General features: G+C 46.0%; 54 protein-coding genes and 1 pseudogene (1 of these 55 running past the window's edge). 28 read left to right on the top strand and 27 right to left on the bottom strand.

Annotated elements, in window-relative coordinates; all coding sequences use genetic code 11:
• Both AACR09_RS18015 and uraH read right to left on the bottom strand, forming a co-directional pair.
• Window positions 1–926 (bottom strand): NCS2 family permease (locus AACR09_RS18015; protein ID WP_228010741.1); only part of this gene is annotated, 926 nt, incomplete at its 3' end.
• Window positions 927–1,229: 303 nt separating this feature from the next.
• Window positions 1,230–1,583, bottom strand: coding sequence for a hydroxyisourate hydrolase (gene uraH, locus AACR09_RS18020; protein ID WP_017067789.1), 354 nt, complete (start codon window positions 1,581–1,583; stop codon window positions 1,230–1,232).
• 411 nt (window positions 1,584–1,994) lie between these two features.
• Between uraH and puuE the strand changes: the two genes are divergently transcribed.
• The 13 genes from puuE to AACR09_RS18085 all read left to right on the top strand — a co-directional run bounded on the left by puuE (window position 1,995) and on the right by AACR09_RS18085 (window position 11,438).
• The gene (gene puuE / locus AACR09_RS18025; RefSeq protein WP_017083064.1) at window positions 1,995–2,933 is read left to right on the top strand and encodes an allantoinase PuuE; all 939 of its coding nucleotides are present in this window, start codon (window positions 1,995–1,997) and stop codon (window positions 2,931–2,933) included.
• A 22-nt stretch (window positions 2,934–2,955) separates the two neighbouring features.
• Complete coding sequence (uraD, locus tag AACR09_RS18030; RefSeq protein ID WP_017067791.1) at window positions 2,956–3,471, top strand: 2-oxo-4-hydroxy-4-carboxy-5-ureidoimidazoline decarboxylase; 516 nt, start codon at window positions 2,956–2,958, stop codon at window positions 3,469–3,471.
• Between the two features lie 123 nt (window positions 3,472–3,594).
• Entirely contained in the window at window positions 3,595–4,581 is a 987-nt protein-coding gene (alc, locus tag AACR09_RS18035; protein WP_193835491.1) for an allantoicase, read from the top strand.
• A 14-nt stretch (window positions 4,582–4,595) separates the two neighbouring features.
• Window positions 4,596–5,156, top strand: coding sequence for an ureidoglycolate lyase (locus AACR09_RS18040; protein ID WP_004732859.1), 561 nt, complete (start codon window positions 4,596–4,598; stop codon window positions 5,154–5,156).
• Between the two features lie 14 nt (window positions 5,157–5,170).
• On the top strand, window positions 5,171–6,490 hold the full coding sequence (locus AACR09_RS18045; protein ID WP_193835492.1) for a urate hydroxylase PuuD: 1,320 nt from the start codon (window positions 5,171–5,173) through the stop codon (window positions 6,488–6,490).
• Window positions 6,491–6,888: 398 nt separating this feature from the next.
• On the top strand, window positions 6,889–7,848 hold the full coding sequence (locus tag AACR09_RS18050) for a hypothetical protein (RefSeq protein WP_228010743.1): 960 nt from the start codon (window positions 6,889–6,891) through the stop codon (window positions 7,846–7,848).
• A gap of 21 nt (window positions 7,849–7,869) precedes the next feature.
• Window positions 7,870–8,466, top strand: a complete 597-nt coding sequence (locus tag AACR09_RS18055; RefSeq protein WP_065605951.1) for a DJ-1/PfpI family protein — start codon at window positions 7,870–7,872, stop codon at window positions 8,464–8,466.
• A gap of 96 nt (window positions 8,467–8,562) precedes the next feature.
• Entirely contained in the window at window positions 8,563–8,802 is a 240-nt protein-coding gene (locus tag AACR09_RS18060; RefSeq protein WP_017092275.1) for a hypothetical protein, read from the top strand.
• A 16-nt stretch (window positions 8,803–8,818) separates the two neighbouring features.
• Window positions 8,819–9,292, top strand: a complete 474-nt coding sequence (locus AACR09_RS18065; protein WP_193835493.1) for a GrpB family protein — start codon at window positions 8,819–8,821, stop codon at window positions 9,290–9,292.
• Between the two features lie 76 nt (window positions 9,293–9,368).
• On the top strand, window positions 9,369–9,839 hold the full coding sequence (locus AACR09_RS18070; RefSeq protein ID WP_193835494.1) for a GNAT family N-acetyltransferase: 471 nt from the start codon (window positions 9,369–9,371) through the stop codon (window positions 9,837–9,839).
• A 248-nt stretch (window positions 9,840–10,087) separates the two neighbouring features.
• On the top strand, window positions 10,088–10,606 hold the full coding sequence (locus AACR09_RS18075; protein ID WP_029222168.1) for a hypothetical protein: 519 nt from the start codon (window positions 10,088–10,090) through the stop codon (window positions 10,604–10,606).
• Window positions 10,607–10,642: 36 nt separating this feature from the next.
• Window positions 10,643–10,999, top strand: coding sequence for a MerR family transcriptional regulator (locus AACR09_RS18080; RefSeq protein WP_017076955.1), 357 nt, complete (start codon window positions 10,643–10,645; stop codon window positions 10,997–10,999).
• A 58-nt stretch (window positions 11,000–11,057) separates the two neighbouring features.
• Window positions 11,058–11,438 (top strand): carboxymuconolactone decarboxylase family protein, encoded by a 381-nt coding sequence (locus AACR09_RS18085; protein ID WP_017083073.1) that lies wholly within the window; start codon window positions 11,058–11,060, stop codon window positions 11,436–11,438.
• Window positions 11,439–11,549: 111 nt separating this feature from the next.
• On the opposite strand, the gene AACR09_RS18090 is transcribed toward AACR09_RS18085, so the two are convergent.
• The 10 genes from AACR09_RS18090 to AACR09_RS18135 form a co-directional block, all read right to left on the bottom strand.
• Window positions 11,550–12,431, bottom strand: coding sequence for an AEC family transporter (locus AACR09_RS18090; protein WP_193835495.1), 882 nt, complete (start codon window positions 12,429–12,431; stop codon window positions 11,550–11,552).
• Between the two features lie 288 nt (window positions 12,432–12,719).
• Window positions 12,720–14,054: a guanine deaminase gene (gene guaD / locus AACR09_RS18095; protein ID WP_004732870.1), complete on the bottom strand. Its 1,335-nt coding sequence runs from the start codon at window positions 14,052–14,054 to the stop codon at window positions 12,720–12,722.
• Window positions 14,055–14,113: 59 nt separating this feature from the next.
• On the bottom strand, window positions 14,114–14,995 hold the full coding sequence (gene xdhC, locus AACR09_RS18100; protein WP_004732871.1) for a xanthine dehydrogenase accessory protein XdhC: 882 nt from the start codon (window positions 14,993–14,995) through the stop codon (window positions 14,114–14,116).
• Window positions 14,996–15,050: 55 nt separating this feature from the next.
• Window positions 15,051–17,456 (bottom strand): xanthine dehydrogenase molybdopterin binding subunit, encoded by a 2,406-nt coding sequence (gene xdhB, locus AACR09_RS18105; RefSeq protein WP_102503812.1) that lies wholly within the window; start codon window positions 17,454–17,456, stop codon window positions 15,051–15,053.
• The gene (gene xdhA / locus AACR09_RS18110) at window positions 17,449–18,894 is read right to left on the bottom strand and encodes a xanthine dehydrogenase small subunit (protein ID WP_193835496.1); all 1,446 of its coding nucleotides are present in this window, start codon (window positions 18,892–18,894) and stop codon (window positions 17,449–17,451) included. Before xdhA ends, xdhB begins: the two co-directional genes overlap by 8 nt.
• A gap of 481 nt (window positions 18,895–19,375) precedes the next feature.
• The gene (locus tag AACR09_RS18115; protein ID WP_017086635.1) at window positions 19,376–20,110 is read right to left on the bottom strand and encodes a GntR family transcriptional regulator; all 735 of its coding nucleotides are present in this window, start codon (window positions 20,108–20,110) and stop codon (window positions 19,376–19,378) included.
• A 194-nt stretch (window positions 20,111–20,304) separates the two neighbouring features.
• Window positions 20,305–20,991 carry a DNA-3-methyladenine glycosylase I gene (locus AACR09_RS18120; RefSeq protein WP_065605933.1) on the bottom strand — a complete coding sequence of 229 codons (687 nt, stop codon included), beginning with the start codon at window positions 20,989–20,991 and terminating at the stop codon, window positions 20,305–20,307.
• Window positions 20,992–21,111: 120 nt separating this feature from the next.
• A complete protein-coding gene (locus AACR09_RS18125) occupies window positions 21,112–21,609 on the bottom strand; it encodes a GNAT family N-acetyltransferase (RefSeq protein ID WP_193835497.1) in 498 nt (165 codons plus the stop codon).
• A gap of 41 nt (window positions 21,610–21,650) precedes the next feature.
• The gene (locus AACR09_RS18130; protein WP_193835498.1) at window positions 21,651–22,277 is read right to left on the bottom strand and encodes an HD domain-containing protein; all 627 of its coding nucleotides are present in this window, start codon (window positions 22,275–22,277) and stop codon (window positions 21,651–21,653) included.
• A gap of 185 nt (window positions 22,278–22,462) precedes the next feature.
• Window positions 22,463–23,122, bottom strand: coding sequence for an HAD family hydrolase (locus AACR09_RS18135; protein WP_076644829.1), 660 nt, complete (start codon window positions 23,120–23,122; stop codon window positions 22,463–22,465).
• A 411-nt stretch (window positions 23,123–23,533) separates the two neighbouring features.
• Between AACR09_RS18135 and AACR09_RS18140 the strand changes: the two genes are divergently transcribed.
• Complete coding sequence (locus AACR09_RS18140; RefSeq protein WP_193835499.1) at window positions 23,534–24,862, top strand: anaerobic C4-dicarboxylate transporter; 1,329 nt, start codon at window positions 23,534–23,536, stop codon at window positions 24,860–24,862.
• Between the two features lie 114 nt (window positions 24,863–24,976).
• Here the strand turns inward: AACR09_RS18140 and AACR09_RS18145 are convergent, their stop codons facing one another.
• The 5 genes from AACR09_RS18145 to AACR09_RS18165 form a co-directional block, all read right to left on the bottom strand.
• Window positions 24,977–25,300 carry a DUF4144 domain-containing protein gene (locus AACR09_RS18145; protein WP_193835500.1) on the bottom strand — a complete coding sequence of 108 codons (324 nt, stop codon included), beginning with the start codon at window positions 25,298–25,300 and terminating at the stop codon, window positions 24,977–24,979.
• Window positions 25,301–25,331: 31 nt separating this feature from the next.
• Window positions 25,332–25,598, bottom strand: a complete 267-nt coding sequence (locus AACR09_RS18150; protein WP_017069754.1) for a Txe/YoeB family addiction module toxin — start codon at window positions 25,596–25,598, stop codon at window positions 25,332–25,334.
• Window positions 25,588–25,845: a type II toxin-antitoxin system Phd/YefM family antitoxin gene (locus AACR09_RS18155; protein WP_017061616.1), complete on the bottom strand. Its 258-nt coding sequence runs from the start codon at window positions 25,843–25,845 to the stop codon at window positions 25,588–25,590. Before AACR09_RS18155 ends, AACR09_RS18150 begins: the two co-directional genes overlap by 11 nt.
• Before the next feature lie 186 nt (window positions 25,846–26,031).
• Complete coding sequence (locus AACR09_RS18160; RefSeq protein ID WP_193835501.1) at window positions 26,032–26,823, bottom strand: CLCA_X family protein; 792 nt, start codon at window positions 26,821–26,823, stop codon at window positions 26,032–26,034.
• 85 nt (window positions 26,824–26,908) lie between these two features.
• A complete protein-coding gene (locus tag AACR09_RS18165) occupies window positions 26,909–27,610 on the bottom strand; it encodes a flavin reductase family protein (protein ID WP_193835502.1) in 702 nt (233 codons plus the stop codon).
• Window positions 27,611–27,842: 232 nt separating this feature from the next.
• Between AACR09_RS18165 and AACR09_RS18170 the strand changes: the two genes are divergently transcribed.
• Window positions 27,843–29,174: a ferredoxin reductase family protein gene (locus AACR09_RS18170; protein ID WP_193835503.1), complete on the top strand. Its 1,332-nt coding sequence runs from the start codon at window positions 27,843–27,845 to the stop codon at window positions 29,172–29,174.
• Window positions 29,175–29,367: 193 nt separating this feature from the next.
• Window positions 29,368–29,775: a hypothetical protein gene (locus AACR09_RS18175; RefSeq protein ID WP_026012354.1), complete on the top strand. Its 408-nt coding sequence runs from the start codon at window positions 29,368–29,370 to the stop codon at window positions 29,773–29,775.
• A 226-nt stretch (window positions 29,776–30,001) separates the two neighbouring features.
• On the opposite strand, the gene AACR09_RS18180 is transcribed toward AACR09_RS18175, so the two are convergent.
• A complete protein-coding gene (locus tag AACR09_RS18180; RefSeq protein WP_193835504.1) occupies window positions 30,002–31,444 on the bottom strand; it encodes an N-acylglucosamine 2-epimerase in 1,443 nt (480 codons plus the stop codon).
• Window positions 31,445–31,587: 143 nt separating this feature from the next.
• The gene (locus tag AACR09_RS18185) at window positions 31,588–32,235 is read right to left on the bottom strand and encodes a glutathione S-transferase family protein (RefSeq protein WP_193835505.1); all 648 of its coding nucleotides are present in this window, start codon (window positions 32,233–32,235) and stop codon (window positions 31,588–31,590) included.
• A 116-nt stretch (window positions 32,236–32,351) separates the two neighbouring features.
• Here AACR09_RS18185 and AACR09_RS18190 point away from each other — a divergent pair, with 116 nt between their 5' ends.
• Entirely contained in the window at window positions 32,352–33,203 is an 852-nt protein-coding gene (locus AACR09_RS18190) for a LysR substrate-binding domain-containing protein (RefSeq protein ID WP_193835506.1), read from the top strand.
• A gap of 100 nt (window positions 33,204–33,303) precedes the next feature.
• On the opposite strand, the gene AACR09_RS18195 is transcribed toward AACR09_RS18190, so the two are convergent.
• Both AACR09_RS18195 and AACR09_RS18200 read right to left on the bottom strand, forming a co-directional pair.
• On the bottom strand, window positions 33,304–35,418 hold the full coding sequence (locus tag AACR09_RS18195) for a methyl-accepting chemotaxis protein (protein ID WP_193835507.1): 2,115 nt from the start codon (window positions 35,416–35,418) through the stop codon (window positions 33,304–33,306).
• A 402-nt stretch (window positions 35,419–35,820) separates the two neighbouring features.
• The gene (locus AACR09_RS18200; RefSeq protein ID WP_193835508.1) at window positions 35,821–37,611 is read right to left on the bottom strand and encodes a sigma-54-dependent Fis family transcriptional regulator; all 1,791 of its coding nucleotides are present in this window, start codon (window positions 37,609–37,611) and stop codon (window positions 35,821–35,823) included.
• Between the two features lie 327 nt (window positions 37,612–37,938).
• On the opposite strand from AACR09_RS18200, the gene exaC reads away from it, so the two are divergent.
• Window positions 37,939–39,459: an acetaldehyde dehydrogenase ExaC gene (gene exaC, locus AACR09_RS18205; RefSeq protein ID WP_016785531.1), complete on the top strand. Its 1,521-nt coding sequence runs from the start codon at window positions 37,939–37,941 to the stop codon at window positions 39,457–39,459.
• Window positions 39,460–39,601: 142 nt separating this feature from the next.
• Here exaC and AACR09_RS18210 read toward each other — a convergent pair whose 3' ends face one another.
• The 5 genes from AACR09_RS18210 to AACR09_RS18230 all read right to left on the bottom strand — a co-directional run bounded on the left by AACR09_RS18210 (window position 39,602) and on the right by AACR09_RS18230 (window position 43,924).
• Window positions 39,602–40,339, bottom strand: coding sequence for an NUDIX domain-containing protein (locus AACR09_RS18210; protein ID WP_193835509.1), 738 nt, complete (start codon window positions 40,337–40,339; stop codon window positions 39,602–39,604).
• 236 nt (window positions 40,340–40,575) lie between these two features.
• Window positions 40,576–40,977, bottom strand: a complete 402-nt coding sequence (locus AACR09_RS18215; protein WP_102489290.1) for a hypothetical protein — start codon at window positions 40,975–40,977, stop codon at window positions 40,576–40,578.
• A gap of 145 nt (window positions 40,978–41,122) precedes the next feature.
• Window positions 41,123–41,455, bottom strand: coding sequence for a DMT family transporter (locus tag AACR09_RS18220; RefSeq protein WP_009846216.1), 333 nt, complete (start codon window positions 41,453–41,455; stop codon window positions 41,123–41,125).
• A gap of 160 nt (window positions 41,456–41,615) precedes the next feature.
• The gene (gene fghA / locus AACR09_RS18225) at window positions 41,616–42,455 is read right to left on the bottom strand and encodes an S-formylglutathione hydrolase (protein ID WP_193835510.1); all 840 of its coding nucleotides are present in this window, start codon (window positions 42,453–42,455) and stop codon (window positions 41,616–41,618) included.
• 320 nt (window positions 42,456–42,775) lie between these two features.
• Window positions 42,776–43,924, bottom strand: a complete 1,149-nt coding sequence (locus tag AACR09_RS18230) for an S-(hydroxymethyl)glutathione dehydrogenase/class III alcohol dehydrogenase (RefSeq protein ID WP_017064961.1) — start codon at window positions 43,922–43,924, stop codon at window positions 42,776–42,778.
• A gap of 322 nt (window positions 43,925–44,246) precedes the next feature.
• Between AACR09_RS18230 and AACR09_RS18235 the strand changes: the two genes are divergently transcribed.
• A complete protein-coding gene (locus AACR09_RS18235; RefSeq protein ID WP_193835511.1) occupies window positions 44,247–44,591 on the top strand; it encodes a DMT family transporter in 345 nt (114 codons plus the stop codon).
• Between the two features lie 458 nt (window positions 44,592–45,049).
• Window positions 45,050–47,446 (top strand): SEL1-like repeat protein, encoded by a 2,397-nt coding sequence (locus AACR09_RS18240; RefSeq protein WP_193835512.1) that lies wholly within the window; start codon window positions 45,050–45,052, stop codon window positions 47,444–47,446.
• Between the two features lie 339 nt (window positions 47,447–47,785).
• Here the strand turns inward: AACR09_RS18240 and mpaA are convergent, their stop codons facing one another.
• Window positions 47,786–48,493 carry a murein tripeptide amidase MpaA gene (gene mpaA, locus AACR09_RS18245; RefSeq protein ID WP_193835513.1) on the bottom strand — a complete coding sequence of 236 codons (708 nt, stop codon included), beginning with the start codon at window positions 48,491–48,493 and terminating at the stop codon, window positions 47,786–47,788.
• A 174-nt stretch (window positions 48,494–48,667) separates the two neighbouring features.
• On the opposite strand from mpaA, the gene AACR09_RS18250 reads away from it, so the two are divergent.
• From AACR09_RS18250 to AACR09_RS18285, 8 genes and pseudogenes are all read left to right on the top strand, one after another.
• Complete coding sequence (locus tag AACR09_RS18250; RefSeq protein ID WP_193835514.1) at window positions 48,668–50,293, top strand: ABC transporter substrate-binding protein; 1,626 nt, start codon at window positions 48,668–48,670, stop codon at window positions 50,291–50,293.
• Window positions 50,294–50,465: 172 nt separating this feature from the next.
• Window positions 50,466–51,350 (top strand): LysR substrate-binding domain-containing protein, encoded by an 885-nt coding sequence (locus AACR09_RS18255; RefSeq protein ID WP_193835515.1) that lies wholly within the window; start codon window positions 50,466–50,468, stop codon window positions 51,348–51,350.
• 102 nt (window positions 51,351–51,452) lie between these two features.
• Window positions 51,453–52,337 (top strand): carbohydrate ABC transporter permease, encoded by an 885-nt coding sequence (locus tag AACR09_RS18260; protein WP_193835516.1) that lies wholly within the window; start codon window positions 51,453–51,455, stop codon window positions 52,335–52,337.
• Between the two features lie 23 nt (window positions 52,338–52,360).
• A complete protein-coding gene (locus AACR09_RS18265; RefSeq protein ID WP_193835517.1) occupies window positions 52,361–53,308 on the top strand; it encodes a carbohydrate ABC transporter permease in 948 nt (315 codons plus the stop codon).
• Window positions 53,309–53,314: 6 nt separating this feature from the next.
• A pseudogene (locus AACR09_RS18270) lies at window positions 53,315–54,595 on the top strand (extracellular solute-binding protein).
• 169 nt (window positions 54,596–54,764) lie between these two features.
• Window positions 54,765–56,264, top strand: a complete 1,500-nt coding sequence (locus tag AACR09_RS18275) for a CehA/McbA family metallohydrolase (protein ID WP_193835518.1) — start codon at window positions 54,765–54,767, stop codon at window positions 56,262–56,264.
• Window positions 56,254–56,988, top strand: a complete 735-nt coding sequence (locus AACR09_RS18280; protein ID WP_193835553.1) for an HAD family hydrolase — start codon at window positions 56,254–56,256, stop codon at window positions 56,986–56,988. The genes AACR09_RS18275 and AACR09_RS18280 overlap by 11 nt, the downstream gene beginning before the upstream one ends.
• A gap of 57 nt (window positions 56,989–57,045) precedes the next feature.
• On the top strand, window positions 57,046–57,671 hold the 5' portion of the coding sequence (locus tag AACR09_RS18285) for an ABC transporter ATP-binding protein (protein ID WP_193835519.1). The gene runs 505 nt beyond the window's last position; 626 of the gene's 1,131 nt are visible here — the first part of the coding sequence; the start codon lies at window positions 57,046–57,048; the stop codon falls past the right edge of the window.

Raw genomic sequence — 57,671 nt, forward strand, 5'->3', positions numbered from 1 at the left:
CCTGCCACACTTGAGATACTGTCGGCTTTCAGCGCTTTGCTTAGGCCTTCGATCTTGCCTGTTTCAGGATTAGTTAGGTTTGCACGCTCAGCCACGCCCATCAAAGTACCCGCGGTATCGAACATGTTTACAAAAAGGAAAGCCAAGATAACGCTGATCATTGAAACATCGAGAGCGCCCATAATGTCCATTTTTAGGAACGTAGGCGCTAAGCTTGGTGGCGCCGCGAAGAAGCCGTTGTAATGCACTAAGCCAAGCATCATGCCGACGAGCGTTACACTCAAAATACCGATTAACACCGCACCAAATACTTTACGCTCACTAAGAACAGCGATGATAAGGAAAGCGATAGCGGCCAGTAGCGCTTCAGGTTTAGTGAAGTCACCTAGTGATACCAGTGTTGCTGGGTTTTCGACGACGATACCTGCTGTTTTAAGACCAATTAGACCTAAGAACAAACCAACGCCCGCAGTCATGGAGTAACGTAAACTCACAGGGATACTTTCAATGATCCATTGGCGGACTTTGTAGAAACTCATCCCGACAAACAAGATACCTGAGATAAACACCGCACCCAGTGCCACTTCCCAGTTGTAGCCCATTTCGCTTACTACCGTGAACGAGAAGAAGGCATTCAAGCCCATGCCCGGCGCAAGTCCGACAGGCCAGTTCGCAAATAACCCCATTAACAAACAACCGATAGCTGCACCAATACAGGTAGCGACGAATACCGCGCCTGCATCCATACCCGATGCGGCCATGATTTGAGGGTTAACGAAGATGATGTAAGCCATGGTTGCGAAGGTGGTGACACCGCCGACCAACTCATTTTTCACACTGCTTCCGTGGGCCTTAATTTTAAAGAGTTTCTCTAAAATTCCGTTATTCGCATCTTGGTTGAGTATTTCTGTTTTACTCTCACTCATGTCAGCAAGTCCTTTTATGTTGTGATCCATTTATTGAATACAGCGAGATTTCAATATTAAGTTTTAAGGTTTTTTCCTAGCCGCTAGCTCTCTATTTATTAGTTTCCTAACGGTTAACTCCCTAGCTATTCATTTTCTAGCCATTGGTTCTAACCATCTGTTTTATAATTATTTATTCTAACTATTAACGTTGTTAGTATTTTTATATGAGCGTGCTTAATGAGCGCGCATCGTTTTAGATGCACGCACGAATCTGTTTATTATTCGATGGTTGGGCCTAGTTCGAAGTTCTAGGACACGGGACTAACTGCCCCGATAGGTTGAGAAACTGTAAGGCGAGACGAGAAGAGGAACGTGATAATGCGCGTCTGGGTCATCTAAGCCGAAACGAATAACAACATCGTCTAGGAAAGGCACGCCATCCAATTCCACGCCTTTACTTCTGTAGTAATCGGCTACGTAAAACACCAATTGATATTTCCCCGGTCGGAAATCATTCCCTGCCAGTATCGGTGCATCGGTTCGGCCATCGGAGTTAGTGATTACCGTCGCCAGCTTTTCTGTTGAGTCTTCATTGACCTTATAAAGCTCTACCTTGATCTCTGCACCCGGTAAGCCGTGAGTCGTGTCTAATACGTGTGTTGTTAATCTTCCCATAGTCCTTTAATAGCGCTTTTGGCGCTCCTCTGTTCCGTGGTTTATCTGTCTGTTTCGACCTTGCAAAGAATGCAACTGGTCACTTTGTTATCACTAACTATGTACGAACTGTACACAATTAGTAAAGCGAATTGTTGGAAAAATGTTAACTATTGTGTCGTTTTTTCTGACTTTATAGATCTTGATTATCGTTTTTTGGTGAGTTTTGATTTTATTAAGTTGTTGTTTTTAATTAGTAATAGTGCGTAAATTTAACTTGAATAACAAAATCTTTACATTGAGATAAATAATTGTATACAATAAATGTACAGGGGTAAGGTTGCTCTGTTTATCGAGAATCCATTTGGTTGAATCATTTGGTGACTCACTTAAAGAGCGGCTAAGCCAACCACTTATGTTAGGAGTACTTGGATGAATAAGGATTATTCAAGAAATTTGATCGGTTACGGAGCTAACCCTCCAAACCCTCAATGGCCAGGTAATGCGCGCGTCGCGGTTTCTTTTGTATTGAACTATGAAGAGGGCGGTGAGCGTTGTTTGTTACATGGAGATGACGAGTCTGAAGCCTTTCTTTCAGAGATCCCGTCAGCACAGCCGATCAAAGGCGAACGTCACATGAGCATGGAGTCCATCTATGAATATGGTAGCCGTGCGGGTGTATGGCGTGTTCTTCGCTTGTTCGATGAATATGAAATCCCACTGACCGTCTTTGCGGTTGCAATGGCGATTGAGCGTCACCCAGACGTTGCCAAAGCCATGGTCGAAGCGGGTCACGAAATCTGTAGCCACGGTTACCGCTGGATAGACTATCAATACATTGATGAATCTGAAGAGCGCGACCACATGACCAAAGCGATCGAGATCATCCAACAAGTGACGGGTCAACGCCCACAAGGTTGGTACACAGGTCGAACAGGTCCAAATACGCGTCGCTTAGTCGCAGAAGAAGGCGGCTTTCTTTACGACTCAGATGCCTATGATGATGACCTGCCTTATTGGCACACCGAGACTGGTCATCCGCAATTGGTGATCCCTTACACACTTGATGTGAACGACATGCGTTTTTCAACGGCGCAAGGCTTTAACTCGGGTGAGCAGTTCTTCCAATATCTGAAAGACACGTTTGACACCCTTTATATGGAAGGCGAAACCGCACCGAAAATGATGTCGGTTGGGTTGCATTGTCGTCTGATTGGTCGCCCCGGTCGTATTGCTGCATTAAGACGTTTCTTAGATTACGTAAAGCAGCATGACAGCGTGTGGTTATGTCGTCGAATCGATATCGCCAACCACTGGCACCAACATCATCCATATCAACCAAATAACGCTAATCATCAACAGCAAAAGTAGCAGTGAAGCAAGGAGGCTTAACGTGACTGAATTTCGATCATGCCAACCAACAACCATGGACCGCGATACCTTTGTCGCTCACTTCGCTGATGTCTACGAACACAGCCCGTGGGTTGCAGAAGTGGTGTATGACCAAGGTTTGAATGCCGAAGATGACCATATCGAGAATCTTCATCTGAAAATGGCATCGACCTTGTTAAGTGCAGACCAAGGCAAACAGTTGGCTTTGATCAATGCTCACCCGGATTTAGCCGGTCGAGCAGCAGTAAACGGCGAACTCACCGAGTCGTCGACCAAAGAACAAGCGGGGGCGGGCATCGACCAGTGCAACGCCGAAGAATTTGAAAAATTCACTTCTTACAACAACAGCTACAAAAGTCGCTTCAATTTCCCTTTTATCATGGCGGTGAAGGGAGCCAATCGTTACCAAATTCTTGAGTCGTTCGAGATGCGATTAGGAAATGATAGTGAAACTGAGTTTGCTACGGCGATTCAAGAGATCAACAAGATCGCGATGTTTCGTCTCTGGGATATGTAAGTTAACGGAGTTAACAGCTATCTCAGCCCAGTCTTAGTGCGCTAAGAGCACGCTTTATAAGCGAATAAGCCACTAAGTTCTCATTTTATTATTACTTGATTAATTGGATAGGATTACACGGACATGACCCAAACATTTGAACAATACATAAACCTTGCAGACGAAAAACTAGGTGCAGAAGCTACCTTCGCAACAGACGATTTTTTCGCTGATAAAAGCCGCTTGCTCAGCCACGCAGCGCCAGAGTGGAAAGACGACTTATACGACGATAACGGCAAGTGGATGGACGGTTGGGAAAGCAGACGCAAACGCGGTGAAGGTTACGACTACTGTGTCGTTCGCCTTGGTCTAGCTGGCACTATTGCTGGCGTTGATATTGATACCTCATTCTTCACAGGTAACTTCCCACCTTCGGCATCAATTGACGCGTGTTATTCACCACAAGGTGAGCCAACTGACTCAACAGAGTGGCAAGAAATTCTGCCTTCACTGGCACTACAAGGTGATCATCATCATCTTGAAGCGATCGAAAGTGACCAAGTATTTACGCACCTACGTTTGAACATCTATCCAGACGGCGGTGTAGCGCGCCTACGTGTTTATGGCCGACCAAGTGTGGATTGGGAAGCAATAGATTCTCAGCAACAAGTCGACCTAGCATCGGTTGAACACGGTGGCCGAGCACTGGCATGTAGCGATGAGCACTACGGCAACAAAGCCAACATCTTAGGCCCTGGCCGCGGTGAAAACATGGGTGATGGCTGGGAAACAGCACGTCGTCGTACACCGGGTAATGACTGGGTTATCGTGGCACTAGGTCATCCAGGTAACATCGAACGCATCGTAGTGGATACTGCTCATTTCAAAGGTAACTACCCAGACAGCTGCTCAATTCAAGCCGCTTACGTGAAAGGTGGTACCGACGACCAAGTAGAAACACAAAGCCTATTCTGGCGTGAACTGTTGCCAGCACAAAAGCTGCAAGCGCACGAAATTCACGAATTCATTTCTGAGGTAAACGATCTTGGTGCGATTACCCACGTACGTGCAAACATATTCCCAGATGGTGGTATCAGCCGTTTGCGTCTGTTTGGTACGAAAGCGAAATAGGTAAGGAAATGAGTATGAGTAATGGAATACGTCGTTTATCAATCGAACCGTTAACCAAGCAGGCTTTTGCTGAGTTTGGCGATGTTATCGAGTCCGATAATAGTGATTTCTTCATGATCAACAGTGGATCAACACGTCGCTACCACAAGCTAGCGACAACGGATGTGCAAGACCAAGACGGAGAAGCCATCATCAGCATCTTCCAAGCCACACCGTTGAGCTACCCACTGACCATCAAAATGTTAGAGCGTCATCCACTTGGCTCTCAGGCATTCATTCCATTACTTGGTCAACCCTATTTAATTGTTGTTGCGCCAAAAGGCGACGATCCAACATTAGCCAATAGCCGAGCTTTCTTGAGCAACGGCCGTCAAGGAGTGAACTATCACAAAGGGGTGTGGCATCACCCAGTTCTCGCCCTCACCGATCAAGACCAGTTTTTGATCGTCGATAGAGGTGGCGAAGGACACAACTGTGACGAAGTTTATTTCGACAGCGACCGAGTGGCGTTGCATTTGGACGATCTGCCAACGGACGACAATAAGGAAGAGCAACGCTTAGCTAAAGCGTTGTGATACAGGAGTTTATTATGGATCCGCATATTACAGAGTGGTTGAACTTAGCAATACGCTGGGCTCACATGATTGTTGGTGTTGCGTGGATAGGCGCATCATTTTACTTTGTTTGGTTAGAGAATAACCTTAACCGAGTAAACCCAAAAACGGGCCTTTCAGGCGACTTATGGGCAATTCACGGCGGTGGTATTTATCACCTAGAGAAGTACAAACTTGCGCCACCAGAGATGCCAGAGCACCTGCACTGGTTTAAATGGGAAGCCTACTTCACGTGGATCACCGGTGTGTGTCTACTGGGTGTGGTTTACTACCTCAACGCTGAGATTTACCTGATTGCACCGGGCTCTGGCCTTGATTCAACCACCGCAATCGCGATTGGTATTGGTTCATTCGTTGCCGGTTGGTTTATCTACGACTTACTGTGCGACTCACCATTAGGCAAAACCCCCGTGTTGCTTGGCGTTGTGCTGTTTGTGCTGCTCGTTGCTGCAACTTACGGCCTAACTCAAGTGTTCAGTGGTCGTGGTGCCTACATCCACGTGGGTGCGATAATTGGTACCATCATGGTGGGTAACGTATTCCGCGTTATCATGCCAGCACAGCGCAACTTGGTGAAAGCGATTGAAGAGAAGCGCGAACCGGATCCGGCATTGCCAGCGAAAGGTCTACTGCGCTCTCGTCACAACAACTACATGACACTGCCAGTGCTCTTCATCATGATCAGTAACCACTTCCCAAGCACTTATGGCTCGGAATACAACTGGCTGATTCTTGCTGGGCTAGCGATCTTCAGCATCTTGGTGCGTCACTACTTCAACACCCGTCATGGTAGCCAGAAGTTTGCCTGGACAGTACCTGTAGCGGCATTGGGTATGATCACGCTCGCGTTTGTTACCTCACCTTACGCGAAAAAACAGATGACTCCGGTTGTACAAGCACCAGTGGTTCAAGAAGTGCAAGTAAGCGCGACTGAATCGGCGACAGAAGAGGTTGTTTCGAACGGCACAGCTTCAACTACGGTTAGTTCTCAAGCTGTACCAGCAGACCACGCAATGCAAACTGCTAGCGCAGGCGTAAGCTTTGAAACCATCAACAAAGTCATTCAAGAGCGCTGTTCTGTGTGTCACTCATCAACCCCTAGTCACGCCGCTTTTGCTGCTGCGCCAGCCGGTGTAATGTTTGATACGCCAGAAGAGATCAAAGCCAACGTCCCAAGGATTGTTGCTCAAACCGTAACAACCAAGGTGATGCCGCTCGGCAACATGACTCAAATGACCGACGCAGAGCGCGCACTCATCGGCACTTGGGTAGAGCAAGGCGCTACGCTTCAATAATGATGTGAATCCTTTACCTAAGAGCATGAGTCTTAGGTGAGGCTTGGGGAGAGTTTGGTTTCGGGCACGCACCAAACTCATCCCACCCTGTTTCCCCGGTTCCTATAACCGGGGCTTTTTGTTTTTGGACAAAGGAAAGTGTGCTGGATTCAGTTGACTCAAGGATATAATTTTGTTGTGTGAAAATTGTTATTAGTTCTAAGTAACCATCCTATCGAATCGCAAGCTGCATCACGCTTATATAATTGCTCTCAATATCATACCCAAGTAGTATCATAAAGGCGTTTTTTACGCTAAGGCACTGATGTATAGCACTACTTAGAGTTTTTTGCTTTCTCAGTCTCAAATCTAACAGTGTTGATAATTAGCTATCAATACAACCATCGACTTTGAGGTTTATGATGGAACAAGAAAAGTATCTAGGCTATATAAAATACGATGGTGAGCTGGTCGAAGAAGGGCTAATGGATGCAAGGAGGCAGGCAAAAGCCTTATTAGCTTTTGATGGAGCGATTAGAGAACTTATAGTTAAACAAGTGCCAGACTTAAAACACATCGATTTCGAAATTCCTATGAGGGTACAGAAAGGCTCATGGGAAGCGTTAGTTCCTGAGACTGTTGCTGGTTGGGCGCAAGCAGGGCTAGGGGTTGTTGCCACAGCATACTTTAGTAAGGCTGCATCAAAAATGGCTGAGAAAGATTTTGATGACTTTGGCTTTTCTACAATCTTCTCAAAAGCGCTCGATGGAATTATGTGGTTTGCACGAATTGGGAAACACATTGGAGGTACTGGGAAAACTGAGTTATCCAACCTTAAGTTTAAAGATAATAACGAACTAATAGGTATCCCTAACGATGAGGGAGAGTATATATATGTTCCTAAATCAGCATTAGATCTTTATTTAGATTCCAGCTCTAAACTTTTAGAAGAATTAGCCCTCAATATTGCTGATGGGCGTTCGCTTAAAATTGGTACGTTTAAAGATGGTGTTAGACATGAGGTCACTATCGGCAAAGTGGACAAAGCAATATTTTGTAATGATGGGAGTGAAGATGACGATGAAATTATGGTTTTGCCAGAGCTTGTTCACGGCACAACTGTTGTCATTGAAGGTGAGGTTACAAGGGAAAATAAAACATCAAACTCTCTAGGGTTTAAATACTTAGGTCATATTCTGACAGCTTATCCTGATGTCGGTAGTGTCGTAAAATATAAACCACTATTGTTTCTGCGTTGTAAGTTAGTCGGTACTGTTAGTCGTTTAGATGAAAAAGGGCGAATAACAGCCAAGAGGCCAAAGCTTATAGTTTCTCATCTAGAAGCTCTTGAGCAAATAAATGGCGATTTGTTTAGTTAAAAAGCATGTGAAAGGACAAATATGGATATTGCCGTACTAACGTTTGATGGATTTAACGAGCTGGATTCTTTCATCGCCTCGGGTATTTTGAACCGAATGAAAGAGTTTGGCTGGAATGTGCAGATTACTAGTCCCACAGAATCAGTGACTTCAATGAATGGAGTCACAATTAAATCTCAACAGCCTTTAGAGTTCGCGAATACTGCTGATGCGGTGTTGTTTGGTAGTGGCATGTTGACCCGCGATATCGCCCAAGACGCTAAATTACTTTCAAGGTTAAGCCTTAACCCACAAGTACAATTAATTGGCGGTCAATGCTCTGGGACTTTGTTAATGTCGGTATTGGGGTTACTGAATCAAGTCCCAGCCTGTACTGATTTAACAACGAAGCCATGGGTAATTGAATCAGGTGTGAAAGTGTTGGACCAGCCGTTTTATGCGGAAGGTAACATTGCTACAGCGGGTGGCTGTTTGTCGTCTAAATACTTAGCTGCATGGGTTATCAGTAAACTCGCAGACCAAGCACATGCCGAAGCTGCAATTCACTATGTTGCGCCTGTTGGTGAGAAAGAAGACTCTGTGAATCATTGCATGTCGATAGTAAGTACTTACGTTTAAACTGATTCATTGCGTGCGCAGTCCTGTATAAGGTTCTTGATATGAATATCTACACATGGCACTTTTATTCCAAATTGACTTTAGTTAGGACAAAAAATGGAAGACTTGATAGTCGCGTATTTTAGAGCATTGAGCTCATTCTTTAGGTATCTGTTTCAGTCGATATTGATTGAGTTCATTGGTTACGGAGCTGGCTGGATAGTCTGTAAAGTATTCACATTAGGGCGCTTCCCCCCATTGATTCCAACTGAAAAAGAGCGAACCAGAATCTCTTATATCGGAGCTATTAGCATCGTGTTATTTCTGTTAGCAATTGGTGTGTTCAATAGTTTGTGATTCGGAGTGAGGATATATGAAATTTTACCCCGCGGAGCAATACCAAGCGGCTTGCAACGAGCTGTTTATCCGATACGAACGTGACATCAAAAAGCTAATCCCTAACGCGAGAGTTGAGCACGTAGGTGCAGCTTCTATTCCTTTTGCCGTGTCAAAGGGCGATCTAGATATTTTCGTAGGTGTTGAACTTGGCGAATTTGAGGATGTTATAGAGAGACTCGCAACACTCGGCTTTACAGAGAAACTCGATACGTTAAGAGCGCCGGAACTGTGTATGTTGGAGTCTACATCAGGGGATGATGTGGCGTTGCAAGTGGTCGCCAATGGTTCTGAGTTCGAATGCTTTCTAAGGTTTCGTGACAAGCTACGTGCGACCCCGGCATTAGTTCAGCAATACAACACCCTCAAAATGGGTTGTGCAGGTTGGTCTCAAGAAAAGTACCGTGAAAAGAAGTCGGCTTATATAGAGCATGTGCTGGCGGTGAAATAGCAAGTCGTCTTGTGATAGATTGGGTTAGTGACACAGACTGGCTTTACATTTTCCATTGATTCCTTGAGGTAGGCTTATGATTACAATTAGAAAAGCGGTTGAGTCTGATGCTCAGGATATTTTCGATATTCGAAGCCGTGCCATTGTCGACAAGTGCTCGGCTTATTACTCAGAAGAACAGCTGTCAATATGGACGCAGGGTGGAATGTCTGATGGATTCATAAGCGATGTAGTCCAAACTTTTCACGTTTCACAAGTCGATGACCGAGTGATTGGCAGCGGTAAAATCAACATCGAAACCGGTATGATTGATGCTATTTTTGTGGACCCAGATTTTTCCGGAAAAGGCGCAGCGAAGCAGATGTTGCAGTTCTTAGAGGAACTCGCGATTCAACACAACTTGCCGTTAATGAAGCTAGAATCGACCTTGAATGCTGCGGAATTTTATCGTTCGTGTGGTTTTATCGGTGATGAACTTTCCACTTATCACTCTCCTAGAGGTATTAGCCTCGATTGCATCCCGATGGAAAAGCCGCTACTTGCTTAAATAAACAGCGCTAACTCCAATGGTTGGTGCTGTTTTTACTTTCCTCTTACACTCTTTTCTAATATCGAATCTAGTATCAAATTTCTCTTTGTTATACAGGCAAGTCTCTCATTATGAAGAACTTCTTTGATAGCGAACTCATGCTCTCTAGCTCCTTGAATTTCGTTTTGCTATCGCTTGGGCTAACGCTCCTTTTTCATCTTCCGATTTGGTGTGGGTTCAACTTGAGCCGACGAAAGTGGAAGCTTATGGATTATTTATGGCCGTTCTTGGCGGGTATCGGGATGCTGGGTGCGGTGTCTGAGATTCGTGCGAAAGTAGCGGGTGATTGGGTTGAAACCGAACAAACCAGAGCGGTGGCGATTTTAGAATCGGTTCAGCAGTTTTCTTTGGATAAGCTGCGAAGTGATACCTGCACCGGTCAGCCGTCTTTAGATAATCACGCTCAGCACCATGAAGCGTGTTTGTGGTATTTGAATACGGCGATCACGTTCAAAGATGTCGATTTCACCTTGTTACCCAACGCATCGGATTTTACGGTTCCTGCGCCTAGCGTATCGCTGGTGGAAAGTGATGCCGTGTGGGTGGATGGTATGCTGAGTCAGTATGAGATGCAGAAAAACCAATACATAAAAACCAGAGAAGCGCAGGTGAAGCAGCCACTAGAAAGTATCTTTTGGTATGTGAGTCCTTACTTAGTGTGTTTCGCGATTGCGTTGCGTTTGACGAAAGTCACCGCAGAGCTCAAATTAGATAAGTGCGCATAGTTTGAGTTCCTATACCCAGATAGAAAAGGTGAAGTAATGAATGTGAGTGAGTTTTCTCAGTTGGTGGGTTTGTCGGCTCACACGCTTCGCTACTATGAAAAAATCGGCTTGTTGAAAAATGTTCAGCGGAACAGTAGCGGTCATCGAGTCTATACATCGAAGGACGTTACCTGGATTGAGTTCGTGAAGCGCTTAAAAGACACCGCAATGCCACTGGATGAGATTCTAGAATACGCAAAGCTAAGGGAGTTAGGGCCAGAATCGACTTCGCAGCGCCAAGTGTTGCTCGAACAACATCAACAGAATTTGCGGTCCCATATCGAAGAGCAGCAAAAGCATCTGGCTGCGCTAGAGCAAAAAATTAGTTTGTATCGAGATGGAAAAGTCCGTTGACTTAGAGTCGACTCTAACTTGTAAGGTGTTCCTGTAAATCATAAAAAGGAACAAACCTATGAATCAATCACGTTTCGACATTGGCTTAGAAAGACTTAATCATATCGACGGAGAAGCAGGGCAACAGGTTATTGAAAGCCTGCAAGACATCTGCCCTGATCTTGCCAAATATACTATCGAGTATCCCTTTGGTGACATCTATTCACGCCCCGGCTTGGATTTGAAATCACGAGAGATCGCGACCGTCGCTGCCCTTACCGCACTCGGTAATTGTGCCCCTCAGCTTAAGGTGCATTTGAATGCGGCACTCAATGTTGGATGCAGCGAGGAAGAGATTAAAGAAGTGATACTGCAGATGTCGGTGTATGCGGGATTCCCAGCTGCGTTAAATGGCATGTTCGCATTTAAAGAAGTGCTTGCGGAGAGAGGCACAGCTTGAGATAAATAGAAAATATAGTCTGAAAAGGGAGCGTCAACTTTGCTAAGTTGCGCTCCCTTTTCATTGATTGGCTAAGTTTTAAAGGTCGTAAACCTGAAGGTTCGCGGTTCTTTAAGATGACATAGACAGCGCGAATGACAACAAAATAGGCAAGGTGACCACACTCAGGAAGTTGCCGAACAACACCATAGACGCGACTTTAGGCGGCTCGACATTGAAGCGTTCTGCAAACAGGTAGTTCATCACGGCAGGTGGCAGCATGGTGAACAGCACCATCATTTGTAGGTGCAGCGTTGGCAGAGGAATAAAGAAGTAGATGATGGCAAAGGCGATGGCCCCTGTGAACAGTGATTGAGCCGTACACAACAAGCCTACTTTGAGTCCGCTTAGCTTCAAGTTGACCATTTGCGAACCCAACGACAGCAGCATGATAGGCACGGCTGCTTGGCCGAGTAGCGATGTGGCTTCGTAGATTGGATTCCACACTGCAATGCCAGATAAGTTGAGCGTCATCGCTAATGCTGCGGCTAAGAATATCGGCATCTTGAGGATCTGTTTGATCGGATTACCTTCACTCAACAGCGCCAAGCCAACACTAATGTGCACGCAGGCTGACACCACAAACAGCAGTACAGCAGGGGCTAATGCGCTCTCGCCAAAGGTATACGTGAACAGAGGAATGGCCAGGTTGCCACTGTTGCGGAACATGTGTGGCGGAGCCCAAGCTTTGAAGTTGAGCTTAAAGATCTTACAGATTGGTATCATCAATAAAGCGGGCACCAACACCGCGACCAAAGAAGCGGTGATGAGTGGCAGTTGTTCGGTGTCGAGAGGCATGGTGGTCAGCGAGGCAAACACCAAAGCAGGAATACATACATCCATGTTGATGCGATTGATCGGTTTGAAATCGGGCTTGAACCAACGACCTACCGCAAAGCCAGCACTGGCTAAAGTAAAAACGGGAAACAGAATGCTGACGACCTGTTCGAACATAGAATTCCTTTCTAGATGTAGTGCTTCCATTTAGCTGAGAAACGAATGTTCGAGAGAGACGCTAAAGTGAAGTATGAAGTCGAGATGTATAAACATTAACCTATCAATATAATGAGTTGGCGTCACCGAAGATCGTTGTCTGTGAGCGGTTAATTTATATTTCTTTGAATGAAGCACAAAAAAGACCAGTGGCATCAGCAACTGGTCTTTAAAGGCTAGATAAATCTGGACGGATTTTTAATTAACGACGGCTTGTCGCTGTCTAGCGATTGTTACTCGGTTTTAAGCCTAACTAACGAGCTTTTTGTAATCTTTGAAATTCACGTCATAAGCTTTTTCGCCGTAGATGTAAGTCTCGCTAACGGTTCTGTCGTCACCTAAGCTCATCAATACAAAAAGTTTTTCTTCAAGCTTGGTGGTTTGTTCCATTCTAAAGCGCATCAGCTGAGTTGCGTGTAGATCCAACACCACGAAATCCGCTTCTTTTCCGACTTCCAAGTTACCAATCTTGTCTTCTAAATGCAGCGAACGTGCGCCGCCTAGTGTTGCCAAGAACAGCGACTTAGCTGGGTGCAGCTTCTTATGCTGTAACTGCATGATCTTGTACGCTTCACTCATTGTTTGCAGGATTGAGAAGCTGGTGCCTGCGCCTACATCAGTACCCACGCCGACACGAATACCGTGATCTTCCATCTCTGGTAATCGGAACAACCCCGAGCCTAAGAAAAGGTTAGACGTTGGGCAGAAGGCGATGGCAGATTCAGTATCGGCAAGGCGTTTACATTCACAATCAGAAAGGTGAATACCATGAGCAAATACCGAACGTTTGTGCAGCAGACCATAGTGGTCATACACATCTAGGTAGCTGTCGCGTTCTGGGAACAGCGATTTCACCCACTCGATCTCTTTCTCGTTTTCAGAAAGGTGAGTGTGCATGTACACGTCTGGATATTCTTCTAGCAGTTTGCCTACAGTAGCCAGTTGCTCTGGTGTGCTGGTTGGCGCAAAGCGAGGTGTCACCGCGTAAAGCAAACGGCTACGGTTATGCCATTTTTCGATTAACTCTTTTGAGTCGGCATAGCCAGATTCCGGTGTGTCGGTGAGGTAATCAGGCGCATTGCGATCCATCAAGACCTTACCCGCGATCATGCGTAGATTACGCTTCTCAGCTTCTTCAAAGAATACGTTAACCGACTCTTTGTGTACCGTGCCAAACACGAGTGCCGTGGTGGTGCCGTTGCTTGCCAATTCGTCTAGGAATAGCTTCGCGACTTTGTGTGCGTAAACTGGATTTTTGAACCGCTTTTCTTCTGGGAAGGTGTAGTTCTCTAACCAATCAAGTAGCTGCTCACCGTAAGACGCGATCATCCCTGTTTGAGGGTAGTGGATGTGCGTATCAATAAAGCCAGAGGTGATCAGTTTGTCTTTGTATTCTTTAACTTCGAGTGTTTTAGGTTGGCGAGCCAATACCTCATCGGCATGGCCTAAGTCGACGACATGGCCGTTCTCAACCACTAAAACACCGTCTTCAAAATAGTCGTAAGACTCATCGATACCGACATCTTTTGGGTCGGCGACGCTGTGTAAAATGCTGGCGCGATAAGCTTTGCGTTGCGTTGTCATGTTTACTTCCTTTTAATGACTTCAGCGACGTTATGGCCACTGAAGCTTTGCGACTTTTATTAGGCGATCTTCTCTTCCAATGGTGGTTCGCCTACGTCGCTTGGTTGACTGTGTTGATCGGTCAAATCCTGATTTCGATATTGTTTGGTTGGGCGCTTTTGTTCAAGTGCTTGGCCTTGATAGTGTGCGATCAGTTCACCAGCAACCGACACCGCAATTTCGGCAGGGTGTTTGCCATTCACCGCACTTATACCAATCGGGCAAAGCATGGTTTCAATTTGTTCTTGGCTATAGCCGCGTTGCTCTAAGCGGAAGTCGAACTTCTTGCGCTTAGTGAGTGACCCAATCATGCCAAAGTAACGGCTGTCTTCACGGTCAATAATGGCCTTAGTTAGGTCAAAATCGAGCTGGTGGTTGTGCGTCATCACAAGGTAATAACTGTTCGGTGGCATGTGTTTTACTTCACCGACTGGATCATCTGAGACAAGCTTCTTCACACCGTGTGGTAGCGTTTCAGGGAATACTTCTTCACGTTCATCAATCCAGGTCACACGGAAGGGCAGAGTCGCCACAATGTGCAGCAGCGCTTTGGCAACATGGCCTGCGCCGAACAGCACAAGGTGGTTCTGTTGAGTGCCAATCGGTTCAAAGCTTAACGTTGCCATCCCACCACAACATTGGCCTAAGCGAGCGCCTAGGTTGAAGCGTTCTACTTTGAGTGATTTCTCGCTGGCAATCAGCATTTCACGCGCCATTTTAGTGGCCACATGTTCAAGGTGACCACCACCAATCGTAGCGATGATTCGGTCACGAGTGACAAGCATTTTGGTGCCCGCATCGCGTGGAACGGAGCCTCTGTCTTCAAGTACTGTCACCATTACACACGGTTCGTAGTTCTCTTCCAGTTTTGCCAGTTCGTGAATCCAATTATCCTTAAACATACGTCCTCCTAAATCCCTTTTTTATGCTTCCCAAGCTAAACGATCGATATGAGCCCTAAGCCGTTTCTGATTGAGCATCGACCGAAGTCGGAGCCGTTTCAGTGACTTCCTGAATCGCCATCAGAATACGTTCTGGCGTTGCAGGTGTGTTGAGCTTAGGAATCGCGCCATCGACGGCGACATAGCTGATTGCGTCTTTCAGTGCGCTCCATACCGACATACCCAACATGAAAGGCGGTTCACCCACGGCTTTCGAGTTGAAGACGGTGTCTTCTGGGTTGTTACGGTTTTCTAAAAGATGCGTTCTGAAATCAATTGGCATATCAGCAATCGCCGGGATCTTGTAACTCGCAGGACCATTGGTCATCAAGCGGCCTTGCTGGTTCCAAACCAACTCTTCCGTCGTTAACCAACCGACACCTTGCACAAAGCCACCTTCGACTTGGCCGATATCAATTGCTGGGTTCAATGAAGCGCCCACGTCATGCAAAATATCGACACGCAGAATCTTGTTTTCGCCGGTTAGGGTATCGATGATGACTTCTGAACAAGAGGCACCATACGCGTAGTAGTAGAACGGACGACCGCGTGCTTTCTCGTGATCGTAATAGATCTTCGGAGTGCGGTAGAAGCCAGTGCTCGACAGCGAAATTTGGTTAAACCAAGCCAGTTCAACAAACGAGTTGAAGGTCATGATCTCATCGCGAATTTGCACCATGCCGTTCTTAAATACCACCTCTTCAGGCCACACTTTGAAGTGCGAAGAAGCGAAGTCGATCAGGCGTTGCTTAATGGTCATTGCGGCGTTTTGCGCGGCCTTACCGTTGAGGTCGGTGCCCGATGAGGCTGCGGTTGGTGATGTGTTCGGAACTTTGTCTGTGTTTGTAGCGGTGATCTGGATACGTTCGACATCGACTTGGAACTCCTGTGCAACGATTTGTGCCACTTTGATGTTCAAGCCTTGCCCCATTTCCGTACCACCGTGATTCAAATGAATACTGCCATCGGTGTAGATATGGATGAGCGCACCTGCTTGGTTCAAGAAAGTCGCAGTAAACGAGATACCGAATTTCACGGGTGTGATAGCAAGGCCTTTCTTCAAGATAGGGCTTTGCTTGTTGAACTCGGCAATGTCTTTACGACGTGCGTGATAGTCACTGCTGCGTTCAAGCTGTTCGGTTATCTCAGGTAAAAAGTTGTCTTCAACGGTTTGGTAGTAATGGGTCACGTTACGGCCTTCTTCGCCGTAGTAGTTCGCCTTACGTACTTCCAAAGGATCTTTTTTCAGGTAACGCGCAATCTCGTCCATGATGTGTTCGATGGTCATCATGCCTTGCGGGCCACCAAAGCCACGATAAGCGGTATTCGACGCTGTGTTGGTTTTGCATCGGTGACCGACCACAGTTGCATCACCTAGGTAATAGGCGTTGTCTGAGTGGAACATTGCGCGGTCTACGATAGAACTTGATAAGTCTGGTGAGTAACCACAGTTACCTGCAACGGTAATGTCGGCACCTTGTATCACACCATTGTCGTCAAAACCGACCGTGTATTGATTGTAGAACGGGTGGCGTTTACCGGTTTGCTGCATGTCTTCATTGCGCAGCAAACGCATTTTGGTTGGTCGACCGGTGAGGTGGGCAATCACCGCAGCCATACATGCTGGAGAGGCCGCTTGAGTCTCCTTACCACCGAAACCACCTCCCATACGACGCATATCAATCACGACTTTGTGCATCGGTACGCCAATTACTTCCGCAACCAGTTTTTGAACTTCGGTCGGGTTTTGAGTCGAGGTGTACACTATCATGCCGCCGTCTTCGGTTGGCATCACGCTACTGATTTGGGTTTCTAGGTAGAAGTGTTCTTGGCCGCCGATCTCTAGGTCACCAGAGATCACGTGTTTCGCTTTTGCCAGTGCGGCTTTCGAGTCACCACGTTGTTGAGTGTGGCTTTCTGTTACGAAGTGTTCTTTCTCTAGCGCTTCTTTTACATCAAGAATCGCAGGCAGTTCTTCATATTCAATGATTGCAGCGTGTGCGGCTTTACGTGCCGTTTCTAAATCATTGGCTGCCACGGCAATCACAGGTTGACCGTAGTATTCTACTTTGCCATCAGCAAGCAGTGGGTCACCCGGTAGGATGGCGCCGATATCCAGTTCACCCGGTACGTCTTTCGCTTGAATAGCAATTGCCACACCTTCGAATTCGTAACATGGAGATAGGTCTATTTTGGTGATGTTAGCGTGCGCTTGCGTGCTCAGGCGTGCGTATACATGCAGCTGATTTGGGAACTCTAGGCGGTCATCAATGTATACCGCTTCGCCCGTGACTTGCTTGGCTGCACTGTCGTGTTTAACGCTTTTACCCACGCCAGTTTTTAGGTCTTGTTTTGCAATGGTAACCATCTCTTCGTGGGTCATCGCATTGCTCTTGTGACCAGAGGAATTTGATTTAGACATAAGACGTTACCCTTGTTTCGATTTGGTTGTTTTTGTTTTGTCGTTCAATGAAGTAGCGACGTAGCATGTTGGCCGCCGACAATGAACGGTATTCTTGGCTTGCACGGAAATCGGATAGCGGCTCAAAGTCGTTATACAGTTCCTGCATCGCTAACTTAATATTAGCGTCTGTCCACGGTTTGCCTAATAACGTATTTTCACAACGAGTTGCACGCTTAGGCGTTGCTGCCATACCGCCGAAAGCGATACGAGCGTAAGAAACCTTGCCATCTTCAATTTGAATATCAAACGCGCCACACACCGCAGAGATGTCGTCGTCTAAACGTTTCGACACTTTGTAAGCGCGGAAGCTGTCGTTGGTTGGCTTAGGAATGATGATCTGTTCAATGAATTCACTCTCTTTCTGCGCCGTCACTTTGTAGCTGATGAAGTAATCTTCAATTGGCATGGTGCGTGACTCGTCTCCGCAGCGAAGTTTGATCTTCGCGTCGAGAGCAATCAGTAGAGGAGGGGTATCACCGATAGGCGAGGCATTCGCCACATTACCGCCAATGGTGCCTTGGTTACGTACTTGCAGTGACGCAAAGCGGTGGAGTAGCTCACCAAAATCTGGGTAGTGTTTTTTCAGTAGTGCGTAAGAGTCACTGATAGGAAGGTTGGCACCAATGATTAAATCGGTGTCGGTCTCTTCGCATACCTTCATATCTTCAACAAGGTTTACGCTGATCAGTGTTTCAATCTCGCGATGGAATTGTGTGACTTCCAACGCTAAATCCGTGCCGCCAGCAACCAGCTTAGCGTTCGGATGCGCTTGAAAAAGCTTGGCCAGCTCATCAGTGCTTTTCGGGGAAAAAGCGGTGAGGTGACCAAGGCGTAAGTTGGCTTCGGTGTCTTGAATGCCTTCTAGCTTCTTGATGGTGTTGCGTTCAAGTTCAGCAAATTGGTCGATCAAAGGTTGGTCTGTTGAAAGTGACATCGCAGCATCAACAATTGGTCGGTAGCCAGTACAACGACACAGGTTACCCGCCAGTGATTCCATGACGTCTTCTTTGCTCGCATCGGGTTTGTTCTTGCCTAGCGCAAACATCGACATGATGAAGCCCGGCGTGCAGTAACCACACTGTGAACCGTGAAAATCCACCACTGCTTTCTGCACTGGGTGCAAAGAGCGATCTCGGTTTTGTAGATCTTCTATAGTGATCAGTTGCTTGCCATGCAGCGCTGAAACGAACGTAAGGCAAGAGTTCACTGAGCGGTATTGCAGCTGTCCATCAACCACTTCACCGAGAACTACCGTACATGCACCACAGTCACCCGACCCACAACCTTCTTTGGTACCGGTTTTATTAACCTTGGTACGAAGGTAGTTGAGCACTGTCATATTTGGCGACAGATTATCTTCACGTCTTATTTCCTGATTGAGCAAAAAAGTAATCAAGAGACCTCCTTGTAAATCGACATATTTCCATGTGTATTCTTTTTGACTTCTAGGTCAATAATTATCCATCCTGACCCTGTGGTCAACTATTTATTTACAAAAATGCAACAAATAGTCTTGGTTGTGGATTGTATACAATTTTATTTTAACCGTAGTTGTCTGTTTTATAAGGGGTTGAGTTGAAGGTGAACAGTTTTTTGGTATTAATAAATTGATAGCTATGTATACAAGATAATGACAGGGTTTGTGGCACTGTTGGAAGTGATTCTATAGTGGCTAAGATCGTTGTTGAGGCTAGAATAGGCAGTGTTTTAGATGGATGTGAGCCGATCGTCATCTTTATTTTTAGGGGAGAGGGCATAAAAAAGAGAAGTAAACGCAGAGGCTTACTTCTCTCCAATTTTGTTAACGAAAAGCTGTTAATAAAAAGCTGTTAACAAAAAGTTGTTAACGGATGGTTATTAAGCGCTTGTTGAATCTTCTATGACTTGCTCTTAAGCAGATCAGAGAACACCACATGCAGGTCGCTAGAAGCTGTGCTGCTGTCTAGGTTGAGCTTCGAACGAATGTGGCTTAGGTGTTCTTGCATCAACTCTACGGCTTGTTGTTCGTTGCCTGACTCTATCGCATCCAGTAAGCCTGAGTGTTCGTCTAGAGAACAGTTCGAGTGGTTGCCCGTTTCGTATTGAGCGATCAGCAGTGAGGTTTGCGATACCAAACTGCGTTGGAAAGCCAGCAGTGGCGCATTCTCAGCCATTTCAGCCAGCTTGATATGAAACTCGCCAGACAAGCGTAAGCCGGAGCCGTAGTCACCTTGGTCAAAGGCGCAGTTCTCTTTTACAACGAGCTTTCGGCATTCTTCGATTTGCGCTTTGGTTGCGTTTTTCACCGCCAGCTCAGTGATAGCAATTTCCATTACTTCACGTGCTTTAAATATCTGCTTGGCTTCATCAACCGTTGGGGCAGCAATCATTGCACCCCGGTTTGGACGGATCACCACAACTTGTTCTAAAGAGAGACGCAGTAAGGCACGACGGATAATGGTGCGGCTAACGCTAAAGATTTCTGCTAAGGCTTCTTCGCTTAATTTGGTGGCTGGTGGCAGCCTTTGTTCTAGTATCGCGTCGAAGATATGGCAGTAAACAACATCGTCTTGAGTCTGGCCTGTTACTTTCGTTTTTACACCTTTGGAGACAGAGTTTTTGAGAGCTGTCATAGAGATAAGGGCCCTTGTTTAGTCGAGTTGGGTTAATCGAGAATAATTCATGAGAGTTACTCTATATTGTATACATTTATCTATACAATGCCACCGGATGAAAGTGCGATGCACGCTTATTTGTTAATGACTTATAACATTTTGTTTGCAGGGAACTGTGTGCAATCTTTAGCTTTAAGCCATTTTTAATCCAACTAAACTCGATTATCACCGCAGCTGTAGGCAACGATCTGGCTGATTTCGCTCAGGCTACGACCTGACTGTTGTTGCCATTCGTTGAAGGCTTTACCCGCTGCCAGTTGTGTTCGCTTGGTGTTACGACCGCTATCCACCACATCGGTGCTGCGTAGGTGTGCTTCAACATCTGATGACAAGATGAAGGTATCTTTACCCATTTGGCGCAGAGTGTAGGCACCAGTATTACCACCTAATCGCTTGCCGTGTTTTTTCAGGTAATCCCACAGCTCGGTGATACGTTCTGATGGCCAGTCGGCAACCATTTGTGAGAATGAATCGGCTTCACGCTTGGCGTTGTGAATCATGGTGGCATTGGCAGGGATGGTCATCACCTTAGTAAGGTGACGAATAATGCGCGGGTCTTGCGCTTTCTGCTCCCACATCTCGTTCGGCAGCATCAGCATCTTTTCGATGTCGAATTCAAAGAACACTTCTTCAAACTGCGGCCATTTCTTTCTCACCACATTCCATGAAATACCACATTGGAATACCTTTTCGGTAAAGGCGGCTAGCCAACGGTCGTCGGTGATCTGCGATAGCTCGGCTTGGGAAAGGGGCGCGCGAACAATCTTTTCGAGCTCGGCAGCTCCGCCTTTACGGTGAGCCGCACGTTGATAAATAGTGTCGAATTTTTCTTGGGTCATTGAAGGTTCCAAATTACATCTGTGTATCTTGAGTGTGTAGTTAATGCTTAATGATATGGGGTCAAATTTGGCAATTAAAACAAATCTGTTAACTAAAACCAGTCTGACAATTAGAACAAGTTAGCAGATCTTCAATTCCATCTGATACAAGGGCCATGTTTTACCATTGAACTCTTTCATGCTCGGCTCTTTGTCGACCACCTCAAAGCCCGCTTTGTCGTAGCAGCGTTTTGCGCCGTGGTTTTGCTTAAATACCGCTAAGGTGATGGTGGTGACATCTGGTATTTCTTTCGCCGCTTCTAATGCACTTTCTATCATGGATTGCCCAAGCCCTTTACCACGTTGGCTTGGGCGAATCGCGACTCGGCAAAAGCGAAGCTCACTGTCTGACATGCGTTGAAATTCCATAAAGCCAAGCAAGTCATTAGCATTCGAGTTAGTGCTAGATGTGGAGAATGTGTACAGCTCGACATGGGGCTCTTGAGAACGTTCAATGATGGAGGCGGCTTCTAACGGCCAACCAAAGGTTCGTCCGCCCCATAGTACGTAGTCTTCGAGTGATGTGAACCAAGTGACGATCTCGTCGGCGTCGGATGCTTTAAAGCGGTTTATTTCCATATCCTTCTCTCTCCCTTATCGCGTGTCTCTTTTTTAAGCCGTTAAACTTCCGAGCCCAATTGCTCAAGAAAGCCGCGCATGTAGTCGGTGCGCTTGTTGGCTTCTAATTTGGCGGATTCTGTATTCATGGTTTCAGCCAGCTTGAACAGTTTCACGTAGAAATGGTCGACGCTGTAATGCTTGTCATCCAAGTCACGATGTTCAGCGAATGGATCTTCGTGGTTATAGAGTTCAGCGTTAAAGCTTTGACCCACGTACAGGCAGCGTGCAATACCAATCGCACCGAGAGAGTCTAGGCGATCGGCATCTTGGACGATTTGAGCTTCCAAGGTTTCTGGTGTGATGTTGGCACTGTAGCTGTGAGTGACAATGGCGTGATGGATCTCATCAAGATAGGACGCAGGATATTCGATAGATTTGAGGAAAGAGATAGCCTTGTCTGCCGCCATTATCGAGCTTTGGGCTCGGTCTGGGTGGTTCTTGGGAAAGGTGAAGCAATCATGAAGGTAAGCGGCGGGCAGCACGACTTCAAGCTTAGCTTGCTCTTGAGTACATAAAGCCTTGGCGGTTTTGACTACGCGCTTAATATGGCTGATATCGTGCGCTGCATCTTGTGTCATCTCTTGCTGTGCAAAATCAAGCAGTTGGCTTTCAAATTTTTCTATCACGCGTCCCTTTCTCCATTATCAATGTTGCTTATCGATCAGTGTCGTTTCATATCGACTTTAACAGTTTCAAGCGCGAGTTTTTATCTTTTATAAAAGGAATACCCACAAAAAAACCGACTCTGTGAGTCGGCTTAATAGAAAGGTTATTCTGTGTTGATTAAAGCGTTATCAACGGTAATAAGAGCCTAAGCTGCAGCTTGTTGAAGTTTTGCTAACACATGATGCAATGAAGGACTGATCGTGTGACCAAGCGCTTTTACTTCTTCGCAAGGCTCAACCAAATCAGGGATCTGGAAGCTGATCATGTTGGCTGCCATTGATGCGCGAATACCGTTGTTTGAGTCTTCAAACGCTAGGCAGGCTTCAGGGGCAACACCTAGGCGTTCTGCCGCTAGCAGGTAGATCTCGGGGTGAGGCTTACCGTTGGTCACTTCACAGCCTGTGCTTAGTGAGGTGAAGTAAGAATCTAGGCCAGCCAGCTCAAGCTTCTTTTTCGCGATATCAAGCTGAGTGGAGGTCGCCACCGCGATTGGAATGTCGTTTGATTTCAGCCACTCAAGAAGCTCAATCACGCCGTCTTTTACTGGGATAGCTTGGTGCTTAACAATCGCACTGTAGCGTGTGCGCCATTCGTTGTTCAGCGCTGGGTAATCTAGCCCTTCACCGTAGCCATTTCTAAAAATCTGTTCGATGGTTTTTGCGTTACAGCCAATGATGCCTAGGTAAACATCCTGCAAAAACGGAACGCCTTGCGCGTGACATGCTTCTTCAAAAACCTGCATACAAAGTCGCTCGGTGTCGAGCAGCAGTCCATCCATATCAAAAATAGCAGCTTGAAAATTCATATCCGTGGTTCTTTCTGTGTTGTCGTCGTGAGGACGAGTATTTTGACATAGTGCCTGGAGATAGGCGAGTCAGTGTTTAGTAAGAATATGACGAATTGTCTCGGTAATATGCTTCTAGATGAGGCGAAACCTGATTAACTTGCGTTGGAATAATATCGTTCAGTTATGAGTCTGATGTTTGATAGGTCATGCGGTTCTAACAGACACAATAATGGTTATCATACATAACAAATCTCGGTTGAGTGCCTATCTTCCTATTACAATTCATAAACTTACAGACGTGTTAGCGTGACCATAATCTTATAAAAAACAATTTGCGGAAGCCTGCAATCATAGTGTGACCAAGTAATAAGTAAAAGGCTGAACTAAAGGACAAAATATAATTAGTCCACATTTTTAGCAAGGTTGCTTATGTTGTATTTTGAGTTTCTATTTTTATTAGTCGTGCTTTATATCGGGTCTCGGTATGGCGGTATTGGCTTAGGTGTTGTTTCTGGGATTGGCTTGGTTATCGAGGTGTTTGTCTTCAAGATGCCACCAACGTCTCCACCTGTCACCGTAATGCTGATCATCCTCGCTGTTGTTACCTGTGCTTCGATCCTCGAAGCGGCTGGTGGCTTGAAATACATGCTTCAAGTTGCAGAAAGGGTACTGAGAAAGAACCCGAAACGCGTTACCTTGATTGCACCGTTCGTGACTTACTCGATGACATTCTTATTGGGTACAGGCCACGCGGTTTACTCAATTATGCCAATCATCGGCGATGTTGCGCTGAAGAATGGTATTCGTCCTGAGCGCCCGATGGCGGCTGCGTCTGTCGCATCTCAACTGGCGATTACGGCATCACCAATTTCTGCTGCTGTGGTCTATTACCTCGCACAACTTTCTGATATCCAACACTCTATTACTCTGCTTTCGATTTTGATGGTGACGGTTCCTGCAACGCTGTTCGGCACACTTTTGCTTTCTCTGTATAGCTTGAAACGCGGTAAAGAACTGAACGAAGATCCTGAGTATCAAGCGCGTCTAAAAGATCCTGAGTGGAAAAAGCGCATCGAAAGCACCACAGCGACGTCTTTGGATGAAGTGCTTCCAACTTCGGCTCGTAATGCAGTATTGATTTTCCTATTGTCGATTGTGGTGATTGTTATCGTGGCGATGGTGCCTGAGATCAGAACCATCGTAGACGGCGACAAGCCAATCAAGATGTCAGTGATCATCCAGATGATGATGCTCTGTTTCGGAGGTATCATCTTGTTGGCGACCAAAACTGACCCGCGAGATGTGCCAAACGGCGTGGTATTCAAATCGGGTATGGTGGCGGCGATTGCTATCTTCGGTATCGCATGGATGTCAGATACTTACTTCCAATACGCAATGCCTCAGTTCAAATCTGGCATCGTGGAAATGGTAACCAACTACCCATGGACGTTCGCACTAGCGCTATTCATCGTATCGGTTGTGGTGAACTCTCAAGCCGCTACTGCACGTATGATGCTACCAGTTGGTCTTGGCTTAGGATTAGACCCAGCACTGCTTATCGGCTTGATGCCAGCGGTGTACGGCTACTTCTTTATCCCGAACTACCCATCAGATATCGCAACGGTAAACTTCGATGTGTCTGGCACTACCAAGATTGGTAAGTGGTACTTCAACCACTCATTTATGTCGGTTGGTTTAATCGGTGTTGTAGGCGCATGTTGCTTAGGCTACGCACTGGCTCAGGTTTTTATCGCTTAATGAATTAGCTTTCTTTGAGATAGCTAGACAACAAACAAAAACAGCTCCTGAATTGGCGCTGTTTTTGTTTAATCTGTCTTGGGAATTAGCTTTGATACGAGCTCTTAAGCAGTATTAGCGAGGCTCAAAAGCCAAAGATTGAATTGCTTCTTCGACAGTCAGGAAGTGGATCTTCATCAGGCACACTTCTGCTTTTTGGAACTCGTGATTTCGAATCAGTTTGGTAACGCTTTCAACCGAATACTGGTCTGCTCGTTTAGCTAGAGACAGTTGGTTTGAGCTCGATTGAAGCGAGTAACTGTCGCCAACTGAATCAATCAGGTAATCATCTTCACCCAAGATCATGTCTGAGCATTCTGCTCGAAATTCGTGTTCGGATGCGACGTAAATAAGCTCATCGTCACCGTCGAGTTTTACTAAAGATGGCCAACTGATCATCACTGCCCTTTCTATGTGCTGCTTACTGCTTTTAATAGTGGTGACGACAAGCAATTATGTAAAAGTTATCGTCATCTGCTTTATACACTAATCGATTCTTGTCATCGATTCGTCTTGACCAAAATCCAGACAGGTTGCCGACTAGTGGCTCCGGCTTTCCAATCCCTTCAAAGGGCGTTCTTTTGGCAGCTTCAATCAACTTATTTAGTTTCTTGAGCGTTTTCTTGTCTTGGGTTTGCCAGTATAGGTAATCTTCCCAAGCATTATCTGTAAATACAATCTTTCGATCATTCGTCATTATTCAATTCTCGAACGGTTGTATTTCCGGCTTCGAGTTGAGCAATGGATTCAGCTAATCTTTCAGCGTTTTTAGGCGAGCTCATTAGGTACAAGGTTTCTTGCATTGAATTAAAATGATCAAGAGACATTACCACGGCATCTTCTGAATCTCGTCTGGTTATTACCGTAACATCAGAATCGTCTACCACTCTATCGAGCACAGACTTAAGGCTATTTCTTGCCTCAGTAAAAGAAACAATATTCATCACTTATTTACCCTGTTGTTTTTGGATATGTTTAATCTTTCAATATACACAGAATAGTTAATCATTCATGAATTAACTATTGTACATGTTCCGCTTGTTGTACATGTTATCTCAGAGATTACACATGATCAACTTATGGTACATGTCACTCACTGTAAATCTGCAGAGTGTTACTGACTCAAAATGCTATTTACTTAAAGATCGGCCCAACGGCGCGAAGTAACCTTGCAGCGCTTGATAAATCTCTTTGCGATGCGTGAGGTCTGGATACAGAGGGTACATATCTGGTTTGGTTGTGCCGTCGACTAGGTAAGCGTTTTCGATATCAGAACAGGATTCAATCACTGACTCAAAGGCACGCGCCATCATTTCTGTGGGTAGTGAGAAGTAGCGGGCAGACGTCGCTTTGTCGGCAATAACACTGCGTGCAACGTAATCGTGTTTGTCCAAGTTATTGTCGCTAAGCAATGTGGCGTCAAACACAGACATCAAACTTTCGTTTAATGGATGAGGTCGCACCTTTCTATCGTGTAACCAACAGTCACTGGCGAACAAGATTTGCTTACGAGGGCCGGAGGTATCGCCAATCTCAAATGCTTTCTCTGCGATATAGTGGTCAAATGCATGCCAGAACTCGTGAGCGAGCGCACCAGCTCCTGCATTCTTAGCGAGGGCTAACTCTCGTTGGTTCGGTGCGTAGTGTGCTTGTACGCCTTTTCTTCCGCCACTGCCAAAGGCTAAACCGAGCGTGCCGCGAAGGCCAATCGCTTCTGGCGGCAGAGCCAAGATGTAAGCCAAGTCTGCTAACGAGTCGAATATCAGATTTGCAGCCAGTTCTTTCTCTTCTTTCGTTACCCAAGCGCCCACACGGATGCTGCCCATACCGAAGGTCTGTTTGATGTCCATGAATGACACCTGATCGCCATGTCGGTAGTCTGGGCCTTTGCGCGTTTTGTATTTAAAGTGGGTTAACTTCAAAGGGGTCCTTGGAAATATATGTAGTTTAGCGCTGTTGTGTGGTGCATAGGGTTAAGTTGGGAAAGTTAGCACCTTTGTGAGTAAATTACCGAACAAAATGAGTTAGATTGTGTTCGAAAGCTTCCCATGAGGTTGGGCTACCTTCGTGGGTCAGTGGAAACAGCGACTTATTTGGCTTGGCATAGCTTAAACGATGTAGCCTCTGCGTGACATGATAGCTGTCTAGCCCAGAAATAGTGACTAAATCTAACGCTTCTAAATCTAGGTAGCCGTCCGGCATCACAGCACGTTTTGGCGCGTGAACCGTAACAACTTCACCAATCAACATTTGGGTTTGGTTACTTTCAATTGTGATTTTTTCTTTGAAAGCCAAGCCTATTTTCAGAGGACTTTCCAAGACAAACGGAGCAGGGAACACATCATCGTAATAGGACGTGAGACCGACCGCGTTAAACTCTGAGATTGATTTAGGGTAACGAGCGGAAGTTTGATGGGCTTTTTGAACAAAGCCTGCACCGATGCTGTTGATGGTGAAGTGTTTAGTTTCCAGGATGTTCTCTAATGTATGACGGCGACTTTCTGCAGGTCGGACGATGAAGCCAAACAAAGGTGGATTCGACCCTAAATGAACCACAGAACTCACCACAGCAAGGTTTTCTAGCCCTTGTTTATCGCAGGTGCCAATAAGGTTGGCGCTTTTGAACCCCGATAAGGAGTTAATTAAACGAGCGCGCTCACGTTGATCCATTGCTTGGATATCTTGTCTTGAAAGGGTCATTTCCTTCATATTTTCTCTTCTTCTCACTTTTGTTTCGACGACTTGTTCACTAACCAAGTCATATTTACGCAGAAGCATCCTCTATCGATCAGCAGAGTGCTCAGTTTGGGCGTGGGCTGCCCGTCTCTTTTATCTCTGCGACAGCCAACGGACGAGAGCCTTTGCATAGATTTACGTATGTTGACGCCGCTTTACATCACGCAAGCTAAAGTAATGATGTCGTCTTTATGAGTGTTAAAAAATGAAATCAGTCCGCAATATCATCTGGGCAATGATTGCCACAATGTCAGCCTTTTGGTTTGCGATGGAACCGCAACTCTTCGCTTCAAACAACGTATTTGAATGGCGTTCTGCCATGATTCAGTACTCGGGTATGTTGTCTCTGATGTTAATGTCCATCACCATGATCTTGGCGATGCGTTTGCCTATGGTTGAGAATTGGCTCAACGGTATGGATAAAGCGTATCGAGTCCACAAATGGCTAGGCATAGGCGGCGTTGCAATGGGTGTGACACACTGGTTGTGGTACCAGATTCCTAAATGGCTAGTGATGTCTGAAGTGTTGGCTAAGCCTGTTCGTCATGATGGTTCAGGCCCTGCAAGAACATTGTCTGGTTGGGAAGCATGGGTCAATGGACTCCACGGCTTTGCTGAAAACATTGGAGAGTGGGGCTTTTACCTATTACTCGTTTTACTGGTGGCGTCGTTGTGGGCGGCTGTGAAATACAAACCGTTTAAACTGTCACATCGTTTTATGTCGGTCGCGTACCTATTGATCGCTTTTCACTCAGTATTACTTCTCAAACATGCCTATTGGGGCGAACCAATTTACTACCTAACAGTGGCATTTGCTTTGGTTGGGTCTGTTGCGGCGATTTACAGTTTATTGGGCTTTGTAGGGCGTCGTAATCGTCACTCTGCTTCTGTCGTTTCCACTCGCTACTTTCCCAAAGCTGAAGTGATGGAGTTAGTGCTAAAGCCAAGTACATTATGGCGAGGACACAAAGCAGGGCAGTTCGCATATCTGCGTTTTGGTAATGAAGATCCTCATCCGTTTACTATTGTTTCAGGTAGCGAAGATTCAGAACTGCGTTTCTTGATTAAAGAGTTGGGTGATTTTACTAATGGGTTAGTTGAGCGAGTAAAGGCGGGCGATGCGGTTACGGTGGAAGGGCCTTATGGTCGACTTGAGTTTGACCTAAATAAGCCACAAATTTGGATTGCTGGTGGTGTCGGAATAGCGTCGTTTTTTGCAACGCTTGAAGCGCTCAAAACAGAGAAGACTCACACTCGCATCGAGCTATTCTATTGCACTCGTGGTGTTGATGAGCATTTGGTGGATGAGTTATGGCACCTTGCACATCAAGTCGGAGTGAAGTTGAACGTGATAGATACCTTACACTCACCTCGATTAAACGCTGAACGCATTGCTCACCAGTGTGGTGATTTAAACGATTATGAGCTATATTTCTGCGGGCCAGAGTTGTTCTCAACCTCGCTTAAAAAAGAACTCGATACGTACAAGTTCAATGTTGACCAGAATTATCACGAAGAGCTGTTTGTGATGCGTTAAAAAGGTCGAAAGAGGTATCAATAGTGTCAAGTTTGGCTCTTCGTTGCGGGGTCAAGGCAGCGGTTGGATTTGGTGTTATTGATACTTAACGACAAGCTCTAATTAAAAAGGCAAAAGTTACTCAATTTTTTATTGCAGCGGTTTGCTATTGAGCGATACCATGTACGGCTGTTTTATTGGTAAAGATTGCAAAATGTCAGATGAAAAGCTCGCGCTAGAGTGGATGCGTCAACAAGCGCATAGAATTGATCCATATGTTATAAATCCATCATTTGATGAATGCGTTGAGTTGCTTGAGCCTGCCTTTAAGAAGGGCAAGAGTGTCGCGCAGCTAAAATATCTATTATCAGAAGCGGATCGCCGAGCTGGCGCTGCCGAGCGTAAACACGCCGCTTTAAAGTTCGCCAAAGAAAAAAGCCCAAAGGCAGGCCAAAACCTTCGCCTTCAAAGCAAGCTTCAACAGGTTCAGTTGGCATTAAAGTTAGCGACGGGCGATAACAACATGACCATATCGCAGTTCTGTTCTGAGTATGATGTCAGTAAGCGAGACGGCAACGAAGCGTGGAATGAAAAGCTGGTTGAGCAGAATAATAAGAAGTGATTTTTTCGATGTCTTATGCTGTCTCACTGAGGCCCGATAAGATTTACTTGATCGTGAAAATTTGTTCATAAAGTCATTTCAAACCCTACCAATAAATGTTGTTCAACTGTATTTCAAAAGCCTGAAAAGCATCTTTTCTTCTCAGGCTTTGCGAACAGCTAGTCACTCATCTTTTTCGTCTTAACTGTAAACCACAGCAAAAGTATCGATGAGCGAATATCAAATCTTAAGGTCGAATGTTATTGAAGCTGACCTTCTGCGTTCCATCTCCAAGTTTCTCCAACTTAACCACGTCTCCTTGATAGTAATACGGTTCCATTGGCATATTGCTGTTGGTCGGTCTTGCGTAGTGCAATACAGCCAGTTTAGCGTCAACTTGCTGAGCATATAAATAGCCAATCAGCGCATGTTCAAATTGGTGATAGCCATTGCCCCAATGGAAAGCTTTAGTTCGCTTAGGATCAAGCCCAACGCCACCATATTTGTGGTCGACCCATACATCATGAAAGGTTGGTAGGGTGTATTGCAGGACGTCTTTCATTGAACCATCGACCAGCGAAACCGTCATGGCCGCTTGATCAAGCTCAGCCCACTCCCATGATGACGCCCACTGACTGTGCGGTCTGCTTTGCCAGCCCGTGATATCTTGCCCTTGCCACATTTTCTGAAGTCGCTCACCAAAGTAGTTAGATACATTGGCAAAGTCTTTCTGATATTGCGCCTGGTCCAGAGTGTGTTTCATGCCGTCTAAACCAAACTCCGACCAATCGGAATTATCTAATGCATGACCGGTTAGATAGGTCATCCAATATGCTTTGATGGTGTGCCCAAAATCGTTGTGATTGGCATTCGGCATCATCGCAGCTTTATCATGAATTGCGCCGTAGAAGCGTTGTTCATCTTCAGAATGGTATTGGTCAATCATGGCTTGCGTGAGCCAGTTTAAGTCATCAAGCCATTTGGATTTGACGGGCTCTTTGAGCAGAGGGGCGACTAACAACAGGTAGCCGTTTATTTGATCAAGTTGCGCGACCAGTTCGCGTCGTTTTGCACTGCCATCTTCACCGTCAGCGAGTACCCAAGCAAGACCGCTGTTGTCGCTAAGTCGATATTTATCAAAGATAAAAGCTTGTTGGGCGGTGAGTGCTTCTTCTACCTTTTTGTCTTGGGTTAGGTAGTAGTACATCGCGAGTCCAACTAAAGCATACGCTTGATCTTGAGAGGTACGTTGCTGCCAATCCTGACCAGCTTTCCCCTTTTTTGTGTAGCCAATAAAGCCACCATTTTGCTTATCTTCTAGTTGATCAATGAGGTAGTAGGCGCCTTGCTTGGCAAGCGCTAAAGCCTGCTTATCACCAGTAAGGTGATAGAGCACGCCATAGGCATAAGTTTGACGTGACTTCATCCGCGTAAACTCCTTGCCAAAGTGCGGAGTGATCCAGCCTCGGTTCAATTCAGGACACACATCAGAAACATCGAGCAAGGTACCGTCATCACAACGAAACGTCGGGAAGTTGCCTATCGGTTCTCCCTGAGCACTAGGCATTAGCCAGTAAGGTGCCAGCCCTTCAGAAGCATGATTGATCCAGTCTTCTCCAGAGGGAAGGGTGACATTGGCAGATACGGCCAAGCTGGCCACGCTGAGTAATGCGATCGTTGCTCGTAACATGATGTTTATCTTAATGATTTGAGTTTCGTTGAATATAAACAATCGCATCTGCACATTGTGATTCGGTGATCACAATCGACCAAATTATTAAGGTTTAAATAAAGGCTCACAGACTAGTGAGCCTTGAAAGGGTGTTTTGTATTTTATACTTGGTCGCCCGCCTCGTCTTCTTCGACCACATCGGTTTCTAAACTTGCTTCCGCTAGCCACTTTTGTATCGATGGGCTGTTGAGCACGCGTTGTTGATACTGTTGGGCTTTGTCCGAAAGCTGGATGCCATAGGTTTCTACACGTAAAGCCACAGGTGCAAACATCGCATCGGCAATCGACCATTCACCAAACAGCCATCCCTCTGGGTATTGCTCCATCTGTGTCGACCAAATGGCGTCGATACGAGCGATGTCTTTTAGTGCTTCTTCACTGAGTGTGAGCTTTCGTTGTGCGCGGCAGTTCATCGGCATTTCATTTCTGACGGCAAAAAATCCAGAGTGCATTTCTGCGGAAATAGCTCGAGCATGGGCGCGTTCTTTCACTGAACTGGGCCATGCTGCACCGTCCAAGTGGGCGTCGTTAACGTATTCCAGAATCGCCAATGAATCCCACACCGCAACGTCACCATCAACTAGGGTTGGAACCTTAGCCGTTGGTGTCACTTTCGCCAGAGTGTCGTAGAAATCAGAGGTGAAAAGCTTGAGCTTAATGACTTCTGCATTGAGGTTGTAGTTGTCGAATATCAGCCATGCGCGCAGTGACCAAGTTGAGTAGTTCTGGTTTCCAATATAAAGCTGCATCGTTGCTTCCTTGCGTTTGGTGGGTATGTTTTGAGCCTAGGGCATGCATGTGAGCTTAGGGGATTGTATTGCGGCGTACTAACGGATAATTTTGATGCAATACATTAATAAAAACGATGGGTGGTGATTTCAATATGGATATTGATGCTTTGCGAGGTTTTCTCGCGTTTGTGGAAACCAGTAGTTTCACACGTGCAGCGAAACAGATAAATCGCACCCAATCGGCATTCAGTGCTCAGATGCGTAAGTTGGAAGAAGAACTCAACGTCACTCTTTTCCAAAAAGAAGGACGTAACTTAATACTCACTGAAGCAGGCTTAGCGCTGCGTTCTCATGCCGAACAGTTGGTAGCGCTCCACAATACAGCCCTCAAGCAAGTAAAGCGTTACGAAGACAAACAACCGCTACGACTCGGCTGCCCTGAAGACTACAACGACACTATTCTGCCAAAAGTGATTCGCCTGTTACAGAAAGCGGAACCCACCTGTTCAATCCAAATATTTAGCCTGCCCAGCATTACGCTGAGAGAGTGGTTGGATGACGGAAGGCTTGATGCGGCGATTGTCACCCGAGCGCCCGACAGCGAAGAGGGGCATTGGCTCACCAGTGATACAGGGGTTTGGATTTGTAGCCCTGATTATGCGTTTGATGGTTCCAAGCCTGTTCCATTAGCTTTGTTTCAAACGGACTGTAAATATCACGCTGCAGCAGTGAATGGTTTAACTAAGCAGGGTACGCCTTATCAATTGTTGGCTTGCAGCAATACCGCTTCAGCGCAGCGGGCAATCGTTAAAGCTGGATTAGCCATCGGCGCGATGGGTAAGCTCAGCGTGACTCCGGATTTAAAAATTCTTGAGGATATGCCGCCGTTACCAGCAGTGGATATTGTGTTGATCTTAGCGAGCAAACATCACCCGGTGTTAGACAAAGAAGTGCTCAATCAACTTGTGGAGTTAGACTCCAATTAGATTTTTGCTCGGTGAGGGTAATGTTGAGTGCGAAACTAAAATAGATAGGCCGAAAACATTGTGTTTATCGGCCTTATTTTTATGGAAGACTGAACGTGAGTTAAGAAAGCTTGAACTTGCTTAACTCACCGTGCAAATCTCCGGCTTTCATTGTCAGCTCATTACTGATTGCTACTGATGATGTCATGGTGCCCATCACTTCCACGGCGGTGTCATTGATGATCACTACATTGCGGTTAATCTCTTCTGATACTGAGCTTTGCTCTTCAGCCGCGGACGCAATCTGATTGTTCATGTCGTTAATCACTTCAATCGCTTGGTTGATTTCCGACAAGGCGAGATGTGCTGCTTGGGTTTCCCCTTTGGTATCGTTCGCTTGCTTCTGGCTTTGCTCCATCAATATCACGATAGATTGAGTCTCTTGTTCTAAGCGAGCCAACATCGAACGAATCTCTTCTGTCGAGCCTTGAGTGCGATTTGCGAGGTTACGCACTTCATCTGCCACGACAGCAAAGCCTCGTCCTGCTTCACCCGCACGTGCTGCCTCAATAGCGGCATTAAGTGCAAGTAAGTTGGTTTGTTCTGCAATGCCACCAATCTCGCTCAAGATACCCTGAATAGCGGTGCTCGAATCGACCAAATTTTGCGTTTGTTGCTGCGCATCGTTAACCTGCACAGCCAAGCTGTCTACCGCGCTGGCGGCATTGTCCATGCGTGTCATGCCATTGAGACTGTTGCTTTGTACTTGGCTTGCGGCTGCGGCTGCTTGAACGGCTGAGCTTGCCACTTCTTGCGCTGTCGCACTCATTTCATTAATGGCTGTGGCAAGTGAGTTCACCTCGTTAACCTGAGAGTTCAACTGGTCACGTGAAACTTCGGCACGAGCTTGGCCTTCTGTTGCGTTTTTATCTACTTGGTCGGCCGTTACCATAACGGTAAGTAGCATCTCTTGCATACGAGATAAGAAAGTATTGAACCAGTGTGCAAGCTGAGCGGTTTCATCTTTTCCTTTCACTTCAATGCGGTAAGTTAAGTCGCCTTCGCCTTGTGCTGCATCTTTAAAACGCTCCACTAAGTTGTTCAGAACCTTGCCCAGAGAATTGGCAATGAATGCCATTGAGGCAATGCCTAGAATAGCTGCGATGAGCCCCGCCCACACACCTTTTTCAAGTGCTTTTGAATTCTGTGCATCACTCCATTGCGTGTAGTCGTCGACGCTTTTTGTAAGGTGACTACTGGGAACCGACACCATGACTACCCATGGCGCATCACTCGTATCGATGGCTGTTATTGCGTACTCATCGCCTCCGAAATTAACAAGACCAGCCCCTTCTCGTTTAGCTATAGATTGAATCTTCGACCATTCGGATTCCAATTCAGAAGAGACTCGTTTACCCACCATGTTTCCAGCACGGCTGTTGGCGAGAGTTATGCCTTTCCATGATGTAATAAGGATTTTTCCTTCGCCATCAAACAAGTTACGCGCAAATAATTCACTCTGGCTTTGAAGCTCGAACAAAGACAAATCAAAGCCAATTGAGCCTATGATTTTTCCGTCTTGTTTGATTGGTTGGCTGATGGTAGTGATGAGCTCTTGCTTGCCGCGAACTGGATAGAAATAGGGTTCCATCACAAATGTCTTACCGGTTTGGTATGGCATTAAGTGCCAATCGTCTTTGCGCTCACCGTTGCTGTTGAGTTCGGTATTGCTGAAGCTCTCCATTGCGACGGCATCAAAGCTGTTCTGATCGTTGGGAGAGAAGAAAGGGGCAAGGTAGCCCTGACTGTTAAAACCTAATTCAGTGTCCAAGCTGATCTCGTTATTCAGATCGGTTTGTTGTGGCCAAGTCTTGTTCTCCCACACCATGTAGCCCGCAAATACAGCTTTGTTTTGTGCTTCCAAGGCAGCAGTAAACTGTTTAACGATAAGGTCTGCGCTTGCGTTGGTTTCTGAACTTAACTCAATAATGGATCGTGCTTGCTTAAGGTTTGCTAGTACAGGATCAAGTTGGTTGGCAATGTTCAAACCTTGTTGAATGGCTGTGTTTTGTAAATCTGTCGTTGTGGCGTCTGTCAGCTGCGTCTTTACTTTTTCAGTGACTTGTTTGTTCACATCGGTAAAGGCGCTGGTGGTCATGCCCATTGCGATCAACAGAGTGAAAGCCATTGCTCCGCCTGCACTCACCGCAATTCGCGTACGTATACTGTTAAACATATGATCCCTGTAGCCAAATAGTGGTAGTTTTCCAGAGATTTTAAACAAGATAAATGAATGGAAAATTCAAAATAATGAACACAAAAAGAATAGGGTGATCAAAATTATAAATAGGATTGCATAGTGCTCAGATTTATATCTTGCGGGCGAGTTCTATAAGGCAAGCAAATGGCCGTAATTATTTCATTAGCTATTTGTATTCATTGATCTTTTAAATTTATTGATGATATTTATTTGTCGGTAAATCAAGAAGTTGTAGTTTGAGAGTGTCCTGAATATGGATTACTCATTACGTGACTTTGCTCACACTTTAATTTAATCCGAAGCGCATTATATCCACTTGTAAAGTGCGTGTTTATGCGTTGCATGTTCAATCTGAGGAACCAAATCATTGTGCATGTTTTATTGAAGAATCCCCAAGCTCTTTAGCTTTCGATAAATGGTATTGCGGCTGATGCCGAGTATTCGCGAAGTCTTACTGATGTTGCCTTGGTTCGCTTGATACGTTTGCAACAAGGTTTCTTCAACGGTACTTCTTAAATCGTTACTCGCTGTACCTTTGATGGCATTAGGAGTCGTCAGTTGATGCTGATTATCGTGTGCTAATGACGTGAGATGTTGAGCAAGGTGGCTGGGCACATGCTCGAGTGTGAGTTGGGGTTCATCACTTGCTAATAGAGCAGCAACCTTAAGTAAGTTGTCTAATTCGCGGATATTACCCGGCCAAGAATAGGCGCACAGTAAGCTCATCAAGTGAGGGCAGATTGTTTGCTCATCTTCGGCGTATTTACTATGAATGTGCTCGATTAAGGCGTGCTTATCTTGTCGGTGTTGTAGGCTTGGCAAGGTGAAGGCTAAGCCATTTAGTCTGTAATACAGATCTTGTCTAAATTCCCCCGTAGCGACCAATTGTTCTAGGTTTTTATGCGTGGCAGCAATGATCTGACAATCGACTTGGTAGCTCTGATTTGAGCCTACAGGCACTACGGATTTGTCTTGCAGAACATGCAGCAATCGACATTGAGCCTCCAATGGCATGTCGGCGATCTCATCCAAAAATAGAATGCCCTTGTCTGCTTGACGGATCTTGCCTTGGAACCCTTTGTGGCTTGCGCCAGTAAATGCGCCCGGCGCGTAGCCAAACAGCTCAGATTCGATAAGATCTTTCGGCAGCGCCCCACAGTTTACCGCCACTAAAGGCGACGATTTACGCTGGCTTTGCTTGTGTAATGCTTTAACAAATTCGCCTTTTCCAACGCCCGTTTCTCCTAAGATTAATAGGCTGATCCCTTTATCGATAACCTTGTTAGCTTGCTGCCAAGCGTGTTCTATCTTTTGTTCGCCATGGTGCAAATCGCACGATGCTGAAATGGAGCGCGTGCGTTTGGTGGTTGGTTGTTTGAGATGCTGTTTCTCAAATACAAAGGGCGTGTCTAATGAGGTTCGGTTGAAGAGGGTATCTATGCATTCGCCGACGATCGAGGTTTGATCCAACAATTGAGAGGCAACCTGATTGTGCGCCACTACTTCGCCAGCTTCATTGGCTATCACAATCCCTTGCCAACCACTGTGTAATAAAGATTTCTCACACGCAAGATCGATTCGAGTGGTGCCTTGTGGGATGTGGCTCAGTAGCTGGTTCTCAACAAGCTGAACCATATTTTGAACCAGTAATTGGACGGAACTGTCGTGTTGTTGCTGCTCACTGGTGATGTCCAATACGCCAACCATTTGACCTTGGTGATCGAACACTGGGCTTGCTGAACAGCTGATAAATCGATGCTGGTGGATGAAGTGTTGTTCGCCAATGATGGATACTGGCTTGGCTTCAACAATGGCGGTGCCAATCGCGTTGGTGCCTTTCAGTTGTTCCTGCCAACAGGCTCCAGAGCTGAGTGCAATTGATGTCAGCTTCTCCTTAAACCGCTCCTGTCCCCAACTCGCCAGAATCACCCCTTCAATGTCCGTCAAAATCAAACGACTGTCAGTGCGCGCAAACATCTGATTAAACAGAGGGAGAGCATTACGTTCGACGATATGAATCAAGTCAGACGATTGATGACGTCGCTGTTTAAGAATCGATTGTGGTAGGCGAATGTCTTCGGGAAGTCGTCTCTGTTTTAGACCCGCTTCTGTGCTGCGGTGCCAAGACGACGAAAGCCAATCTGAGGTGTTTGCTTGTTGAAGGTGCATGACTGTTCCATGTCGTAACAGTGAGGGTGTACCAATTTGGAACAGTTGAACACTGGTGTGGTTTCCAGACGTCCGTTCAATGCCAACTCACTTTGGGTTGTAAACGTTTGGTAATCATAGTTTTACAATTTATTAACAACAAGTTTTGAAGTTCTGGCGTGTGATTTGCGTTGTTACTGTTGTGAAGAAAACACGAAGTATCAGTGTTTTAAACAGAAAGCATAAACATGGGCGTCTTGTCATGAGTTCTTTTCTCAAGAGGAGCCGCCACAAAAATAAGACAGCTCTCGCTCAATAACGAATAACAAATCTAAGAAGGATCTAACTATGATTTACGCACAGCCAGGTAGTGATAACGCAGTGGTGAACTTTAAAGCGCAATACGATAACTTTATCGGTGGCGAGTGGGTGAAGCCTGTCAGCGGCGAGTATTTTGATAACACTTCCCCAGTGAATGGTCAGGTGTATTGCCAAGTGGCACGCTCAACCGAGGCCGACATTAGCTTGGCACTTGATGCGGCGCATGCAGCTCGTGCAAGTTGGGCTTCGACCAGTGTGACTGAGCGCTCTAACATCCTGCTTAAAATTGCCGACCGCATTGAAGCGAACCTTGAAGAAATCGCGGTCGCTGAAACATGGGAAAACGGCAAGCCTGTGCGAGAAACCTTAGCGGCAGATATTCCTTTGGTTGTCGATCACTTCCGTTATTTCGCGGGTTGTATCCGAGCGCAAGAAGGCAGCGCAGCTGAGCTAGATTCAAACACGGCGAGTTACCACTTCCCAGAACCCATCGGTGTGGTTGGGCAGATCATTCCTTGGAACTTCCCGATCTTAATGGCGGCTTGGAAATTGGCACCTGCGCTAGCGGCGGGCTGTTGTGTTGTGATGAAGCCTGCTGAGCAAACACCGACATCGATCCTAGTGATGATGGAGAAGATCGCCGATCTTCTGCCTGCTGGCGTGGTCAACATCGTGAATGGTTTTGGTAGCGAAGCGGGTCAAGCGTTAGCAACCAGCGATCGTTTGGCGAAATTGGCCTTTACTGGTTCAACAGAAGTTGGCCACCATATCCTAAAATGTGCGGCTGAAAGCTTGATTCCGTCAACGGTTGAGCTTGGCGGTAAGTCTCCAAATATCTACTTCCCAGATATCTTTAACCACGAAGACGAATACCTAGATAAGTGTGTCGAAGGCATGTTGCTGGCGTTCTTTAACCAAGGGGAAGTGTGTACTTGTCCATCACGTGTGTTGATCCATGAATCGGTGTACGACAAGTTCATCGCCAAGGTGGTCGAGCGTGCTCAAACTATCAAGCAAGGCAACCCGTTAGATACTGATACGCAGGTTGGCGCACAAGCTTCTAAAGAACAGTTCGATAAGATTCTTAGCTACCTAGAAATCGGTCGTCAAGAAGGTGCGAAAGTGCTGACTGGTGGTGAAATCGCGCAGCAACCAGATGATCTCGGTAATGGTTACTACATTCAACCGACCATGCTGGAAGGGCACAACAAGATGCGTGTATTCCAAGAAGAGATCTTTGGTCCTGTTATCGCGGTAACGACGTTTAAAGATGAAGCAGAAGCGCTAGAGATTGCCAATGACACCGAATATGGCTTGGGTGCAGGCGTATGGACGCGTGATGCAAACCTAGCGTATCGCATGGGACGTAACATCGAAGCAGGTCGTATTTGGGTGAACTGTTATCACGCTTACCCAGCTCATGCCGCGTTTGGTGGTTACAAAAAATCGGGTATTGGCCGTGAGACACATAAAATGATGCTCGACCACTACCAAAACACTAAGAACCTATTGATCAGCTACGATACTAATCCGTTAGGTTTCTTCTAATACAGGTTCGTTCTAAAAGTATGAGAATGAATCATGGGTACAAAGAATAACTAACAACGCAGTTGGCTTAATTAAGAAAAATAAAAAGTGAAAGCAAAACGCCCAATTCAATTGAGTTGGGCGTTTTTATATTTGAAGCACTCTAGCTTTTAGAAAAGAAGATCTCGGGCTTGTGGACCGGGCCATAGTTGCCTTCTAGCTGAGTAAGCTCTAATCCTTGCTTTCCGATCAGAGAACCGACCAATTGGCGGTTAAACGGGTAGCTGTCGGGGTTGTTAATATACTCTTCAACATCTATCCATTTAGCTTCTGCAATTTCATCAGTGTCTTGAATCGCGATATCTTGAGTTTGAGCGATAAGGTGACAAATAAAGTATAGGTTTGATTTGCCAAACTGATACGGGTGTCTTGTCGCCATGCCAACCACCGAAACGAATGTGGCTTCGATACCGGTTTCTTCCAAGGTTTCTCGAACAACCGATTCCTCAATACCTTCACCCAACTCAATATGACCGCCAGGTAACTTGTAGCCTGTCATGCCATGCTCTTTAATCATCAGCACTTGGTTGTCTTCGTTAGTGATCAATGCGCCTGCACCCAAAGTGTGGGTAGGGATGAAAGGCACAAACTCTACAATCTCGGATTTGTGGATCAGCGTAATTTCGTCTTCTAGACAGTTGTGAAACACAAAGCCAAGCTCAGTCGCCACCGGAATAAGGTGCGAGAGTGAAATAGGTAAACTAATCCAAATGATGCCTTTGTTATTCTGCTTTGAAAATTCGGTGATCTCGCTGAGTTCGGCATTGAAAGAGTCAGCATCGTGAGGGGCTGTTGCTGGGTCGATGATGATGCCGTTAAATTTGTCGAGCGTAAATTCCACGAGTGATCCTTTATTATTTTTGATTTATTGGGCGTCGAGCATAGGTGCAGCTTATCTTATCTCAAGAGCTTATAAAACCTGCTCTGCTTGTAGCATTTTTAAGAGCACGGCAGTGGTGGGTAAAAAGTGAGGGAGAGTATAAAGCGGGCGGCTTGAAACAAAAATTACGCTAGAAACAAAAACTGCGCTTGGAAGCCAAAGCGCAGTTTTAAAATAGGGTTTATTTGGATTCGACTCTAACGAATATAGTTTGCATCAACACTTACGTACCAGTGCTGAAGCTTGCCGTCAGATTTTTTGATCCACAAATCGTTGGTGTAGCTATCAATCTTGCCGTTAACCGTAAGGTTGAATGTGTTCTCGTCGAATTCGCCAAGCTTCACGAACTGGTCCGTGGTAATCAGGAACGGTTCCATGTCGTCTACGCCAACCACATCTGAAATCACATAGTAGTGGTAAGTCAGTGGCTTGCTCGCATCATTCGGGTTGCTGCGGTACGCCACAAGCTTGAATGGTTCCGTTAATGGAACGTCGAGCGTTTGCTTGTCCATGGTCGCTGGAATCGGGATAAACAGCCAAGCGGTAAACAGACCGCTCAATAAAACCATCAGGAAGAAAAGAGTCTTAATTGCTTTCATAGCAACCTTCAAAATAGGTGATGTTGAAGGCGCTATGGTAACAGGTTTGATTTGCTGATTGTAAGAGTATGAATAAGTGAACGCGACACCTGTCTGTTAGGAAATTTGAACGAATTGATACACTGTTCATAAGTCACTATCTACACTAGTGCGAGTGACCTTGCGACAGGTTGATCATCACAACACCAGCCGCAACGAATAACATGCCGATCCACACCATGGTATCGAGGTGCTGGCGGTAAACAAACGTAGAAATCAGGCTCACGGTTACGATAGCTAAACCTGCCCACAAAGAGTGAACCACACCAACTGGCATCCCTTTCATAGCTTGGCTCAAAAATAGAAATGCCGCCAAGTGTCCTGAAATCACCAATAAAGCAGGGATAGGTTTAGACAAGCTGAAGCCGTCGGTTGCTTTAAGTGCTACGTGAGAAAGTGCTTCCGCCATCACGCCCATCATTAAGAAAAACCAGCTCATAGTCGTACCTTTTAGTTGTATTGTTTTTGTTGGTATAGCGGGGTGCTTGAAAGTGTGAATCGTTGTTGCTGCTATTAAGTAACAGCGGGCTTGCCCAAACAGCAGGCACAAAAAAGCCCACACCTCACGCTTTTGCAAGGTGTGGGCTAAATCGGTGTGACTACTTGTTTAGGTAAGCAGCGTGGAACTCAATATGCTCATCAATAAAGCTAGAGATGAAGAAGTAGCTATGGTCGTAACCTGGCTGCATACGTAGCTCTAAATCGGCATTGGTTACCTTAGCCGCTTCGACTAATTGCTCAGGTTTAAGCTGCTCAATTAGGAAGTTGTCCGCTTCGCCTTGGTCAACCAACATTGGTAGCTTAGTGCCTTTGGTTTTTAGAAGCTCAGAGGCATCGTAGTGTTTCCACTCTTCAATATCTAAGCCTAGATATTGGTTGAATGCTTTTTGTCCCCAAGGGCATTGCATTGGGTTGGTGATTGGGCTGAATGCCGAGATAGAACGGTAGCTATCTTCGTTTTTAATACCAATCGTTAGGGCACCGTGTCCGCCCATGCTGTGACCTGAAATGGATTTCACAGACGTTACTGGGAAGAACGATTCAATCAAAGCTGGGAGCTCTGTTACCACGTAATCGTACATGTGGTAATGGCTGTCCCATGGTGCTTGAGTGGCATTCACATAGAAGCCTGCACCTTGGCCGAGATCGTAGCTTTCATTGTCGGCAACACCTTCGCCACGTGGGCTAGTATCGGGTGCGACAATCGCAATACCTTGCTCAGCCGCAGCTTTGAATGCGCCGGCTTTTTGCATGAAATTTTCATCGGTACAGGTTAAGCCTGATAACCAATACAAAACAGGAACTGGGTTTTCTTTGCTTGCATTTGGCGGCAAGAAAATCGCAAAACGCATGTTGCAGTCAAGCGTTGCAGAAAAGTGGGTGTATTGTTTGTGCCAACCACCAGCAACCTTTGCTTGGCTAATGTTTTCGACTGTCATCTATTGTGCTCCGTTAGGTTGATGGTTTTGGGGAATAACATGTCTATATCATTTAAAGTTTCACCACCCACCGGGCAGGAGGTGGTGAAGACAGTTTCGCTCTGATGTTTAAGTCAGAACTGTGGTCTCGATACCGAGGCATCGAGACCAAGGGGAGTTATATCAATCACAGTAAGTAGATGGTCATCAATAGCGCAGGAAAAATGCTTGAGAACAAGGCAGAAATTTTCGATAAGTAGTTATTCTACAATCAAAATTTCTAACGCCGTTATCGAGTGTTTTAACAAGCTAGAATGAGCAGTTATTTACTACGATTGGTATTATTTATCCATATGTAGAACAGTACGGATAGATTCACCTTTGTGCATTAGGTCGAATGCTTCGTTAACGTCTTGCAGACCCATAGTGTGAGTAATGAACTCTTGAAGACCAAACTCACCTGCCATGTAGCGGTTAACGATTTCTGGAAGCTCAGAGCGGCCTTTAACACCACCGAAAGCAGAACCACGCCATACACGACCAGTCACTAGTTGGAATGGACGAGTTGCGATCTCTTGACCTGCACCCGCAACACCAATGATGACTGATTCGCCCCAACCTTTGTGGCAGCACTCAAGTGCTTGACGCATCACGTTTACGTTACCGATACACTCGAACGAGTACTCAACACCGCCGTCTGTCATCTCAACGATAACGTCTTGGATTGGCTTGTCGAATTTAGTTGGGTTGATGCAATCAGTCGCGCCAAGCTGTTTTGCTAGCTCGAATTTGCTCTCGTTGATATCTACACCGATGATGCGGTCAGCACCAGCCATGCGAGCACCAATGATTGCAGAAAGACCGATACCACCTAGGCCGAATACAGCAACGTTGTCGCCTTTTTCAACTTTAGCTGTGTTCAGTACCGCGCCCATACCCGTTGTTACACCACAACCTAGAAGACAAACTTCTTCAAGTGGTGCTTCTTTGCTTACTTTCGCTAGTGAGATTTCTGGAAGTACTGTGTACTCAGAGAAAGTCGAGCAGCCCATGTAATGGAAAATCGTTTCGCCATTAATAGAAAAGCGGCTTGTACCGTCTGGCATTAGGCCTTTACCTTGCGTTTCTCGAACGGCTTGGCATAGGTTAGTTTTACCAGATTTACAGAATTTACATTCGCCACATTCTGCTGTGTAAAGTGGGATAACGTGGTCGCCAATCTCAACACTTGTAACGCCTTCGCCGATCATCTCAACGATGCCGCCACCTTCGTGACCAAGAATTGAAGGGAAGATACCTTCTGGATCGTCACCAGATAATGTGAATGCGTCAGTGTGACAAACACCAGTAGCAACGATGCGAACTAGAACCTCACCAGCTTTAGGAAGTTGTACATCAACTTCTTCCATTTTTAGTGGCTCGCCAGCTGCCCATGCAACCATTGCTTTTGATTTGATATGCGTTTGACCAGGTTTAATTTCGATTGTCATTGGATGTTTCCTATATATGTCAGTACAGCGGATAACTGTGCAATTAAATTCAACCCGTTAAGCGTAGTTGAGCTTAATTGTTTCCGCTCTCTCGTTTTGTTGGAGCTAGTATAGGTGTGAGTACGAGTTTTGATAATCCCCTTAAATAGAAAATGATTATTACGTATTTGTAATAATTGGTGTATTCAGAAGAGTTCTGAAAGGAGGGTTAGTTACTCAGAAAATCTAAGGACACAGTAAACAGGAACTATGTAGGCAAGACATTTATTAGAAACAAATGGGACGTAAGCTTTCCGCCTATTTTCTCGTTGCGGACTCAAACATGCTTTTATCTCTCCCACCTCGAGTGATGCTGTCACTGGCCATCGTGCTTGAAGTTGTCGCAACTTCTCTATTACCTAAAACGCAAAAGTTTACTTCTTTGCCCGCGACTGCCGCAGTGCTGGTCGGTTATGGCTTTGCTTTCTATCTGTTGTCTCTCACGGTGCAAACCATGTCTTTGGGTGTGGCGTATGCGATTTGGTGTGGGGCAGGGATTGTATTAGTCGCAGCATTGTCTTGGCTGGTCTACGGGCAAAAACTCGATATCTTCGCGATCATCGGTATCGCTTTGATTTTGGCAGGTGTTGTGATTATTAACTTGTTTTCGACGTCGGTGAGTCATTAGGGGAGCTAGTTGTGTTATGCGTGAGGGGGGCACAACTTTGTGACTCGTTATGTACGCAACACAGGAGTTTCAGCTACTGAACTTGTTAAGTTTAACCCTCAAGAACTTATTCCTAGTTAACTTCTCAATAGTCGAGTTGGTTGATTCTCGACTGGTACATCCCTGCCCGTTTATTTGACAGATTGAATACTCTACACAATTTAGCGACGAGCCTTTCCCGACTAGAATTCACTCAAACGCAGTAAATATTCAACATATGCAACAATAAGCAATTCACTCGATTGACTTTCTTCTAACTTATTGATTTTATAAAAAGTCACAAAGAGAAGATCGCATTATCTTATTACTTGCTATTTAAAGGTCGCTATAGCGACTTTGCTACTACTTGTCATAGATTTTGTGGAAATCACAAGTTACACACATAAAGAATAATTATTACTTATACAACAGAGTCAGAGATGCGAATTTTAATTTTCTTAATAGTTTCTATTAGCTTGGCTGGGTGCACTCAAGATCGACATCAAGAAGATATTGAAGCAAAAAAAGCTGCATACTTTCAACAGGTAGAGCAAGGGGACGCTCATGGTCAATTTAATCTAGGCGTTATGTATGAAGACGGAAACGGTGTATCTCAGGACGATACACAAGCAGTGTCTTGGTATAGAAAGGCCGCAGAGCAAGGGCATGCAAGAGCTCAAACCAATTTAGGACGGATGTACAAAAAAGGCAGAGGTGTTTCCCAAGATTATGAAGAGGCGGTGTCTTGGTATAGAAAGGCCGCAGAGCAGGGGTATGCAAGAGCTCAAACCAATTTAGGATGGATGTACGACGAAGGCCGAGGTGTTTCCCAAGATTATGAAGAATCAGTGTCTTGGTATAGAAAGGCCGCAGAGCAGGGGTACGCGAGAGCTCAAACTAACTTAGGATGGATGTATAAAGAAGGCCGAGGTATTTCTCAAGATGATAAAGAGGCGGTGTCTTGGTATAAAAAGGCAGCTGAGCAGGGGGAGGCGAGCGCTCAAAACAATTTAGGATGGATGTACGACGAAGGCCGAGGTGTCTCTCAAGATGATAAAGAGGCGGTGTCTTGGTATAGAAAGGCCGCTGAGCAGGGGTACGCTAGAGCTCAAACCAATTTAGGATGGATGTACGAAAATGGCCGAGGTGTCTCTCAAGATGACAAAGAGGCGGTGTCTTGGTATAGAAAGGCCGCTGAACAGGGGTATGTAAGAGCTCAAACTAACTTAGGATGGATGTACGAAAAAGGCATCGGTGTTTCCTTAGATAACAAAGAAGCGGTGTCTTGGTATAGAAAGGCCGCTGAGCAAGGACATGCGAGAGCTCAAACTAACTTAGGATGGATGTATAAAGAAGGCCGAGGTGTTTCTCAAGATGATAAAGAGGCGGTGTCTTGGTATAGAAAGGCCGCTGAGCAGGGGTACGCGAGAGCTCAAACCAACTTAGGGTGGATGTACGACGAAGGCAGAGGTGTTTCCCAAGATGATAAAGAGGCGGTGTCTTGGTATAGAAAGGCCGCAGAGCAGGGGTATGCGAGAGCCCAAAACAATCTAGGCATTATGTACGACGAAGGCACAGGCGTTTCTCAAGGTGATAAAGAGGCTGTGTCTTGGTATAGACAGGCCGCAGAGCAGGGGTATGCGAGAGCCCAAAACAATCTAGGCATTATGTACGACGAAGGCAGAGGTGTTTCTCAAGGTGATAAGGAGGCGGTGTATTGGTATAGAAAGGCCGCTGAGCAGGGTTATACGAGAGCTCAAACCAATTTAGGATGGATGTACGAAAAAGGCCAAGGTGTTTCTCAAGATGATAAAGAGGCGGTGTCTTGGTATAGAAAGGCTGCCGAGCAAGGGCATGTGCTAGCTCAAAACAATCTAGGTGTTATGTACGCAGAAGGCAGAGGTGTCTCTCAAGATGACAAAGAAGCGGTGTCATGGTTCAGAAAAGCCATTCAGCAGGGTTCTGTTGATGCTCAAAACAATTTAGGCGTTATGTACAGAGAAGGCCGAGGTGTTTCTCAAGATGATAAGGAGGCGGTGTCTTGGTATAGAAAGGCCGCTGAGCAAGGACACGCGCTAGCTCAAAACAATCTAGGCGTTATGTACGAAGAAGGCCGAGGTGTTTCTCAGGACTATAAAGAAGCGGTGTCTTGGTATAGGAAGGCCGTCGAGCAAGGACATGCGCTAGCTCAAAACAATCTAGGCGTTATGTACGGAGAAGGCCGAGGTGTTTCCCGAGATGATAAAGAAGCGGTGTTTTGGTATAAAAAGGCCGCTGAGCAGGGGCATGCGAGAGCTCAAAACAATTTAGGATGGATGTACGACAAAGGCATCGGTGTTTCTCAAGATGATCAAGAGGCGGTGTCTTGGTACGGAAAGGCCGCTAAGCAAGGACTTGCGACAGCTCAAAACAATCTAGGCGTTATGTACACAGAAGGTCGAGGTGTTTCTCAAGATGATAAAGAGGCGGTGTCTTGGTATAGAAAGGCCATGGAGCAGGGTGATGTAGATGCTCAAAACAATCTAGGTGTTATGTACGCAAAGGGCACCGGTGTTTCTCGAGATGAAAAAAAAGCGGTGTCTTTGTACACAAAGGCAGCTGAGCAAGGACTTGCGACAGCTCAATACAATCTTGGATCAATGTACGCAGAAGGTAAAGGTGTGACTAAAAACGATAAAACATCTTACATGTGGTTAAAATTAGCTCAATATAATGGCAAGGAAGGGATGCAAAACGACTTCGATATAATGACTAAAAGAATGACATTAATCGATGTCAATGAGGCGAAAAAAAGAGCTAAAATATGTTTGGAATCTGATTACATTCGATGTAATTAAATATAACCTTCATGCAACGTCGATAGTTGATTGAACTTAACTGCACTTAATCCGCACCGAGATTTAGACATATGACAGGCTCCCGATAGGGAGCCGTTTTCACACGACAAAGTCAATACGAAGGGTGAATTTCTTCTGGCTACACCGCTAAAGGCTTTTTATTCAATAATAGTGGTTTGAACGGAACCGTATTTAGTCGGCATCTAAACCAACCTTTTACTAGTGCGATTTTACGCATCGTGCTCGCTCTCCAATACTCACTTTTCCATACCTTTAGTTATCCACGAATTGCTAATTTAGAGTAAGTCCTGAGACACTTTTGTCCAACAATGATCAGGGCTACCCTTCCTCACCCCCCAACACTGCCACAAACGCATCTAAATACTGTTCGATAGTCAGATCCGCAGATACTGGCGGCAGCTCTACAGTAATGCACGGCAGGTTTCTTTCCTGACACCATGTGCCGAATGAGCCTGGGGTTTCGTAATCCACGTCTTCGACGAGCGGTAGGTTGAACTGCTTGCTTAGCCAAGTGGCAAGTTCCGATTGGGTTGGGTCGTCGACCATGGCGAGTGGTTCGTGGAAAGAGATGACGAACTTGGATTTGCGCTGCTCAATGAGGTTGATGAGTGACTGCACTTCAGGTTCAAGTTGGTTGGCTTGTCCCGTTTTAACTTTTACGTCTCTGACCGGTGTGTGAGAACTCCAGCGATAGACAGTGCCGTTTTCTGTCCAATTTTGCGTTGGGAAGGCGCGGTTTAAATCGACTTGATTGGCGTTAGCTCGAGTGCCTAACTGATTGCCGTCTGGGTTCATCGACAGAATCACATCGTGTCGTAAATTGGCGGCTGACAAGCTTCTCAGGGCGCAAGACAAACCTGCGATAGAAGCGGTTTCATCACCGTGTGTGCCTGCTAAAATTAGCCCACGAGATTCGCTTTCTATTTGCGCGGGGAAATAGAGCAAAGGCGCACCCAACACTGATTTTCCATATGACAGCGGCTTTATTGAAAACGCAGCTCTTTCCGTTCTTGGAATTAAACTCACCTTAATCTCCTGATTGATCAAGTACTATCAAGTATTCACTATTGGCTATATTAATCATTAACTAAGTCCATTAGATGAACCCCTTTAAATAAACCATAGCGTCAAAACTCGTCAACCGTCGCATTGTTAATTTTATTACTTTGCTTCAAAGATAGGCTAGGAGAGCAAAAAAACATGGATTTTAAAAAACATTCAACGGCTTTACTCATTTCATCTTTATTGACCCCTTTTATATCAGTGACTGCCGTTGCTGAAAGCTTACCTGCCGGTGTTTCACTGGCAAAAGAGCAACATTTAGTTCGTGCTAACGATGCAGAAGCGGCGACGCTTGACCCTGCGAAAGCAGAAGGCTTGCCGGAAATGCACATTCTACGTGACCTATTTGAAGGTTTAGTGATTCAAGATCGCGATGGCAACATCACCCCAGGTGTCGCGGAGTCTTGGGAAACCGAAGACAACCAGACGTTTGTATTCCATCTGCGTAAAGACGCGAAATGGTCGAATGGCGATCCGGTGACGGCCGATGATTTCGTGTACGCGATAAGACGCGCGGTCGACCCGAAACTGGCTTCGCCAAACGTGTGGTATCTCAAGCTCACCAGAATCAATAACATTGCTGACGTGGCAGAAGGTAAGAAGCCCGTTGAAGATCTCGGTATCTCAGCTGTCGATAAACACACGGTGAAGTTCGAGCTCGATAGCAAGGTACCTTACTTTGTGGCGATGACAGGCCATACATCGATGATGCCCGTTCATAAGGCAACGCTAGAAAACAGCGATAAGCCGTGGAGTGACCCTAAACAGTTTGTCGGTAATGGTGCGTTTGTATTGGACGAGTGGGTGATTAACGAACGCATTGAACTGAAGAAGAATCCTAACTATTGGGACAGTTCAGATACCAATCTAACCCAAGTGACTTACATCCCGTTTGAAAACCAGAATGCGTCGATCAACCGTTATGCGGTGGGCGAGGTGGATATCACGTCTGATGTGCCGACACACATGGTGCAGCAGCTTAAAGCCAAATACCAAGATGCATTTACCGCGGTGCCGCTGCTGTGTACTTATTACTACGCGTTCAATACCACACGACCTCCATTCGATGACGCGCGAGTACGTAAAGCGGTGTCTTATTCCATGATGCGTGATGTGATCACTAACGGTGTCACTCAGGTGGGTAACCTACCGGCTTATACCTTTGCTCATGAGTACACGGCAGGCTTTGATGCGACTCAGCCTGAATACAGCACATGGACTCAAAAGGAACGTGACCAAAAGGCAAAAGAGCTGTTGAAAGAAGCGGGGTACGATGCAGCTAACCCATTGGATTTCAAACTGCTCTACAACACCAGTGAGTCGAACAAGTCGATTGCTGTGGCTATCGCTTCAATGCTCAAAGGCAACCTAGGCGCGCAAGTTGAGTTGGAAAACCAAGAATGGAAATCTTATCTAGTATCACGTCGCCAAGGTGATTTTGATGTGATGCGGGCTTCTTGGTGTGGTGATTATAATGAGGCATCGACCTTCTTGAGCCTACTGCGTTCTGAATCTTCAGGTAACTTTGCGCGTTACAGCAACGATAAGTACGATTTAGCAATGGACAGCGCACTGTCAGCAACCAACGAGCAAGATCGTCAAGGTTTCTATGATCAAGCAGAGCAGTTACTGGCTGAAGATATGCCTATCGCACCCATCTATTACTACATGCAGGCTCGTCTAGTACGACCAAGTGTGGGTGGCTTTGCAAAGAACAACGTGGAAGGGCGCATCTATTCTAAAGACCTCTACATCAAAGAATAGATAGGCCGGATGCGAGTTCTGGCATTTCGCATAACAATATGAAATAGAAGAAAAGGGACGTTGATCATAAATATCTGATCAACGTCCCTTCGTCATTAATCTGTAACGGTAACCGCAAAAAACTGAAACCTGATTGAAGTATTTTTCACTTTTATTTCAATCAGGTGAAGCCATGTTACCCCCTTTACGCGCTCTTGTTGCGTTCGAAGCTGTTGCTCGTCTTGGTTCCATTGGCGCGGCTGCCCGAGAGCTTTGTGTCACGCAAGCGGCGGTTAGCCAACAGCTCAAAAGTTTAGAAACCTTCCTCGATACCACCTTGTTTGAACGCAGCTCTAAAGGCGCAAAGCTGACGTCAGCTGCTCAGCATTATCAACCGATTGTGGCAGGTTCACTTGCTCACCTTAAATTGCAGACTCAGATCTTGTTCGGTGAAAAAGAAACCGACGTGTTGAGCCTGCGCGTAAACCACACCTTTTGTCATAACTGGCTGTTACCTCGCTTGCCATCCTTCTATAAGAAATACCCTTTTATCAGGCTCGATATTCAGCTGGTGGACTGGCCATCAACCAATCCTTGTCAGAATGTCGATATCGAGCTGACCAACGGCAAGGTCGAAAGCGAAGACACCCATAGCGAGCGACTGTTTCAAGAACATTGGCAGTTAGTTTGCAGCCCTCAATTCAAATCCGAGCATCAAGAATTACTCAGCAAGCATGACTTTGTTGCTCTGCCGACGGTTCAGGTCAAAGGCTACCGAGAGAATTGGTTGCAATGGCTCGGCCATAACCAATTCGAGATGACATTACCTAAGGTTCTGCTCGAAGTGAGTAACTCTTTACATGCCTTAGAAGCGGTTAAGCACGGTATTGGAATGTTGCTGGTGCGTTCGCTCGCGGTGTCTGAATTGCTCAAGAAAGAAGACCTGGTATTGGCAAGCGAATCCTCGATGCCTGCAGAATCTGCCCATTATCTGATTACTAAACACAGTCGTAGCGCGAAGGTGAATTTCTTCTGTGATTGGCTTTATCACCAGATGGAAGACGGTGAACTGGAGTAAAGATTTTCTTATGGATAGCCATAAAAAAAATGAGGGGCCCTCTTACTAACCTGTCATAAAAAACACTTAGTTTAACCGCATACAAATAAGGACGAGGTCACCATGAGTGCTTTCTCACAACCAATGAAAAACCGCTTAAAGGTACTGTTATTTACCGCACCGTTGTTGGTGCCACTGTTTACTTTTTGGCTCGTACCATTTGGTTATTCAATTTATATCAGCTTCACCGATTGGGATTACATCTCGCCAGATTATTCATTCATCGGTTTAGAAAATTACGAGTACATGGTTGAGGACTACGAGTTCATTCAAGCGGTGCTCAACACGTTTTGGTTCTCGGTCGGTGTGGTGATTCCAACCATCATTCTTGGGCTTGTGTTTGCGATGTTACTGCACAAAAACTTCAAGGGCAGCCAGTTCTATCGTGCGGTGATCTTCTCCCCTTGGATCACGCCAACGGTGGCGGTGTCGATTGTTTGGTCTTGGGTGTTCGAGACGAGGTCGGGCTTGGCAAACCACTTATTAGAGTCGGCTGGGTTTAGCGCGATTCCATGGTTAGAGAACGGAAACACAGCCTTGATTGCGGTGATTATCGTGACGGTTTGGCAGGCGATTGGTTGGACGATGCTGTTCTACATCAGTGCGCTCAACAAGATTCCTGAGTCTCTGTACGAAGCTTCTTTGATTGATGGTTGCAGCAGCTTAACGCGATTTTTGAAGATAACGCTGCCACTGATTTCACCAACTACGTTCTTCTTGGTGGTGGTCAATATTATTACGGCAATGCAGGCGTTCGATCAGTTTCAGATCTTAACGCAAGGCGGCCCAGGCGGTGAGACACGTACCTTGTTGTACTTGTTCTACCAACAAGCATTTGAGCGTTACGAAATGGGACCTGCGGCCGCGACATCGTTAGTGATATTCCTGATTACTGGATTGTTGGCACTTATTAATACCTACATCGGCAAGCGCTGGGTGTACTACTAGTCGATTTTTGAAAGGACAGAATTATGACCACGCAAGTATTGGATGCCAATCAAGTCTTAACTCAAAGAGCGGCTGAATCTAAAGTCACAGCCCAAACGAAAGCGGCCAAATCAGAGATTGCGTCAAAGAAAAGCTCACTGGATCGCCGTTCGTTTATCGCACTGGCTAAGCACCTTTTCTTAGCGACCTGCGGAACCATCATGGTATTCCCGTTCCTATGGATGCTGTCTGGTTCACTGAAAAGCAACGATGAGATCTTTGCTAACCCGCTGGACTTGATTCCAGAGCAGTTTCGTTGGGAAACGTTTGTGGAAACCTTTCACAGCGCACCGTTTGGCTTGTACATCTTCAACAGTTTTAGCGTGGCTTTGTTCACTACGCTGTTGGTGATTGTGAATTCAGCGATGTTTGCATATGCGTTGACTCAGCTGAAGTTTCGCTCGAAGACGGTGCTCTATTTTATCGTGATGGGCTGTTACATGTTGCCGGGCGCAGTGACGTACATTCCGTCTTATATCACGTTGGCAAAACTGGGCTTGTTGGATTCACACATGGGCTTAGTGGCGTCGAACGCGGCGTCGGTTTTCGGTGTGTTTTATCTACGCCAAGTGTTTATCAAGGTGCATCCGTCGCTGATTGAAGCGGCACGAATTGATGGTGCAGGTGAGCTCAAAATCTTATGGGCAATCATCTTACCGCAATGCCGAGCAGCAGTCGCAACACTGTTCCTCATCACTTTTATTACCAATTACAACAGCTACATGTGGCCAAGTTTGGTTATTACCACTCAGGAACTTAACCTGATTGCGACCGGGATTCGTCACTACTTTATTGCCGAAGGTAACTATGGATTGAACTGGTCGCAAATTATGGCGGCGAGCACCATTGCAGTATTGCCTTTGTTAATTCTATTCGTCATTTGTCAAAAGACGATTCTTTCAGGTATCGCCGATAACGGCGTAAAAGAGTAAACGGAAATGAAATTAAAAACTCTCGCACTAGTGTGTGCTGGCGCAGCAAGCGCGTCTATGTTCCCTAGCAGTGTTCTTGCCGCAACCGAAGTTAACTTCTGGTATTCCGGTGGTACTAAGCCACAGCAAATGATGACTAAGCTCATCGAAGAGTTCAACGCGAGTCAAGATGAGTATGTGGTGAAGCCAGCTTTGCAAGGCAACTACACGGAAACCTACCAGAAGCTGCAAGCAGGTCTAGCGTCTAGAACGGCACCTGAACTTGTGCTGCTAGATTAAGGTCGTGCGGAAGCGATGCACGGACGTGGTTTGAGCCGTGACCTAACGCCGTTCATGGATGAAGAGTTCAACTTCTCTGATTTCATTGGCGCGTTTAAAGACCAAGTGACGGCAGACGACGGCACTATCATTGGCCTGCCTGCTTACGGTACAACTCAAGTGTTCTACTACAACAAACAGGTATTGGCAGATAACGGCTTTACTGAGCAAGACTTAAACATATGGCAAGGCGTGGCTAAGGTCGCGGAGAAAGTTACCCAACGTGATGACAAAGGCAACGTGACCTTTTACGGCTGGGAGCCGATGTGGGGCCAAGACAACATGATTGATGCGGCTTTCTCTAACGGCGCGAAGATCATCAGTGATGATGGCAAAACAGTGTTAATCGATTCAGCTGAATGGGTTGAGGTGTGGGACAGTTTCCGTAAGTGGATCCACGACGATCAAATCATGCGTATTCACTACGGCGGTCAAGGTTGGGAATACTGGTACAAAACCATCGATGACGTCATGAAAGACAACGCGTTGGGTTACACAGGTTCATCGGGTGACCAAGGTGATTTGGACTTCACTAAGCTTTCAGCAACCACACAGCCAGGTTGGGGATCAAACCCTTCTGCTCCACAAGCGGGTGCGCTGGTTTACGTGATGCCAAAAGGCACAGACGAAGCAGCAGCCAAAGGTGCATTCGAGTTTGTTGAGTTCTACACCAATGCGAAGAACACCGCAGCATGGTCAATGTTCACGGGTTACATCCCAGTACGTAACAGTGTTTCTGAAGTACCAGAATACCAAGCGTTCACTAAAGATAACCCGCAAGCTCTGATTCCTTTGAAGCAAGCGAACACAGCGACCAAAGACTTCCTAGACCCTACCAACGGTAAGATCATGGACGCTCTGAAAGTGGCAGCGGATCAGATTCAAATCCAAAACGTGCCAGCTGACCAAGCGCTAAAACAAGCGGCGAAGAAAGCACAACGCGCACTAGACCGAGCGAATCGTTCTTAATCAGTAAAGTTATTAGCTCTTATTTATTAAAAGCAAAGAGTTATTAGCAATGAATAGTTGTTAACAGCGAATAGCTATTAATAGCGAACGATGAACTAACAAAGGCCCATCTATTCGGGTGGGCCTCTTTTTACCCAGTCCTTCAATTAGGACGAATTTGGTGAAGACAATGACCCAATTTCAAGGAGAGCTGCCGTTTGGCAGAGTGCGTATCCCCTTTGATGTGCCAGCAGGTTCTCACTGCGTAACCATTACTGGTACGACGGTGACAAAAGGATTCTTATACGCAGCGGCCTACGATGCCAACCACGCATTTCGTGGCAAGGTGTTGTTTGAAAAGGCGCACAAGTCACTTACGATTCAACCGAAAAATTCTGGTCTAGGCGCTATTGATGGTGCGATTCCATCAGGTGAGTGGTTCTTAGAGCTTTACAATCTTGAGGGTGAGTTCCGCACCGAGCGTGCGATGCAGTATCAAGTCGATGTGCTGTGCTCTGATGAGTTAGTTAATCATTCTAATGAGCTAGGTACTGACGGAATTGAGAGTGAGCTAGAACTGAGCCCAACAGTCACAACTGAGCACGATATCGAGTTCGATTACAGCCACATGTTGAGCTCTGATTCTCGCTGGTATAAAGGCGATTTACACGCCCACACTCAGCTTTCTGATGGCCATAACACCTTGGCAGCGGCTAAAGATATTGTCGAATCACAAGGGCTCGATTTTTTCTTCTTTACCGAGCACAACATCTGCCAACCTAAGCTACCTGTTTCTAATCAGTGTTTGTTCTTACCCGCGTTAGAAATCACGACTGATCTCGGGCACTTCAATGTGCATGGGCCGGTTAAGTCTTTGGACCTTAGAGACGTTGAACACAGCAGCCAAGCGACCATGGAAGCGGGATTGAGTTTAGCGAAAAGTGGACACAGTTCCCTTGGCATTAATCACCCTATGATGAAGCCGTGGCATTGGCATTACGATCAAGTGGATCTAAGCCAAGTGTCTACGTTTGAAGTGTGTTGTGATCCAACTTGGTCGACTTCACCGAAAGCGACCGAAGAGGCGTTATTGGTGCTCAATGAAATGTGGAATTGTGGCCAGCGTATTACCGCGATTGGCGGCAGTGATTCACATCTTGAACCGCATGAACGCAATCCAAAATCGGATGAGCCTTCTATTTACGGTGACCCATCAACCTTCGTTTACAGCCATGGTTTGAGTGGCGAAGGCATCTTGTCTGGTATGCGTAACGGACAAGTGTATTTAGAGCGTCGTTGCGGCTTGAAGTTTGATATCAATTTGGGTGACTTGCTGCCGGGTAACGACTCTCAAGGGCAGGCGCTTAGTTATCGTATCGCAGTCACTGATTCAGAAAACCCTTACTACGCGGAGTGCGTGGTGGATGGTGAGATTGTCGATCGAATCGCTTTGAGTGATGAGCTCCAAAGTATCCATATTGAGGAAGGGTACCGTTGGTGTCGAGTCGATATTCGTCGTGGAGATCTTCCATTCTCAACAGGATCGAACAGCACTCAATCTTCATCTATTAATAATGAATTTGAAGGCTGCATCAATGCCGTATTCGACGGCAAACAACCAGAATTTAACCAACCCCTAGTGCGTACTTGGGGAGAACTAATGGAGCGCATGAGCCGTGATGAAATTTAAGGCGATGTTATTTGATAAAGACGGCACATTGTTAGAGTTTCACAAGATGTGGCTTAACGTTTCTCGTGGTGCCTGTGACCGCGTGAAATCCTTCAGTGATCAGCATCAAGGTAATCAAACTGTCACACCTGCTGAGTTACTCTTAGCCATTGGTGTTGAAGGTGATGTGGTTGATAACTATGGATTATTAGCCTCAAACCCAGTGGAAGATACCGCGACAGCGTGGTTCAACATACTGCAACCCAATGTCTCGCTCGCTGAGTTTACTAAGGTGACCAAAACCGCTTTCAATGACGAAGTGGAAGAGAATCCAAGTTGGATAGAAGCCCTACCGGGTGTGACTGAAAAGCTCGGTCTGTTCAAACAACAAGGCATGATTTTAGGTATCGCGACTGCGGATACCAAAGATTCGACCATCTACACCTTAGAGCAATCGGGTTTGAGCGAGATGTTCGATTATGTTGGTTACTCCGATGGTGATATCGAACCTAAGCCAGCGCCCGCATTACTTAACGCATTCTGTGAAAAATGCGGCATTGAGCCACATGAAGTGATCATGTTTGGTGACACGGTTTCGGACATGGAATTTGGCCGTAATGCAGGCGCAAGCAATGTTGGTGTACTAACGGGTACGGCGCAACACTGCGAGTTAGAGCCTGTGGCGGATCTGGTCATCGCATCGGTAGCCCATTTTGAGCTCAATCAACTGCAAGAACGTGGCTAAAACGTTTAACGACAGATTCCAAAGATAGTATTTAACGAATTGATTTAAGGACAGGTTATGGCTGAAGTCACACTGAGAGGGGTAGAGAAAACCTACCCAAATGGTTTTAAGGCCGTGCATGGTGTCGATCTTAATATTCGCGAAGGCGAGTTTATGGTGTTTGTTGGGCCGTCTGGCTGCGCAAAATCCACGACACTTCGTATGATTGCGGGTCTTGAAGATATCTCAGAAGGCGATGTCTACATTGGCGATAAGCGTGTAAATGAGCTGCCACCCAAAGATCGTGGTATCTCAATGGTATTTCAGAACTACGCGCTTTATCCGCACATGTCGGTGTACGACAACATGGCTTTTGGCCTTAAACAACAGAAGCTGCCAAAGCACGAAATCAATGAACGTATTGAAGATGCAGCCAAGACTCTCGATATCGAACACCTGCTGAATAATAAGCCGGGTGAAATGTCGGGTGGTCAAAGGCAGCGTGTGGCTCTAGGTCGTGCGATGGTGCGTAAGCCGGATGTATTTCTGTTTGATGAGCCGTTGTCTAACTTAGACGCAAAGCTACGTGTGTCGACTCGTGTCAGTATTGCGCAGCTGCACAATAACCTGAAGCAAGAAGGGCAGAACGCCACCATGATCTACGTGACACACGATCAGGTGGAAGCGATGACTCTTGGCGATCG

It is taken from the genome of Vibrio sp. OPT20 (assembly GCF_963889365.1).
GTDB lineage: Bacteria > Pseudomonadota > Gammaproteobacteria > Enterobacterales > Vibrionaceae > Vibrio > Vibrio splendidus.

Coding starts and splice junctions, on each gene's coding strand:
- AACR09_RS18275 (WP_193835518.1), top strand. CDS start 54,765: ATGACCCAATTTCAAGGAGAGCTGCCGTTTGGCAGAGTGCGTATCCCC.
- AACR09_RS18185 (WP_193835505.1), bottom strand. CDS start 32,235: ATGCAGCTTTATATTGGAAACCAGAACTACTCAACTTGGTCACTGCGC.
- AACR09_RS18155 (WP_017061616.1), bottom strand. CDS start 25,845: ATGAATATTGTTTCTTTTACTGAGGCAAGAAATAGCCTTAAGTCTGTG.
- AACR09_RS18220 (WP_009846216.1), bottom strand. CDS start 41,455: ATGAGCTGGTTTTTCTTAATGATGGGCGTGATGGCGGAAGCACTTTCT.
- guaD (WP_004732870.1), bottom strand. CDS start 14,054: ATGACAACGCAACGCAAAGCTTATCGCGCCAGCATTTTACACAGCGTC.
- AACR09_RS18200 (WP_193835508.1), bottom strand. CDS start 37,611: ATGCACCTTCAACAAGCAAACACCTCAGATTGGCTTTCGTCGTCTTGG.
- AACR09_RS18150 (WP_017069754.1), bottom strand. CDS start 25,598: ATGACGAATGATCGAAAGATTGTATTTACAGATAATGCTTGGGAAGAT.
- AACR09_RS18215 (WP_102489290.1), bottom strand. CDS start 40,977: ATGAAAGCAATTAAGACTCTTTTCTTCCTGATGGTTTTATTGAGCGGT.
- AACR09_RS18045 (WP_193835492.1), top strand. CDS start 5,171: ATGGATCCGCATATTACAGAGTGGTTGAACTTAGCAATACGCTGGGCT.
- xdhC (WP_004732871.1), bottom strand. CDS start 14,995: ATGTTTAAGGATAATTGGATTCACGAACTGGCAAAACTGGAAGAGAAC.
- AACR09_RS18120 (WP_065605933.1), bottom strand. CDS start 20,991: ATGACCCAAGAAAAATTCGACACTATTTATCAACGTGCGGCTCACCGT.
- AACR09_RS18060 (WP_017092275.1), top strand. CDS start 8,563: ATGGAAGACTTGATAGTCGCGTATTTTAGAGCATTGAGCTCATTCTTT.
- AACR09_RS18235 (WP_193835511.1), top strand. CDS start 44,247: ATGCTTTTATCTCTCCCACCTCGAGTGATGCTGTCACTGGCCATCGTG.
- AACR09_RS18170 (WP_193835503.1), top strand. CDS start 27,843: ATGAAATCAGTCCGCAATATCATCTGGGCAATGATTGCCACAATGTCA.
- AACR09_RS18050 (WP_228010743.1), top strand. CDS start 6,889: ATGATGGAACAAGAAAAGTATCTAGGCTATATAAAATACGATGGTGAG.
- AACR09_RS18230 (WP_017064961.1), bottom strand. CDS start 43,924: ATGACAATCGAAATTAAACCTGGTCAAACGCATATCAAATCAAAAGCA.
- AACR09_RS18190 (WP_193835506.1), top strand. CDS start 32,352: ATGGGTGGTGATTTCAATATGGATATTGATGCTTTGCGAGGTTTTCTC.
- AACR09_RS18265 (WP_193835517.1), top strand. CDS start 52,361: ATGACCACGCAAGTATTGGATGCCAATCAAGTCTTAACTCAAAGAGCG.
- AACR09_RS18055 (WP_065605951.1), top strand. CDS start 7,870: ATGGATATTGCCGTACTAACGTTTGATGGATTTAACGAGCTGGATTCT.
- alc (WP_193835491.1), top strand. CDS start 3,595: ATGACCCAAACATTTGAACAATACATAAACCTTGCAGACGAAAAACTA.
- AACR09_RS18090 (WP_193835495.1), bottom strand. CDS start 12,431: ATGTTCGAACAGGTCGTCAGCATTCTGTTTCCCGTTTTTACTTTAGCC.
- puuE (WP_017083064.1), top strand. CDS start 1,995: ATGAATAAGGATTATTCAAGAAATTTGATCGGTTACGGAGCTAACCCT.
- AACR09_RS18085 (WP_017083073.1), top strand. CDS start 11,058: ATGAATCAATCACGTTTCGACATTGGCTTAGAAAGACTTAATCATATC.
- AACR09_RS18115 (WP_017086635.1), bottom strand. CDS start 20,110: ATGACAGCTCTCAAAAACTCTGTCTCCAAAGGTGTAAAAACGAAAGTA.
- AACR09_RS18065 (WP_193835493.1), top strand. CDS start 8,819: ATGAAATTTTACCCCGCGGAGCAATACCAAGCGGCTTGCAACGAGCTG.
- AACR09_RS18125 (WP_193835497.1), bottom strand. CDS start 21,609: ATGGAAATAAACCGCTTTAAAGCATCCGACGCCGACGAGATCGTCACT.
- AACR09_RS18140 (WP_193835499.1), top strand. CDS start 23,534: ATGTTGTATTTTGAGTTTCTATTTTTATTAGTCGTGCTTTATATCGGG.
- AACR09_RS18165 (WP_193835502.1), bottom strand. CDS start 27,610: ATGAAGGAAATGACCCTTTCAAGACAAGATATCCAAGCAATGGATCAA.
- AACR09_RS18040 (WP_004732859.1), top strand. CDS start 4,596: ATGAGTAATGGAATACGTCGTTTATCAATCGAACCGTTAACCAAGCAG.
- AACR09_RS18240 (WP_193835512.1), top strand. CDS start 45,050: ATGCGAATTTTAATTTTCTTAATAGTTTCTATTAGCTTGGCTGGGTGC.
- exaC (WP_016785531.1), top strand. CDS start 37,939: ATGATTTACGCACAGCCAGGTAGTGATAACGCAGTGGTGAACTTTAAA.
- AACR09_RS18250 (WP_193835514.1), top strand. CDS start 48,668: ATGGATTTTAAAAAACATTCAACGGCTTTACTCATTTCATCTTTATTG.
- AACR09_RS18195 (WP_193835507.1), bottom strand. CDS start 35,418: ATGTTTAACAGTATACGTACGCGAATTGCGGTGAGTGCAGGCGGAGCA.
- AACR09_RS18175 (WP_026012354.1), top strand. CDS start 29,368: ATGTCAGATGAAAAGCTCGCGCTAGAGTGGATGCGTCAACAAGCGCAT.
- fghA (WP_193835510.1), bottom strand. CDS start 42,455: ATGACAGTCGAAAACATTAGCCAAGCAAAGGTTGCTGGTGGTTGGCAC.
- AACR09_RS18070 (WP_193835494.1), top strand. CDS start 9,369: ATGATTACAATTAGAAAAGCGGTTGAGTCTGATGCTCAGGATATTTTC.
- AACR09_RS18260 (WP_193835516.1), top strand. CDS start 51,453: ATGAGTGCTTTCTCACAACCAATGAAAAACCGCTTAAAGGTACTGTTA.
- AACR09_RS18145 (WP_193835500.1), bottom strand. CDS start 25,300: ATGATCAGTTGGCCATCTTTAGTAAAACTCGACGGTGACGATGAGCTT.
- AACR09_RS18255 (WP_193835515.1), top strand. CDS start 50,466: ATGTTACCCCCTTTACGCGCTCTTGTTGCGTTCGAAGCTGTTGCTCGT.
- AACR09_RS18180 (WP_193835504.1), bottom strand. CDS start 31,444: ATGTTACGAGCAACGATCGCATTACTCAGCGTGGCCAGCTTGGCCGTA.
- uraH (WP_017067789.1), bottom strand. CDS start 1,583: ATGGGAAGATTAACAACACACGTATTAGACACGACTCACGGCTTACCG.
- AACR09_RS18135 (WP_076644829.1), bottom strand. CDS start 23,122: ATGAATTTTCAAGCTGCTATTTTTGATATGGATGGACTGCTGCTCGAC.
- xdhB (WP_102503812.1), bottom strand. CDS start 17,456: ATGTCTAAATCAAATTCCTCTGGTCACAAGAGCAATGCGATGACCCAC.
- AACR09_RS18075 (WP_029222168.1), top strand. CDS start 10,088: ATGGATTATTTATGGCCGTTCTTGGCGGGTATCGGGATGCTGGGTGCG.
- AACR09_RS18280 (WP_193835553.1), top strand. CDS start 56,254: ATGAAATTTAAGGCGATGTTATTTGATAAAGACGGCACATTGTTAGAG.
- AACR09_RS18080 (WP_017076955.1), top strand. CDS start 10,643: ATGAATGTGAGTGAGTTTTCTCAGTTGGTGGGTTTGTCGGCTCACACG.